This is a genomic window from Komagataeibacter diospyri, assembly GCF_043995075.1.
In the GTDB taxonomy this organism is placed as follows: Bacteria; Pseudomonadota; Alphaproteobacteria; order Acetobacterales; family Acetobacteraceae; genus Komagataeibacter; species Komagataeibacter diospyri.
This window is the reverse complement of sequence record NZ_CP171836.1, coordinates 1,439,502-1,492,819: the sequence shown is the minus strand read 5'-3', so window position 1 is coordinate 1,492,819 and position 53,318 is coordinate 1,439,502. Positions and strand designations below refer to the sequence as shown.

Genomic DNA, 53,318 nt, shown 5'->3' with positions numbered 1-53,318 from the left:
GGTGATCCTGCTGCCATCGGTTGCGGAAACGCGCGATGTGGAACTGACGCTGGCCGAGCGTTACCGCGTAACCCCCCGCGTGGCGCAGATGATCAAGGCCATTGAAGGGGTGGGCAGGGTCGAGCAGTTCTGAACCCCGGCCCGGCGGGCAGGGCGTGCCATGAACCTTGCATGTGCCGGGCCGGGGTGCCATACGCAACCCCTGTCAGTTTTTTTCATTGTCCCTGTCGACGCAATGCCGGATACAGAATGGACCAGACCAATCCCGCTACCACCCTGTCGCACCAGCATGTCAGCTTTCCTGACGGATTGCAGCTGGACTGTGGCTTCCACCTTGCCCCGGTGGATGTGGCGTACCGTACCTATGGCACCCTGTCGCCCGCGCGTGACAATGCGATCCTTGTCTGCCATGCGCTGACAGGCGACCAGTATGTGGCCGACCCCCATCCCCTGACCGGCAAGCCCGGATGGTGGGGACGCATGGTCGGTCCGGGCCTGCCGATTGATACCGACCGTTTCTTCGTCATCTGCATCAATGTGCTGGGCGGGTGCATGGGCACGACCGGCCCGCGCAGCCTGCGGGTGAACGAAGACGGGACGGAGGAGCCATGGGGCACCGATTTCCCTGCCATCACCATCCGTGACATGGTACGCGCGCAGCATCTTCTGGTCGCACATATGGGCATTGACCGCCTGCTGGCGGTGGTTGGCGGATCCATGGGCGGCATGCAGGTGCTGGAATGGTGCGCAACCTATCCGGAGCAGGTGTTCGCGGCCATGCCTATTGCGACATCCCCCTTCCATTCGGCGCAGAACATCGCCTTCAACGAAGTCAGCCGCCAGGCCATATTCGCCGACCCGCAATGGCATGGGGGGCGGTACTGGGAATGTAACGAGATCCCGGCCCGCGGCCTGGCGGTCGCGCGCATGATGGCGCACATCACCTACCTGTCCGAAGCGGCGCTGACACGCAAATTCGGCCGCCGCGTGCGCACGACACCCGGGCGTGGGGCCGCAGGGGGACCGGGCGCGCTGTTTGGTGAGATGTTTGAGGTGGAAAGCTACCTGCGTCACCAGGGATCGACCTTCGTGCGGCGGTTTGACGCCAATTCCTACCTGACGATCACGCGCGCGATGGATTATTTCGACCTCGGGGCCGAGCATGATGGTGACATGTCGCGTCCGTTCCAGGGCACGCGCACGCGCTTCTGCATCATATCGTTTTCGTCTGACTGGCTGTTCCCCACGTCGCAGGCGCGGCTTCTGGCGCGTGCGCTCAACCAGGTCGCGGCAAACGTATCCTTTGTCGAGATCGATAGTGACAAGGGTCATGATGCCTTCCTGCTGGATGAACCTGATTTCGACCGGACCATCCGTGGCTTCCTGTGCGGGGCAGCCGAACATGCGGGGATTGGCTGACCATGCGGCTTGATCAGCGCCTGATCGCGGGCATGATCCGTCCCCGGACCCGCGTGCTGGATGTGGGCAGTGGTGACGGCGCGCTGCTGGACTACCTGTTCCGCAACAGCGGGTGTGATGCGCGCGGGATCGAGATCGACATGCGCGAGGTTACGCGTTCCGTCGCCCATGGCCTGCCGGTCATGCACGGGGACGCGGACCACGACCTTGTCCATTACCCCGACAATGCGTTTGATTACGTGGTGCTGCAGCGCACCCTGCAGGCGGTCGAACGCCCGCGTGAGGTGCTGCGCCAGATGCTGCGTATCGGGCGTTACGCCATCGTGTCATTCCCCAATTTCGGCCACTGGCGGTTGCGCATGCAGCTTCTGATGCGCGGGCGCATGCCCATGACCAGCGTGTGGAGCACGCCGTGGTACGACACGCCCAATATCCACCCGTGCACGATCCTCGACTTTTTGACGCTGTGCCGGGACGAGGGTTATGTTGTCCAGCAGTGGATGGCTGTTGATGAAGATGGCGAGCGCGCACCGTGGCGGCGTTCGATCCGGCTGGCCAACCTGTTTGGGGAACAGGCGCTGTTTCTGTTACGGCGCAAGGATACCCCCCATAAATAAAGTCGCCACGGTGGGGAGATGTGACAGTGGATACTCTTGAGGCCATCCGGACCCGGCGCGCCATCCGTGCGTATGACCCGGATCACGCGATAAGCCCGGCGGAACTGCATGAACTGCTTGCAGCCGCGCGCCGTGCGCCTTCGGCATTCAATATCCAGCACTGCCGTTTCGTGGTGGTGCGCGATCCGGCCCTGCGTCATGAACTGCGCAAGGTGGCGTGGGACCAGCCCGATGTGACCGATGCCTCCGCCCTGATCGTGATCTGTGCCGACCGTGATGCGTGGAAGAAGGACCCGGCCCGTTATTTCGATGGCGCGCCCGATGACGTGAAGCAGCGCATGGCGGAGATGATCCGGGGTTATTACGAAGGCCGCGAATGGGTCCAGCAGGACGAAACCATGCGCAGCGCGGGGCTTGCAGCCCAGACACTCATGCTGGCCGCCACGGCCATGGGCTACCAGTCCTGTCCCATGGACGGGTTTGATTATGACGCGGTCGGCCGCCTGATCAACCTGCCGGCCGACCATGTGGTGGCCATGTTTGTCGTCATCGGCAAGGGCACGGAACATGCGCCGCCGCGCGTGGGCAGGCTGCCTGACAGCGAAGTCATCCTGACCGACCGATTTCCCTCTGCCTGAACCGGCCCGCCCGTAATGGGGGCGCATGAAGGGGGGGGCTTGCATGAAAAAGCTTGCGGTCCCCCCCGTAACAATATACAGCCTCAGGCTTGGGGACGGACCGCGCCTGTTCCTTGTGCTGGTTTGATTGCACGTGTCCTTGACGCGGGGGACACGAACAGAAGCAGACTGGACCGGCCTTTATTCCTTACATGATATCCTTGCGACAACAGACCGAGTGCCCCCGTGCATATAAGGGCCGGTGCCGGGTATGTCTGTCAGTTCGCCATCCGGGCATGCAGGTTCCTGCGTGCCCCACGGCCCTGTTTTTTCGCGCCAGGAGGCGCCATTCATGACAACGTTTGCCGATCTTCATCTTGCAGAGCCGCTATTGCGGGCACTGGACGAGGAAGGCTACGCCACGCCCACCCCCATTCAGGCCGGCGCCATTCCCTATCTGCTGGAAGGGCGCGACCTGCTGGGTCTGGCACAGACCGGAACGGGCAAGACCGCGGCCTTCGCGCTGCCGATCCTTGATCGCCTGTTCCGTGAGAAGGGCCGTGCCCATCCCAAGGGCGCACGCGCGCTGGTGCTGGCGCCGACACGCGAACTGGCATCCCAGATCGGGGAAAGCTTCGCATCCTATGCCCGCCACATGCGCTTCAGCCACGCTGTCGTATTTGGTGGCGTGGGGCAGGGGCGCCAGATCGAGGCCCTGCGCCGTGGCGTGGACGTGCTGGTTGCAGCCCCCGGCCGCCTGCTGGACCTGATGGGGCAGGGACATGTCGACCTGTCCGGACTTGAAGTCCTGGTGCTGGATGAAGCCGACCGCATGCTGGACATGGGTTTCGTGCGCGATATCCGCAAGATTGTCGCAGCCCTGCCCACCGACCGCCAGACGCTGCTGTTTTCGGCCACCATGCCCAAGACCATTTCCGATCTGGCGCATGGCCTGCTGCGTGATCCCGCCACCGTGCAGGTCACCCCGCCGTCCAGCACGGTGGACCGGATCCGCCAGGCGGTGATGTTTGTCGATACCGGCAACAAGCGCGAGGCGCTGAAGCTGCTGGTGGACTCGCCCAAGGTCGAGCGCGCCGTGGTGTTCACGCTGATGAAGCATGAAGCCAACAAGGTCGCAGCTTTCCTGAGCGAGCATGGCATCACGGCCGAAGCCATTCATGGCAACAAGTCGCAGGGCGCGCGTGAACGCGCCATGTCGGGGTTCCGTTCCGGCAACGTGAAGGTGCTGGTAGCGACCGATATCGCGGCCCGTGGCATTGATGTGGACGACGTGACCCACGTGTTCAATTACGATCTGCCCAATGTGCCTGAAAGTTATGTCCATCGCATTGGCCGCACGGCGCGCGCCGGGCGTGAGGGGTGGGCCGTGTCCCTGTGTGATGCGGAACAGCGGGCGTGGCTGCGCGATATTGAAAAGAATATCGGCAAGAAGATCCCGGTCGTATCCGAACATCCCTACCATTCGGAAACGGCCGAGAATTCCACCATGCGTCCGCCCGTGCTGGGTGGCGGTGGTCGTGGCCGTGGGGGCGGCGGAGGCCGTTCCGGTGGCGGGCGTCCCGGTGGCGGTGGTCGTCCGGCTGGTGGCGGTCGTCCGCCCGGTGGTGGCCGTGGCGGTCGCCCTGGTGGCGGAGGCCGTTCCGGTGGCGCGGGTCGCCGCGCAGTCTGATCCCGCAGGCGGCGCATTTTTGCCCCGGTGGGCAGGCGCTGCATATGCGATGATATGAAAAAGGCACCCGGTCCTGTGGATCGGGTGCCTTTTTCCGTCTGTCATGATCAGATGATATATGTAAAATGAAATGTTTTATTTAATGAATAAATGGATATGATATTATTACCCGATATCGGATTTATGAATTTCCCTGACTTATACTGTCAACAGGCATGAGGTTTGTTTTTTTTATCCGATATGTAAAAATAAATCGGTATCCCACATAATACCTTGCGGTCACGATGGCACGTCATTTAATGTTCCCTCCCATTAAAAAATCACGGGAAAGAGATACCTTTTAAGCGGAACTGTTTGTCATAAGGAATAAATCATGCCTGCCGCGGGGCGCAATAATGGTCCGTGAAATGTCCCTGCGCGTCTGTTGCATGCATGTGTATCAGCAGTTTTTATTCAGGTCGGTCTGGTTATAAAATATGCTAAGGGAATTGTGGCTGAAGTGGGGCGGTGATGCGTTCATGGCCACGCCGCGCGGGTTGAAGTGGCTTGTCTGCTTTCTGTTGGCTGGAGGGGCGTTTCTCTGCCTGTCTGTTGGCGACATCACCCTTGCCCCGGCACAGCAGGCCTATATTTCCGTGGGTACGATCAGCCTGTTCTTCTTCCTGAACCGGAGGAAGGGGCGGCATGTCACCTGCATCCTCATGATGCTGTCTCTGTTCGTGTCCTTTCGCTATCTGATCTGGCGGCTGGGCAGCACGGTGCAGTTTACCGGCCCGCTGCAGATTGTCATGTCGATAGCCCTGCTGATGGCGGAGGGGTACGCCCTGTCCACCCTGTGCCTGAGCTATTTCCAGATGTCATGGCCCCTGGGCCGCAAGCCGCACCGCCTGCCGGACAACCCTGATGACTGGCCGATGGTGGATGTCTATGTTCCGTCCTATAACGAGGATCTGGAACTGGTGCGTTCGACCGTGCTGGGGGCGATGGACCTGCACTGGCCCGCGGACAAGCTGAATGTCTATATCCTGGATGACGGGCGGCGGAAGTCCTTTTACGATTTCGCCAGGGAATCCGGCGCGGGCTACATCATCCGTTCCGAGAACAACCACGCCAAGGCCGGTAACCTCAACCATGCCATGAAGATCACCAGGGGGGAGTTCGTGGTCATTTTCGACTGCGACCACGTGCCCACCCGGTCCTTTCTGCTCAAGACCATTGGCTGGATGGTGGCGAACCCCAAGCTGGCGCTGCTACAGACGCCGCACCATTTCTATTCCCCAGACCCGTTCCAGCGTAACCTTGCCGCAGGCTATGACGTCCCGCCCGAAGGCAACATGTTCTACGGACTGGTGCAGGACGGCAATGATTTCTGGGATGCCACGTTCTTCTGCGGTTCCTGTGCGGCCATCCGCCGTTCGGCGCTGCTGAGTGTTGGCGGGTTCGCGACCGAAACGGTTACGGAAGATGCCCATACCGCGCTGAAGATGCAGCGCAAGGGGTGGGGGACGGCGTATCTGTGCCAGCCGCTGGCCGGTGGACTGGCGACCGAACGGCTGATCCTGCATATCGGCCAGCGCGTGCGCTGGGCGCGTGGCATGCTGCAGATCATGCGGCTGGATAATCCCATGCTGGGCGGCGGCCTGCGGTGGGAACAGCGGCTTTGCTACCTGTCGGCCATGTCGCACTTCCTGTTTGCCATCCCCAGGGTAACCTTCCTTGTTTCACCGCTGGGGTTCCTGTTTTTCGGGCAGAACATCATTGCGGCATCCCCATTTGCCATCATGGTCTATGCGCTGCCGCATATCTTCCATTCCATCATGACCCTGTCACGGATCGAGGGGCGATGGCGCTATTCCTTCTGGAGCGAAATCTACGAGACATCGCTCGCGCTGTTTCTCATCCGCATCACCATCGTCACCCTGCTGCAGCCGCACAAGGGCAAGTTCAACGTCACCGATAAGGGGGGGCTGCTGGCGCGGGGATATTTTGATTTCAGCGCGGTGTACCCCAATGTCATCATGGCGCTGATCCTGTTTGCGGGGATGGTGCGTGGCATTCTGGGCATGATTTTCCAGTATCACCAGAAACTGGCGTTCCAGTCTTTCGTGCTCAATACGCTATGGATCACCATCAGCCTGATCGTGGTGCTGGCGTCCATTGCGGTGGGACGAGAGACGCGGCAGATCCGGCACAAGCCGCGGGTACGGGTCAAGCTGCCGGTTGATGTCTGTTTTGACGATGGCGCGGTATTCCATGCCCATACGACCGATATCTCGCTGGGCGGGGCGGGTGTGACCCTCAGCCTGCCCGAACAGCTGGAAACCCCGCTGGATATCACCCTGCGCTATAGCAAGCCCGATGACGGGATCGAGGTGGCAGTGCCTGCCACCATACTCGGGCAGCGCGGTTCGTGGCTGCACCTGCAATGGAAAATCGAGACGCTGGAACAGGAACGCCAGATTGTCAGCCTTGTGTTCGGCCGAAGCGATGCATGGCATAACTGGGCCGATTTCAAGGATGACCGACCGTTGAACAGCATATATCAGGTCATAAAAAGCATAGGCGGCCTTCTGTCCCCGCCCTACCTGTGGGATCTCAGCCCGGCGCAGGAAGCTGAAGGAAGTGATGATAGCGTGCACAAGGAAGAAACGCTGGAAAAAAAGAGCCTTGTGGTGCCCCCTGTCCGTCGGGGCATTGGCTATGGCATGACCATGATGGCGGCAGGGATGGGCATGCTGCTGTCGGTGATGATGCCTGCCGTGGCACAGGACGCTGCTTCGCCCCCGCCCGTGCCGCCAGCTACCGCCGCCCCAGCCGGGGCACCCGTGTCGCCCCCGGTTTACAACACGACCGGCGTGTCGCGCCTGACCCCGCTGGGGGATACCAACAGTGGCGATATTCCCCCCGTGGGCAGTATGGCGGACCCGACGCTTGCGGACCGGGTGGCCGATACCGAAATTACGCGCACCATTCCGTTTCATGATCTCGGCCTTGAAAATGGCCCGTTGACCCTGCGCGGCTTTTCGCCATTGCAGGGAATTGACGTGGTGGTGCCGGCCAATCGCGTCGTGACCCATGCGACGCTGAAGCTGTCGGGGGCGATTTCGCCCTCGCTTCTGCCCGAAGCCACGGCGCTGACCATTACCCTGAATGAACAGTATGTCGGCACGATCCGTATCGATCCCGCCCATCCGACTTTCGGGCCGATGGAATTTGCGGTCGATCCGCTTTATTTCACGGGGGACAACAAGCTCAATTTCCATTTTGCAGGTGAATACAGGCGTGATTGCAACGACCTGTACAATGATGTGCTGTGGGCCCAGATATCGGACCAGTCCAGCATTACCCTGACCACCGCGCGGATCGTGCCTGAACGTGACCTGAGCCGGTTGCCGGTACCCTTTTTCGATCCCAACCTGAAGGTGGCCATGCGGGTGCCTGTGGTCATGCCCGCAGAAGTGCCGGGGGAGGACATCATGCGGGCAGGGGGGCTTGTCGCCTCATGGTTTGGCAGGATGGCTGATTCGCGGCAGCTATCCTTTCCCGTGTCGCGCAGCATGCCGGCATCGGGCAATGCCATTGAAATCGGCCAGAACATTCCCGTTGATGACCACAGACACATGCCCGCCGGTCCGACGCTGCTGGAAATCGCCAATCCCAATGACAGGTGGGGCACCGTCCTGATCGTAACCGGGCGCACGCCGCATGATGTTGAGATCGCGGCCCGCGCGCTGGTGTTTTCGCCCGATACGCTGGGCAACGTGTCATCTACCGTAGTGCAGGACGTCACCCTGCGTCCCCGCAGGCCTTATGATGCCCCGGCCTTCATCCCGACGGATCGCCCGGTGCGCTTTGGTGAACTGGTGACGGCAGGCGACCTGCAGGCTGGTGGCTTCGCGCCCGGTACGCTGCACGTGCCGTTTCACCTGCCACCCGATCTGTATACGTGGCACGGCCTGCCTTTCCTGATGGATCTGTGGGTACGTACACCGGACAGCCCGGTGGTTGATACCAATACTTCCCGTCTGGATGTCAGTCTCAACAACTCCTATCTGCAAAGCTATTCGCTGCTGGGCAACAGCCTGTGGCGCATGTGGTCGGAACGGATGGTCACCCAGCATGCCGGGGCAGTGGGGCATGTCACGGCGCTGCCGTCATGGCTTCTGTTCGGGCAGAATGATCTGCAGTTCAATTTTGATGCCCGTCCGGTGGACCGTGGGGCATGTCACCGTTCGAATGAAGTCAGTAACCTGCGTCTTGGGATTGATTCGGATTCCGTGCTGGATTTCCGGCGTGGGGTGCATTTCACCACCTTGCCCAACCTGTCCTATTTTTCCGAAATCGGGTTTCCGTTTTCGCGTATGGCCGATCTTGGGGAAACCACGGTGGTCCTGCCGCCCACGCCGGATACCGATACGATCGGGGCCTATCTTGACCTGATGGGCTTCATGGGGTCGGTGACATGGTATCCCGCCGCAGGGGTGCATTTTGCCACGACAGCGGATATCGCGAAGAATCCGCCCCCGGGCGATGTGATCCTGCTTGCCCCGGTGCAGCAGATGGGCCCGGCGGCTGCCCTGCTGTCACGTTCGGCATACCAGATTGACGATGGCCATATCCATATCGGTCAGGATATGGGGCTGCAGGGTATATGGTATATGTTTCAGGACCGTGATGGCAGCGGGCTGCGCAATGGCGTGACCGCCAACCTGAATGCCCCGGTGCACAACGCCGCAATGATGATCGGTGCGGAATCCCCCTATGCCAGCCATCGTTCGGTGCTGGCGCTGCTGGGGGATAATGGCGCCCATATCCATGACCTGGTCACCAGCCTGCATGACCGCAAGGCGCTGTCCAGCCTGCAGGGCGACCTCGTGCTGAAGAACGGTGACAAATTCACGACCTATCGCACATCACCCACCTATACGGTGGGCAGGTTGCCGCTGTGGATGTGGGTGGACTGGTTCCTGTCGCGTCATCCAATCCTGATGTACCTGTGCGGTGTTGCAGGTGCGGTCATGTTGGGGACTGGCGCATGGCTGTGGTTGCGGGCCCGTGCCCGTCGCCGGGTGCGTGAACAGGCCATTGCCGATGAAGCGGCACGCATGGCGGGGCATGTGCCTGAAGACTGATTGGACGGGGCGCGGATAATACATATGTCTGTGCCCCATATGCGTGCCCCGTGGCATGCAGGGACTGCGGATTCTGTAAGCAGTGGAACGGACCTGTCACAGGGATGGCGAGCCAGACCGGTACCGGGTCACGCCCTTTACGCAGGATGCGCCTGGCCTCTTCGCGTTCCAGGCATGTATCCGCCAGCGCGACAGATGGTTAATCACCCAGCGTCAGCATTTTTTCCCGTTTCTGGAATTTGTAGCGGAGCCGCCAGATTTTCTTGCCACTGGCCATGACATGCACAAATAATCCTCCGGCGTCTGCAAGCCGGTATGCTGTGGCTTCCGGCGTGGCCGAACGGATTTTTCGTATTGGTCAGTATGTGGATTCTCCTCTTACCCGTTCCCCTGCTTTTTCATGCCCGCTGCGTGCCCATAAGAGGACGGAGCAGCATGAAACAAAATAGGAACAATACGCACAGAGAATGCCGACAGAAGGGCAGAAAACCAGCCTTCTGAAACAGATTGGTATGGGTTGGGATACTGGTTTGGCGGAGAGGGTGGGATTCGAACCCACGGTACGCTCACACGCACGGCGGTTTTCAAGACCGCTGCCTTCAACCGCTCGGCCACCTCTCCATATCGTCTGTTTAGCTAGGTCTGCCGCCGCCGTCTAGATGTTAGCATGCACAAAAACCGCTACATTCATGGGGTCTCTGTGCCGTCTTTTGTGCCGACATGCAGCACGCGGTCCAGTTCATCCGCTGTCAGGGCGGACAGGTAGATCTCGGTCGTCTTGACCGAGGTGTGCCCCAGATGACGGCTCAGCCGGTAGATATCCCCGCCTGTCTTGAGCCATCGGATGGCGAAGGCGTGGCGCAGGTCATGGATGCGGAAGCGGGTGAAGGGAATGCCCTTGGCTTCGCATCGCGCCATCACCCGGCGCATGATCTGTCCGTAGTTCGAAGCTGCGTTGCGATAGGGATGTCCATCCCGGTTTGGGAACAGACAGCCGGTATGGGGTGTCTGCTCAAACAATGCCGTCGCATTTCCGCCCGGCGTGACCCATGCGATCGTGCGCGGCCGACTCGTTTTGGTGCGCAACAGCCGGATCTGCTGGCGTTCATGGTCCACGTTGTCGCCTGTCAGACTGACGGCCTCGTTTTCCCGCATGCCGGTCTGTTCCAGCAGGTCGAGAATCGCCGCCATGCCGGGCGGGCAGGCAGCCTTGACCCGCGCTACCGAATCGGGGCAGGGCAGCGTGATCGGGTCGCGTCGTTCGCGGATGATCGTGCGGTCAAAGGACAGGGCCGGATTGCTGGTGATCCAGCCCCATGCCACGCAGGCCGACAGCAGGCGGGACAGGGCGGTCAGGTCCCGGCGGATGGTGGCGTTGGTGACACACCCCGACCGGCTAGATACAAAATTGGAAATCAGTCGGGTGGTGATGTCACGCACCCGCACGCCCTTGAATGTGGCTTCCAGACTGCGGATGGAGATGGTGTAGCGCCGCATGGTCTGGGGCTTGACCGAGGTTTCCAGCACTTCGGTGATCCAGCGGATGACCGCTTCCTCAAAAAGCTGGTCACTGTCCCCGGTTACGGCCTCGCGCTCGAGTTCCGTTTTCCACTGCCGGAGCCTGCGCCGCGCTTCCCGCGGGTCAGTCGTGCGTAGGCTGCTTCTATGCTCGCGGCTGGCAATCTGGACCCGGCCCCAATATGTTTTGCCCCGAAGGTAGATGTTGGCGTTGGCGCGGCCTGACAAACCTTGGCCTCCTGATTATTGATCCATGCGTGGATCTTGGTGGGGTCAAATGTCCAGATCCGGCCAAACTTGGCCGCACCCGGTATCTGCCCGGCTGCGGCCAGCTTCTGGATCTGGCGGGTGGAAAGGGTGGTGACGCGGGCAACATCGGCCAGACGCACCCGCTGCGTGATCTGGGGGATGGTGTCCATGCCGCTATCGCCCTGCAATTTCCGTAGCGACAAGCGCCGCCAGGTATTGCCGTTCCTCAATGGTGGCGTTCGGGTTCAGCACAGCCCAGGTCCGGGCCAGCATACGGAGCGATTGCGTGATTGTTGGTTCGGTCATGGGGATGCCACGCACCTTGCGATCATAGGCATGCGGTTCCGGATTGAATTCAGGGCGGGGGCCTTCATCGCCCATGCTGAGGTCGGTCACGATGTTTTCTCCTTCTGGAGCACGAAGGGCGGCAGGCCTTCCTGCATGCGCCAGGTGTTAATGTGGGTCAGCGTGTCCCGGCAGGCAGGCGGCAGCCTGTTGGTGCGGGCCCACGCCGTAATGTCCTGCATGGTGGCGTGGATATGGCCCGCTGTTGCCGCCTGCTGGTGATGGAGCATCTGCAGGGTCGCGATACTGAACGCGCCATCACGCGTGCGGAGGGTGAGGGGACGCCGCGTCGGGGTCGCTTCCTGCTGCGCCGCCTGCTTGCGTCGGGCTGCCTTGCGCAGGCGCTCGGCATCGGGGTGCGGGTCGTCCTCCTGCAGCACGAGGATCAGGCGCTGGCGGATGGAAGTGCCATGCACCCCGAACACCCTGCCGATATCCGTCCAGGTCCGGCCTTCCGCCCGCATGGAGCGGATCAGGACATCGTCCTGCGGCGTGTAGCGGCGGTCCGGCTTGCGGGCAGCCATCACGCATGTCCCGGCTTGTGGTGAATGTTGGCGATCGGCCGCAGTTCGTGGCGTCGGAACGCAGCGCCATCGGCGATCTGCTTTATGAACCCGACGATTTCTGCATCGGAATATCCCTGCTGCGTGTAGCTGCGGACCATGCTTATCAGATGGCCCTGCAGGCGCAGGCAGAAAGCGGCCTCGTTATCCGTCGCCCCGAGTTCCGCAATCAGGGCACCCATGCCGCGGGGCGTGATCGAGATTTTGTCGAGATCATCGCTCATGCCGAGGCTCCCATGGCCAGTGTGTCGCGGGCGAGGGCGGCCAGCATGTTCTCAGCAAAATCCCGCCCATCAGAATGTTCGAGCAGATCTGGGGCAAACAAGGACAGGGCACGCGCTCGGGCGGTATTGCCTGCCGGGGTATGGGCTTCCAGCGCCGTGATCCGTTCCATCAGCGCGCGGCTTTCGTCCTCAAATGGGGCGCATGCGAGTGTGGCAGCATCCTCTTCCTGCCAAGTTTTAGCCTCGGTCCAGAGTTTGTTGCTTCGCGCTTCAATCACACAGAAGCGATTGCAGTCATTGATCAGGGCAATGTCCGGGCTCACGCCGGATTGCGGGGCTGCTGCGGCCAGATGGCGGGCAAATGATGCCAGATGTCTGGAGTCGGATACCGGCTCGCCGCCTTCCTTCACGCCAGGATCGGACTCCACGATTGCCTGCGCCATGGCAGCAAAGCCCTGCAGCGAAGTCGGCTTGCAGCGTATGAGGTCATCCATCATGTCCTCCCGCTTGTTCACCAGACGCGCCAGTGCTTCATTCCCGGCTTCATCATTGGGGAAATGATCGGCTGCATCATCAACATGCCGTCCGAAAGTCGTGGCCGCCGTCGCCTTCGCAATGATCGACGCATCCCGGCCGGCAGGCGATGGCAGGTGCCCATCCAGAATGGCCGAAACCAGCATGCGGTGAATGTTTTCCAGGGCAGGGCATTCATCATCGCTGATGGAATCTTCAAGCGTACGGGCGATACGCGCCAGACTGACCACATCTTCAGCCGACTGGACGGTCTGCTTCTGCGTGGCGTCCACGTTCGCCCAGTATTCCTGAAATACCCGCGGTCCATCATAGCCGGGCCATTTGTCCGATGGGAAATCCCTGATTTCGACAAACTGCCGCTCCATCGTATCGGCCAGATCGCGGAGGGCCGATGGCGTGGCTTCGGCTTCCGTGCCGAGGATGCGCTGGATTTCATGCGTCGGTGCCAGGGCATCGATATCGATCCCGGTGCGCATCAGAAAACGCAGGATACCGTAGATAATCTGCTGGAACTGTGCGGCGTGGTTCTCCACATGGATTGGGTTGTGTTTGTAACCTTTCAGCATGAACAGGCGATCTGTTGATGCCCCCAATATGGCCGCAATATCATGCAGATTACCCGGCTGCATGGTAATGATGCGGTCGATCAGGGCATGGTATTCTTCAAGATAGAGGTTATAGCCCAATCCGGCAGGATCTTCCGTCTGCTCCAGCTTATCAAGTGTGTCCCTCAGTGCGGCCAACCGCTGCCCGACCTGTGTCGGCGTGGTAAAAGCAGGCAGGTCAACCGGGGGCTGAACCGGGGCCGCAGCCTGCTCCAGAACCCGGTCAATCTGGTCCTCCACAACAAGGGCAGGCGCAGGCGCCTGGACGCACTTCGGGCGTGAGATGGTTTCGGACATTTTTCGTTTTCCTTGAATACTTGTGTCAGGCTGGTAATGGCAGCCGAACGGGATTGATTACTTTTGCAGGGTCAGGGTGTTCAGCCGGTCCACCCCGACATCAAGCAGGGTGCGGGCGGCGGCAGGTCCATACCGGCCAAGGATGATCTCGGTGGCATTGTTAACCAGCAGGACGGCTGCGGCGAAGTCGGCAGGCAGGCCATCTGCCGGAAGGCGGTTGAGGGACGTGATGTAGCGTTCCACCTTGCCGTGCGCGTCTGTCACCATGCCCGAAATCATGAGGGCACTGTCAGCATCGGTCTGTTTCGCACCCATCAGCGCAGCCCTCCCTGAACGTCCTCAATAATCATGATCCGGCGCTGGACCGGCGATGGTGCAGGCTTGCTGCCGTCAACAGCATCCAGCACTGCATTCTCGGCCGCACTGAGCAGTTCTCGCGGTGGCCGGGGCAATCCCGCCTTCATCCATGCCCACGCACCGGCTGACTTGCCCCACTGGCGCGAAGCCTGTCGGCATGCGCCGATGCGGGCGTTCAGTTCGGTCGGTTCCATGGTGGCCAGAGGGTTACGGTGCAGGCCCGGCTGCCGGGGCGCGCGGAAGTAGCCGGTGACCAGTTCGCGCTGCACCGTCCATGCCAGATCATCCGTGAAGGACTTCACCAGCATCAGGTAACCGCTTTCGGTCAGCAGGGTCAGGCCATTTGGGGCGGTAAACCCAAACTCTCTGGCTTCGTCCGGATTTCGGACGAAGTAATCTTCCCCTTCAACAAAGCGGCGCTTGTTCTCATTGAAGCGCTTGCGGGCTGTGTCTTTCGGGCGACCATGAAGATCGTCAATCATAGCCAGCGTGACGACACGCTGCCCACGGTATTCCAGAATGGATACCGGCCTGCCATTGATCGTGACGTTGCTCATGCCGCATTCCCTTCACCGCGAAGGGCAGGGAATAGCGACAGCAGCCGTTCACGCGCCTTGCCGCCATAGAACACTTCATGTTCCACGGAATTGTCGTTCAGCGTTTCCGCCATGTCCTCCGCGATTTCGTACACCCGGCGGTCGTCCAGATTGAGGGCGAGCAGTTCCAGCACGTTCTCCCACATCAGGCACAGCTTGCTGCACTGGTCATCGGCCAACGCAATCAGCTTCTCGTGCGACAGGTTCTGGATGGCCTCGCCAAAGTCGATTTCAGCGTGGGATAGGGCAGGGGCTGGGGATGTTTGATTTGCCATACAGGGCGAACCAATGTCTGCATCCGTCCGTTTTGCGGACGCATGCTGGGGCACGAGGGACTGCCTTGCTACCGCCCGCTTCGCCTTTTCATCGCTACGTGTCTTTTCAAGAATGGTGACCAACTCACTGGTCATGGTCCGGACCCGGCCTGCTGCGCGATCCTCAAGCCACCGCTTGAGGTCTGGCGGCAGGCGGAAGTGCAGTCGCGCACCCTCGATCCGTCCGTGTCGTCCTGACATTAAGCCTCTCCCGACTCAAAATGAGTGTCTTACCAGCGTCAGGAGGTATATCGGCCACGGGATTTCCGTGGGGTTAGCCGCTCCGTCAGCAGGTGACAGTCAAAATGTCATATATAACGACATAAATTGCAAGAGATAATGTCATTTATAACGACAAATATCACTCATGCTGAATTCACTTCCCTTTTGGAAGGGGGAACATAATATGAACATTATCAAAGGAGAGGCCGATGGCAGTTACCGAACGAATCATCTTTCAGCCGTACATCTGGGGAAAGCCTAAACGGGGTGGCCCGCAGCTTGAACTGGGCACGCCCATCCTATGCTGGTCAGTAGAAGAAGGCAGGCGTAGAATCGATAAGGTTGCTGCTGGCAGCACGTCTATGGCCGGGGCGATCTTGGTTAGCATGGAAGTGGATGAGGATGCAGGGGACTACGGCGAGCCAAAGATCCTTGAGCGCGTGGGGGACGTGCCAGAAGTGGAAGATTAGGCAATAAGATTTTGCCAATGGAAAATTTAGAATTTCATGCTTGCTAGATAAATCAAGCATGCATATCCTTGCTAAAAATGTTAGCAAGGATTCTATCAATGGATGCCGCGTCGAAGCAGTCGAAGGGTGGTGAAGCCAGAGCCAAGTCTCTTTCTAAAAATCGTAGATCTGAAATCGCGAAAAAGGCTGCTGTAGCTCGGTGGGCGGCGCATTTACCTGACGCTACGCATGAGGGTGAATTAAATATCGCGGGTTTCACTCTTCCTGTCGCGGTTACTTCGGATGGAACTCGCCTTATGATATCTAAGGCGTTTATGACAGCATTGGGCAGGCCCTGGAAAGGGAGTTATGCTGGTACCGAATTACCCAATTTTATTGCCGCAAAGAACCTTTTGCCATTTATTTCCAATGAGTTGAGATCTGTACTCGACCCCATTGAATTCATCAATAAGCATGGACAGCGCACGACCGGATATCGTGCTGAATTGCTCCGCATGGTATGTGACGTCTACCTCGAAGCACGTCGCGCGGGAGTTCTGACAGAATCCCAACAGCGTGTTGCAGCGCAATCAGAAGTACTGATTCGTGCGTTTGCAGACCTTGGCATCGTTGCTTTGGTAGATGAAGCAACAGGATATCAAAAAGATCGAGCGAGTGATGCCCTTGCAAAGATATTAGAGAAATTTATTGCAAAAGAGCTTCAACCATGGGTGAAGACGTTCCCAGATGAATTTTATGAGCAACTTTTCCGTTTGCGAGGACTCGCTTTCCCTAAAGATACAGTAAAAAAACCACAGTATTTTGGATATTTGACAAATGATATTGTATACAAAAGGTTGGCTCCTGGAATTTTGGAAGAGCTAAAGAAAACGGATCCAAAAACTTCAAGTGGTAGACGGAAAGGTACTTTACAGCAGAGATTAACTCAAGAAATTGGCCATCCGAAACTTAGAGAACATCTAGCTTCTGTATGTACAATTATGGATTTAAGTGAAGATTATAACGATTTTATGAAGAAATTAGATCGGAGACACCCACGATTCGGGGAAACGATAGAACTAAATTTTCACAATGATAAGGGGCAAGGCCTGTAAATCGTTCTATCTCTATTTTTTAGAATATTATTTTAGGAATGGAATATAAATTAATGACTGGGAATGCAGCAAAAGACTTACGAATTATAGAGGAAAGGTCAGGCTGCATTGGTACGCACAAGCTGGGTCATGAGCGAGATCATCGTCCTGCGTTGATCCTCGTTCATCTCTCGCCAGAGTTCGATCATGGCGAACTCTTCGGGAGTGTAAGGGGGCTGACAACTTTGGTCCGCGCCCGCAAACGGCGCACCGGTTCCTCGTTGAAGGAAGTCTAGGGACACGCCGAAGAAATCTGCTAACGCACAAAATGTTTGATAACCTGGGTCTTTCCCATTCTCGATTTCTGTCAGATGGGTACGACTGATTCCGACAGCCTCGGCCACGTCAGCTTGAACTAGCTTACGTGACTTCCGAAGTGCCTTAAGGCGTGATCCCATGGTTGGCGTGTCAGTCATGGCGACAGTTTGCACGTTTTAAGAAATCTTTGAGTCAGTATGTGCGACAATTTGCATTGACGTAAAATGTCATTATGTGCGACATTTTTTGTATGACACCAGCAGAACTCATGAAGCGGGTAGGCGGAGCCGCAAAGGTCGCCCACGCCGCCGGCCTTCGGTCCCATGCGACAGTGCTGGGCTGGGGGCGTATTCCCGATAAGCATCTTATCACGCTTGAAGCCGCCACCGGCATCCCCCGCGAAGAACTCCGCCCGGACCTGTTCGATGGCGTGACGGTCGTGCGGCCCACTGGGCAGCTTGTGCAGGGAGAGACCAGGCAGTGAGCAATCACGCGATCGAACATGTCATCCAGCACGCTCAGGACATGGGAGTAATCATTCCCAAGTCAGCGCAGTTGAGTTCGTTGCCAGGCCATACCCGCGAACAATTAATTCAAGAGCTTTCTGCGAAATTGTCTGGAGACCGTTTTGAAGATAGCCTGACATTATTTCTGCAGGAACTTGGGCTGACAGGGTGGCTTGCCACTCCTTGCCTTCAGTCGATCCGAGAAGGGATAGGGTCACTTCTACAGAGCCAGGCAAAATACCTTCGCCTTCGCGACGTAAACCAAGAAGTGTTACTTTCAATGTTGCCGCAGGTGCAGGCATCCCGTTCATCCTCTGTGCAAGATGGTGAAAACGGGAAGGAGGTTACGACTCCTTCCCGTGCTGAAACTGTAGCCACGTCTGGTGATGCGGCCCTACAGCCCGGTACGCATGGCACGGGTGAGAGCATCTGATGCCCTGCGCTGCCCTCTCCCTAAACCACCCCGACATGCTGCAGCCCGTGGATCAGCCGGTTCAGCGGCTGGCTCACGACCGGCGCCATGGGAATGGTGGTGACCGGCAGCAGGGTGGGCGACAGGATCGTGGCGCTCAGCGCCGTACACAGCTTTGCGGCCTGCACGTATTCATACGCACCGGCCTGCGCGCGCAGTTGCGCCAGCCCCAGCAGGGCCATGTCGATGCGCGTCAGGGCGTCCAGCCCCGTCGTGGCATCGTTCCGTTTTCCAGTTTCCTCCATACGCTCCTTCGTCCTGTTGCTGCATCCGGCCTCGACACCCGGAATTTAGCAACAGGAATTGTCCAATGGCGTGGAGTATTTCGTCCAGGCGCGTGGAGCATTTTGTCCGAGGGGCACAAATGACAGCCGAAATCGCAGTCAATGAGTTCGCCGATATCGTCACGGAAGCCGTGAAAGCCCGCAGGACCATGTGCGGGCTGAAGGCGGCCATCCACGATACCGCGCGGCTTCTTGGCCTGACGGAACGGCGGGTCCGCGCTTGTATCTATCGCGAAATCAGGAGTGTCACCGCAGGCGAATGGCTGCGTGTGCGCGCCCGGTTCGCGGCCCACCTGGAGGCCGAACAGCGACGACACATCGCTGAGGCCGAATTGCTCAGCGCACGTCTCGATGCGCTCAAGAAAGAGGCTGCATGATCTGGGAATGGTTTTGCCTGAAGATGGCCGCCCGCTGGCGGTCCATCTGCCGCATCCACATCCACAATGCCGAAATTGCCAAGTGGCGGGCCGACCTGTGGCACAGGCGGTCGCGTCGATGAGGGGCTGCGCACATCCCTCCATCACTCCCGACAAAGTTTCCCGGGCGGTCAACACGGGCCGGCCCCAGCACGGAACACACGCATGAACGTTATTCCCATGCCACGGCGCGGCCATAACAGCCGCCATTTCCCCGAAGACCCCGTCATGCGCGACATGCTCATGCAGGGCGGTCACAAGGCCGATCTGGCCCGCATGTTCATGGCGCGGCAGGAACTCTCCCGCACCTTTATCGCAGCGGTGCGATCAGCCCCGGACCTTGAGATGATGCGGGCGGAAGCTGCCATGACCGGCAAGGTCCTCGGCTATTTCTGCGATTTTGCGGAGGATGAGCGATGAGCCGCGTCACCCGCAAAAAACGTTATGACTGGTCCAAGTTCTGGTGGAAGGACTGGCAGAATGACCTTGCCCTGAAGTCCTGTTCATACGCAGCACGCGGTCTGTGGATGGAGATGTTGGCCATCATGCACGCTGCGGATCGCATCGGTTTTTTCGAGATTTCTGGCAGGAAAGTCAGTGCAAAACAGCTTGCAGGACTGACGAACGGAAGCGATCGGGAAGTACGGAAACTGCTTGCGGAACTGGAAGAAAATGGCGTGTTCAGCGTCGATGACGCGGGCTTCATTTTCTCCCGCCGCATGGTGCGGGATAAGGAAAACTCTGACATTTCGGCTGAACATGGACGCAAGGGGGGTAATCCCGCACTGGTCCACAATGATGCCGAAAATGATGGGGAGGGGGTTAACCCCCCCGTTAAGGGTCAGGATAAGCCAAGGGATAAACTCAAGAAGCTAGAAGCTAGAAATACCCCTATAGTCCCCTTGCCAGGGGACGAGTTTTTCGACGACGCCGAACAGCCATCCGCCCCCAGACCCAAAACCCGCCGTGCCAGCAGCCCCGCGCCGGACGAGGCGGCGTTCGAGCGGTTCTGGGCGGCCTATCCGCGGAAAGTGGGCAAGCCCAAGGCGCGTCGTGCGTTCGCCACGGCCATCGGCAAGGCCAGCCTCGAAACGCTGCTCGCCGCCATTGTGGCGACGCCGTGGTCGTCCGATGCGAACTACATTCCCCATCCCGCAACCTGGCTCAACAACGAGCGCTGGGCGGATGAGGGCGTGCTTCCCGAACCGGCAGCGGATGAGATGAAATACGACAGGGCGGCCTACGACGAAGCTGCCCGACGATGGGCGAAAAACGGCTACGAGGGCCTGTCGCCGCGGCTGGAGCATTTTCCGCTGAAGGAAGCCGCTCATGGCTGAGGTCCTGCATTTCGAGCCGAAGGTGCACGAAGTGCCCACAAACGCCATGGCCGAAGCCTGCGTGATCGGGTCGATCCTGCTGAACAACGCGGCCTATGACAGCGTGGCGGACGTGGTGAAGTCGGAGCATTTCTACCACACCGACATGGCCGAGATGTTCCGGCTGGTGCAGGGCGAAATCACATCTGGCCGACAGGTCTCGCCCGTGACCATCGCGCCCCAGATCCGGTCGAGCGAATACCTTGGGACCGAATGGCTGGCCAAACATCTGCCCGGCATCATCTCGGCCGCTGATGTGCGCATGGCCCGTGAGGCTGCGCGCTCGGTTGCCGCGTGTTGGGTCAAGCGGTCGATCCAGACCTATGCCGACGAAATGCGGGCACGGGCCGCCAGTTCCGAAGCGACAGCCGATGACATCCTGACCGAAGCGCTGGAGCATCTGGAAGCCCTGTCCAAGGGCACCGATGCCAGCAGGCCAACTGTCACGGCATTTGCTGCCGGGCAGGCGCTGATGGAGGAAACGAACAGCCATTGGCAGGCGGGGCAGTTTCTGTCCGGGCTGGATACCGGCTTTGCAGAACTGAACAACCGGATCCGTGGCTTTCGGCCAGGTGCGATGTATGTCGTTGCCGCACGGCCCGGCATTGGCAAATCCGGGCTTGCGCTGTCGCTGGCGGTAAGGATGGCCCGACTGAACGGGCGGGGCCTTTTCTGGTCAGGCGAAATGTCGGCCGAGGAACTGATGGGCCGTGTCATCGCCGCCAAGGTTCGCATGCCGCTGGACATGGTGCTGACCGGCATGAACGACCGGGCAGGACACCCGGAGCGGATCAGCCAGCACGACATGGCCCGGATGGTCGAGGCTTCCATGGCGTTGAAGGAAATCCCGCTTTCGATCGATGACCGGGAAGGGATCACGGTGCCCCAACTGTTGGCTCGTGCCCGGCAGTTGAAGCGTTCGAAGCGGGGATTGAAGTTTGTCGTGGTGGATTACATGGGGTTGATGCGTGGTTCCACAGTGGCGCGGCGTTCAGGTAACCGCACGCTGGAAATGACTGAGATCAGTGGCGACCTTGCCCGCATGGCGCGGGAACTTAAGGTACCCGTCATCGCCTTGTCACAGCTCAACCGGCAGTCCGAAAACCGGGAGGACAGGCGGCCCGTATTGTCCGACCTGCGTGATTCCGGTGCAATCGAGCAGGATGCCCGGTGCGTCATGGCCCTCTACCGCGAGGAACACGTCCTGCAGACCCGGATGGGCACGGATGGACAACCGGTGCGGAACACGAACGAGACGGATGTGATGTACGAAAAACGCCGGGTGGCGTTTCTTGATGCGCTCGATCGGTCACGCGGAAAGGCCGAGATCATCGTGCTGAAAAATCGGGGTGGCCGCACGGGTATCGTGGACATGCTGTTTGATGGCCCGACAACGTGGTTCCGCGATGTGGGCGCGGGAGCGCGATCAGAGGCATGGTGAGAAGAAAACTGTACCAATCCCTGTATTCATATAATAAAATTGCCCAGCAGAAGTTTATCCCCGGCGTCCTGTTGCATGAATGAGCGGAAAAATACAGGCGGCTATATATCAGATACTGTTCGGAGCGCAGGCATGGCAGTGATGCAGGACGAGATTTACCGGGTCGGCAAGCTGTCGCTGGATGTCGGACGGCATGTGCTGGCTGGCCCTCGCGGTGAAGTGCTGCTGGCGCCCGTACCGTTCCGCATCATGGAAAAGCTGATGCGGCGGGAAGGGGTCATCCAATCGCAGGACGCGATAACGCAGGCGATATGGTCTGACCCCGATGATGAGCCAGATGATCCGGGGCGTGTGATCCGGGAAAAGATCAGCAAGTTGCGCGGTCTGATCTGCCTGATCGGAACAGAAGGACCGAGCGGGGTCGAGATCAGGAATGAACGCGAAGTTGGATATTACATTCAGTCGAGGAAAAGCCGATGAGACGCAGCGTTACCAATAGCGAGAACGACGCATACGAAAAGATGGTGGCCGGGCTGAGGCATGCCGAGGAAGCAGCGGCGGAACTGGCCATGCACCGTAGCGATCCGATGTTCATGCAGATTGCCACCAACGTTGGGCAGATGCGGGAGAGGATCATCAGGGTTGGGCATATGGCCGCAGTCAAGCGGGTGGGGATGTAAGGCATGGCGCGCGGACACGATACGCGTACCACCGGTCAACGCGCGCGTTTTCTTGAGCATCTGGCGAACTCTGGAAACGTGACGGCATCCTGCGCGGTTGCAGGCATCGATCGGTGCGCCGCGTATCGCATGAAGCGCGAGGACGAGGAATTTTCCGAAGCATGGAAGGCGGCCATGGATCAGGCCGTTGACACGCTTGAGGCAGAAGCATGGCGCCGTGGCCGGGATGGCTACGACGAGTATGTCACCTGCAAGGATGGTCTGGTTCTCGACGAGGAAGACAAGCCGGTCCTGCAGCGCCGTTACAGCGACAGCCTGCTGACCACGCTGCTCAAGGCGCACAGGCCAGAGAAATACCGCGACCGCTCTACCGTGGACATGAACGTCAACACGGACATTGCCGCGCTGATCGATGAAGGGCGCAGGCGGGCGCGTGGCGGCTGATATTGAAGCGCTACTGGCGGAAGAGATTGCCAGCTACAGCCTCGACCCGCTGGGTTTCGTGCTGTTTGCGTTCCCGTGGGGCAAGGAAGGCACGGACCTTGCCAATGCCGCCGGGCCGCGCAAATGGCAACGCGAGATCCTGCAATCGGTCGGTGACCGGCTGCGAGAGGGCTATGCGCCAGAACATGTCCTGATGCCCGTCCTGCAGGCGGTCAGTTCGGGCCACGGCATCGGCAAATCGGCGCTGGTGTCCATGCTGATCGCGTGGGCGCTATGCACGTGCCCCGATACCAAGGTGGTGGTGACGGCCAACACCGAACCGCAGTTGCGCACCAAGACATTCCCTGAAATCAGCAAATGGTTCCGGCTGCTGATCTGCTCGCACTGGTTCAAGGTGCATGGCATGTCGATCCATTCCACGCTACCGGGCCACGACAAGACGTGGCGAACGGATGCGGTCACATGGTCCGAGACGAACCTTGAGGCGTTTGCCGGACTGCACAACGTGGGCCGTCGCATCCTGCTGGTATTCGATGAGGCTTCGGGCATCATTGACCGTGTGTGGGAAGTGGCGGAAGGCGCGCTGACGGATGAGGGGACAGAGATCATCTGGTGCGCGTTCGGGAATCCCACGCAGCCCGTTGGCCGGTTCTTTGAATGTTTCAACAGGCAGCGCCACCGCTGGCATGGCAGGCAGATCGACAGCCGGGCGGTCGAAGGCACGAACAAGCGGCTGTTCGAGGAATGGGCAACAGCCTATGGCGAGGACAGCGACTTCATGCGGGTGCGTGTGCGCGGCCTGTTCCCGCGGGCAGGCTCCATGCAGTTCATCGGCACGGACGCCATCGAGGCAGCCGCCCGGCGTGATGTGGCGGCCATCCTGTCCGATGCGCTGGTCATTGGCGTGGACGTGGCGCGGTATGGCGACGACCAGTCGGTGATCTTTTTCCGCAAGGGGCGCGATGCCAGGCTGATCCCGCCGATCAGGCTGCGCAACGTGGACACGATGCAGCTTGCCGCCCGCGTGGCGGATGAAGCTGCCCGGTATGGTGCGGATGCGGTGTTTGTCGATGCCGGTGGCGTCGGTGCGGGCGTGGTGGACCGATGCAGGCAGTTGCGCGTGCGTGGCCTGATGGAAGTGCAGTTTGGCGGAAAATCTGACCGCGTGAATTACGATATCCAGTCCGAAAGCTATGCCAACAAGCGTGCAGAGATGTGGGGCACCATGCGGGCGTGGCTGAAAACCGGCGGCATACCGGATGATGAGGAACTGCGCACGGACCTTGCTGGCCCGTGGTATTTCTTCAATCCGCGCAACGAGATCATCCTTGAGCGCAAGGAAGACATGAAGAAGCGCGGACTGGCATCGCCTGACGTGGGGGATGCTTTGGCGCTCACCTTTGCCTATCCCGTCGCACCGTCACAGTTTTCAGGCAGTCCCGCCGGTCCCGTAGGGCAGCAGGTGCAGGGCGACTACGACCCGTACGCCTGACACCACACCATACTAACAAACGGCCCGCACAGGGCTGTCATGGGCATTTTCAAATCTCCGAAGGTGGTAACCCCGACGCCTGCGCCGATGGCGGGGCAGACGGTGAACAATACCGTGCAGGGGTTGCAGAACTCGACCACGCAGGCTGCGCGCATGGCTGGCGGCATGGGATCGACCATGCTGACCGGACCATCGGGGCTGAGCCAGACCGCGACCAGCGCACCCAAGACATTGCTGGGTGGCTGACATGGCGCGCGCCGCACCGTCTGACGATACCAGCCCCGAGCAGAAAACCCGCGACGAGATAGACCGCCTGATCGTGCTCATGCGCATGGACCGGTCATCGTGGAGGGAAACATGGCGCGAGATCACGTGGTACATCATGCCCACGCGCGGCCGGTATAATAACCTGCTGCCCAACCAGGGGTCACGCGGCCTGCCCAAGGGCACGCAGATCGTGGACCGCACGGCCACCAAGTGTGTGGGCGATCTGGCGGCGTTCCTGATGGCGGGCATCACCAGCCCGGCGCGGGACTGGTTCCAGCTTTCCACCAACAATGACCAGTTGAACGATGACCCGGACGTAAAGCAGTGGCTGGCCATCGTGCAGAAACGGCTGCAGCGCGTGTTCGCCACCGGCAATTTCTACAACGCCATGGCCCAGCTTTACGAGGAAATCGCGGGGTTTGGCACGGGCGCGGTCATCATCCAGCAGGATTACGAGGACGTGGTGCGGTTCTACCCGCTCACGGCTGGCGAATACTTCATCATGCAGAACGCGCGGATGGAGATCGACACGCTGGTGCGCGAGTATGTGCAGAACGTCCGGCAGGTGGTCAGCAAGTTCGGGTATGAGAACTGCTCGCCCACAGTGCAGGGACTGTATGACAGCCGCCAGCTTACGCGGGAAATCCCCGTGGTGCACGCCATCATGCCCAACCTTGACCGCGTGCCGGGTGCCATTGGCTGGCGGGGCGCTCCATATATCGGCGTGTATTACGAATACGGCAATCCGAGCGTGCCGGTCCTGCGTGTCGAGGGTTATCCCGAAAAGCCGTTCATCTGTCCGCGCTGGCATGCCGTGTCCAACGATGCGTACGGCCACGGTCCGGCAGAAGACGCGCTGGGCGATGTGAAGTCGCTACAGCTTGCCCAGTTACGCTGTGCCGAAGTGGTGGACAAGTTTGCGCGCCCCCCGATGCAGGCCGATGCCGCCATGCAGAACGGTCTGGTCAGCCTGATCCCCAACGGCATCAACTTCATTCCCGGCCTGAACACCATGGGCAATGGCGCGGGCCTGCGCCCGGTGTACCAGACCAGCCCGAACATTGCGCCGCTGGTCGAGCGCATACGGGCGTTTCAGGAAGCCATTCGCACCACGCTGAAGAATGACCTGATCCTGATGGTCAGTCAGATGGATCAGGCACAGCCACCAACAGCCGCCGAGATCAACGTGCGCCAGCAGGAGAAGCTTCTGGCCCTCGGTCCAGTGCTGGAGCGGTTTCATAACGAGGCGCTGAACCCGATCATCAACGTGACGCTGGGCATCATGGAACGCGGCGGTCTGTTGCCGCCACGCCCGCAGCAGATGGGCACCGGGCCGCTCAAGGTCAATTACATTTCAGTTCTGGCGCAGGCCCAGCGCGCGACCGAGACCACGGGCATCGAGCAGTTCGTGCGCTTCTGCGGCGGTCTGGTCAGCGTGGACCAGAGCGTGATGGATAACGTGGATCTGGATCAGGCCGTGGACATTTACGGCAACCTGCTCAGCATCAACCAGGCGATCATGCGTGACCCGCAGGCCGTGGCCCAGATGCGCCAGCAGCGTGAATACGCCCAGCAGCAGCAGGCGGCAGCCGAACAGGCGCAGCAGATGGCGGCGGGTGCCAAGAACCTGTCCGACACGGATGTGGGGGGCGGCCAGAACGCATTGCAGGCGATCATGTCCGGCATCGGGGGTGGCGGCTGATGTATGACCCGCATGATCCCGAACAGGTCAGCGAGCGGCGCACGCGGCGCAAGGCACGCGCTGCAACCGATCAGCTTGACCTTGCATGGGTGGTATCCGACCCGCGCGGTCGGCGCGTACTGCTGCGCATCCTGAACGAGACGCAGTTCATGGCCGGGTCATTCGTGCCGGGCGACCCGCTGGTGACCGCGTTTCGCGAAGGTCAGCGCGATATCGGCATCAAGCTGCACACGGTACTAACAAACGCGGGTGAAGGCATCCTGAGCAATATCCTCATGGAGAGCCTGAACGCGGATGAGTGATGAACCCACAAGTGCTGCTGCGCCTGCTGATACCACTGATGGTGGCGGAGCAACCGACACCCTTCTGGGTGGCGGCACGGACAGTACGCCGACCGGGGCGCAGGAGCCTGCGGGCGGAGCGGCGAACGAAGTTGCATCCCCGAATGGCGAGGGCGCGCCGGAAGGCGGCGAACAGGGAAAGCCGACTGAAAAGCCTGCCGTCCCGGAGAAATACGAATTCACGCCGCCCGAAGGTTTCAGCGTCGATGAAAAGGCGATGGGCGATTACGAGAGCGCGGCGCGTGAAGCCGGACTGACGCAGGAGCAGTTCAGCGCGATTACGCAGCACGGGCTGCAGTTCGTCCAGCAGCAGCTTGAACAGGCCGGTCAGGCCCAGCACGAACAGGCGATGAAGTGGCGGCAGGAAGTCCTGTCCGACCGCACGCTGTCCGATGGCACCGGCCTGAACCCGGACGCCAAAGCGGCAGCCGATCGCGTGATCCAGTCCTATGGCGGCAGGGATCTCGTGCAGGCGCTGGCCGAGACGGGCGCTGGCAACAACCCCACCGTCATCCGCGCCTTCGTGCAGATCGGCAAGGCGATGGGTCTGGCCGAACCGCCCGACAAAGGAAAGCCCGCGCCGGAAAAGCGTGGTGGCAGCACATTCGAAGATATGGCCCAGCGGCTGTATCCATCCAAATAGGAGCATAACCGGTGGCAACCATTTCCAGCACCACCTGCCTGACGCTGGCCGACTGGGCCGCGCGGCGCGAGGACGGCGAGATCGCGGATATCGTGAACCTGCTGTCCCAGACCAACGAAATCCTTGACGACATGCTGTGGAAGATGGGCAACCTCGCCACCGGCAACAAGACGACCGTGCGCACCGGGCTGCCTGCGGCCACGTGGCGTATGCTCAACTACGGCGTGCCGCGCGCCAAGAGCACGACCGCGCAGATCACCGATAGCTGCGGCATGCTGGAAACCTATTCGCTGGTGGACAAGGATCTGGCGAACCTTGAGGGCGACGTAGCCGCCTTCCGCCTGTCCGAGGACATGGCCTTCATCGAGGGCATGAACCAGCAGATGGCGGGCACGCTGTTTTACGGCACCGAGCAGAGCGACCTTCCCGCCTTCACCGGGCTTGCGCCGCGCTACAGCACGGTCGATGCGACCAAGGCGGCCAACGCCGTCAACGTGATCGACGCAGGCGGCCGGGGCACCAGCAACACGTCGATGTGGCTGACCTGCTGGGGGCCGACCACCGCGTTCGGCATTTTCCCCAAGGGGCGCATTGCCGGGCTGCAGCGCAATGACGTGACGACCGATGCGCCGGTTCTGGACGCCAACGGCAACCCGTATCAGGCGTATCAGTCCCACTACAAATGGGATTGCGGCCTGACCGTGCGTGACTGGCGTTTCGTGGTCCGCATCGCCAACATCGATGTGGACAGCCTGACGGGCGACAGTGCCGCCAACCTGATTTCCATGCTGGTCGCCGCCGTGCACAAGATCCCCACCATGCCGCGTGGTGTGACCAACGTGCAGACCGCAACGCAGGCGACCGGCGGACAGCCGCTTTCGTGGGGGCGTCCGGCCATCTACGTCAACCGCACGCTCGGCACGGCGCTGGACCTGCAGGCGCTCAACAAGACCAACGTGCTGCTGCAGATGCTGGAATGGGACGGCAAGCCGGTCACGGCCTTCCGTGGCATCCCCATCCGCACCTGCGACCAGATCCTGAACACCGAAGAAACGGTCCAGTAAGGAAACCGCCCAGATGATCATTGATGGACTGCTGCTGTTCAGCAACGCGCAGGACCTGACCGCGCTCGCGGCCGGTGCTGCTACCCCCTCGACCAACATTATCGACTTCTCGCAGAACCGTGATTTCGGGCCGACAGGTCCGTTCAAGGTGTTTGCCGAATGCGGCACGCTGCCGCTGGCCGATACTGCGACCGCAACGGGCACCGCAACCGAAGCCAGCGGTGCCGTAACCGCCATCGCGGTGGCATCCGGTGGCGCGGGTTATTCCTCGGCACCCGTTGTTACCATTTCCGGTGGTGGTGGTGCGGGGGCTGAGGCAACGGCTACCGTGGAAAACGGCGTTGTCACCGGCTTCACGGTCACGGCTGGTGGCGCGGGTTACACATCCGCGCCCACGGTCACGGTTGCAGCGCCTCCCGATCCCACGATGGATGTGGCCGTGCAGATTTCGCAGGATGGCTCCGACTGGGACACGCTTGAGGAATTTCCCGGCATCGATCTGGGCGCGCTGAGCCAGCGCACGCCCTTCCTCGTCCGTGCCAAGCCCGCGTTCTCCAACACGCTCTACCGCTACATGCGCCTGACCTACACGGCGTCCGTAGCACTTGATGCAGGCACGGTCATGGCTGGCATCAATCTGGATGTTCCCGCGAACGTCCCGTACCCCCGCAACTACGTGGCGTGAGGCGCACCATGGCGAAATACAAGGTTCTCACCAAAAGCTACATCGGCGGTAAGGTCGAGGAACCGGGGGCCATCATCCAGTATGATGGTAACCCCAGCTCCAACCTGGAACCTCTGGACGCTGCCGCCGAAAAGAAGATGGCGGAATACCAGAAGCAGGTCGGCCAGCGCATCAGCGCGTCCGATCCCCGCTTCATCGCCGCGATGATCGACAAACAGGGCCAGTAAGGCACGGCCTGTGACCACGCAGATCGACCTGTGCAACGCGGCACTCCTGCGGGCGGGAACGCGCAGCACGATCACGTCACTGACGGATGGATCGGCTGAGGCAACCGCCTGCGGTGCGTTCTGGCAGATGTGCCTTGATACGCTGTTCTCGGCGTATCAGTGGCGCTTTTGCCGCGTCACGGCCACCGGCACCGGTGCGGCCAGCACGGACCCGCAATGGCAGTACGAGTTCCAGAGGCCATCCGACTGCGTGACGGTGCACAAGGTCCTGCCTGCGACGGGGCCACACCATCCTCCGATGGACCGAGAGGCACGGCATGCGCTGTTCCGCGCCTGTTTGCCGTTTGGCGAGGGCGTGGGGACGGCCGGCACATCTGATACCGGGCCCGTCATCCGCACCAACCACGCCAGCGTGCAGGTGCAATATGTCTCGAATGCCCAGCCCATAGACAACTGGCGGCAGCAGTTCCGTGAGGCGTTCACATGGGCGCTGGCGGCCGAGATCGCCATTGCCGTAACGGGCAGCGGCGAGATTGCGGGCCAGATGCGCAGCATGGCAGCCACGGCATTACAGCAGGCCATGCAGGCTGATCAGGTGCTGGAACAGCAGAATACCGATTACATCCCCGACTGGATCAGGGTGCGCGGCATGCCCGCGCTGCGTGATGAATGGCGGCCGATCCGCTCGGTGAACGAGACATTCCCCGGCGGCTTCGTGGTCGGAGATGCCGCTGCAAACAGCCCGATCCCGGCGCACCTGACCCCGGCAGATACACTGAACGGCGTGCCGAATTCCGGCATACCCGCCAAAGCCATCGCCAACCGGGACAGCCAGTACATTCCAGCCAGCACGCCAGACAGTCGTATCGGCATCCTGACCATCGGGGCAAGTCCTGTCGGCTGGCGCAGGCCATATCACAACAACATCGAACTTGGTGCCCAGCCAGATGAGGGAGAAACCGAAGAATGAAAAAGCCTGTCATGCTGTCGTTCGTGGCGCTGCTTATTGGTGGTGGCGTGTCCCATGCACAGTCTGCCCCAAACTGGGCACAGAATTACATCCCGTCCCCCAGGGAGTGGCATGACTGGTGGGCGTCCAAGATGGATGTCAACGGGAACGCTGGCAATCTGGTCATCAACGGTCAGACGCTTTCTGATTTCGCTGCCGGTTTACTGACCAGTGTAGGGGATAAACTGGACAAGGATAATGGCACGGCAACCGGCCTTTCCGTCGCCAACCCGACATCAACGGGCCGGGCGTCCGTCCTCTATAATGTGAACGGTTCAATCGTATGGGAACTGGGAAGCGACGCGGCCAATGCCGATGCCATGATTCTTGGTCGATATGTCAGTGGCGTCTACAAGGACAATCCCATTTCCGTTGACCTGGCAAGCGGCCTTGTTACCGTGCCAGACGGTTTAACCGCCAGCACCCTGAATGCCGATACCATTGTGGGCAACGTCAGTTCTTCCACTGTGACGGCGACAGGCGCCAGCACGGCTCGCACGCTGGCAGACCGCGCTTTATCGGTGACTGATGTACGGGATTATGGCGCCGTTGGTGACGGTGCTACCGATAATGGGGCGCCGTTCACGAACGCAATTGCTGCCGCCGAAGCCGATAATCTTGAGGTAAATTTCCCATATTCCTCCAAGGGATATGTTGTGAATACCGGCACGTTTACCAACAAGATGCTTGGCCGCTTCAATTTCAACGGGAATGTTCTCTCCGGCGCCGCACTTGGCACGCCGGGCACCGGAGCGGGCGTATTGAATTCCCTTTACACGAACCCGTGGTTGATTGTCGCCAACACCAAGGAAGAGATTGACCCGGCGGCCCTGACACTGCCCTCAAGCGGTTCCGCCCTGATCGGACATGCTGTCGAGTGTCTGCCAAACCGGCCCAACACCGGCGATACGGTCACCACCAAGCGCATGGTGTCGTGTCTTTATGCGGGGGCCGATACAGGCACGGGCGGCGCGTCCGGGACGAATTACAGCATGGAAGTGCGTAACGACGTTCTGAACCTCAGTTCCAACTCCGGTGCGGCATACGAAATCGATCTGAACTTCAACGGCAAGGTTCTGGATGGTGGCATTTCGCGCGGACTGTTCATCACGGGTGGGGGCGCTGCGGGCAACACCACCAGTTCGGTAGCCGTCGATATTCAGCACAATGACTATTCCGGCGGACTTCTTCCGTGGTCAACCGGCATTTCCGTCCGCGACGCCACGGTATCCTATCAGGCATATGCGCGCTCTGACGGATCCGGGTTTCTGTTCCAGGGCTATAATTCAGCCGAAACGGAAGTCGCTTCCATTGACACGAACGGATACGCGATTTTTGCGGGAATCGCCACATCTGCCAGTTACACTCCGACATCATCTTCCACCTGCACGAAGGGAGCTGTCATGAATGATGATAGCTACGCCTATTTCTGTACCAGCGCGGGCACGTGGAAGAGAATAGCCCTCAGTTCCCTTTAGGAGGGTATCATGTCACAGGGAAGCCAGATGCCCCCGGGTGGTCCACGTCCTGCCATCGCATATCGGCCGGCATTTGCCGCGGGCATCATATCGCCCATGCTGCGCTTCCGTTCGGATATGGAGAAATGGCAGACCGGCGCGTGCCAGCTGACAAACTTCTTCGTGCATGTGCAGGGCGGCGCCAGCAATCGGCCGGGAACGCAGTTCATCGGTGCGGTGAAGGACGCGGCCAACCTGCCGCGTCTTGTGCCGTTCGTCTACAACAACACGCAGTCCTACGTGCTGGAAATGGGTAATGAATACATCCGCTTCATTTCCAATGGCGTGTACCTGACCAACAGCGATGGCAGCGTGTATGAGGTTGCCACGCCCTATGCCGTGGCGGACGTGTGGGGCATCCGATGGGTGCAGTCGGCGGACGTGCTGACCATCGCGCACCCGTCCTACCCCCTCTACAACCTGTCACGCAGCGGGGAGACCGACTGGACGCTGGCCGAAGTTTCGTTTGCCGCAGGCATTGATGCGCCCGGCACCGTCAGCACGACTGCTACCAAAGGCAACGCGGGAAATACCGGCACCACGCCGGGCATATCGTCCGCAACCTATGATTACGTGGTGACGGCGGTTTCCATAGCACTGAGCAGTGAGAGCAATGTGTCAGCGGTTGCGTCTGTCAGTAACTACAATATCGGCTACTACACCCAGTACGGAAACTACAATACCGTCAACTGGTCCGAAGTGTCGGGCGCGGATTACTACAACATCTACCGCAAATATGCCGGGTCGTACGGTCTGATCGGGTCCACAACAGACCTGACGTTTCAGGATACCGATTACGAACCGGATACGGCCATCGGTCCACCTACGCATGAAGACCCGTTCAGCGACGGAAACAATCCGTCCTGCGTGTCATATTTCCAGCAGCGCCGGGTATTCGGTGGATCAACGGCGGACCCGCAGACCATCTGGATGACGCGCTCGGGCAACTACACCAACATGGATGTAGCGAACCCGGTCAAGGACGATGACGCCATCACGGCCACCATCGCATCCCAGCAGGTGAACCAGATCAGGCATATCGTGCCCATGGCGGACCTGATCATCTTCACGGCTGGCAGCGTGTGGAAGGTGAGCGGGGGCGATGCGGGCAAGGCCATCACGCCAGCGGATGTAACGGTCACGCCACAGATGTTCGTAGGCGCGGCCGACACGCTGCCGCTGCCCATCGACCAGGACGTGCTGTTTGTCGAAAGCAAGGGCAGCCATGTCCGCGACCTGCAGTATGACTATTACGCTGCCGTCTATAATGGCAACGACCTGTCGGTTCTGGCTGACCACCTGTTCTATGGCTACACGATAGATGACTGGCGGTTCGCCCAGTTTCCGTTCAACATCGTGTGGGCGGTGCGATCGGACGGTACGCTGCTGGGCCTGACCTATCTGAAAGAGCAGCAGATATGGGCATGGCACCAGCACATCACGACCAACGGGGCGTTCACCGCCGTGACGGTCGTGCCGGAAGAAACCGAGAATGGTGTTGTCGAGGACACCGTCTATTTCGTGGTTGAGCGCACGATCAACGGCAAGACGGTTGCCTATCTCGAGCGTCTGCACACGCGCCAGCTTGGCACGGCGAACGCCGATATTACCAAAGCGTGGTTCGTGGATGCCGGGCTGCAATACACGGGTGAGGCTGTCACCGCGGTATCGGGGCTGGCGCATCTGGAAGGGCAGACGGTTTCCGCCTGCATTGATGGCAAGGGGTATACTGGCCTGACCGTCACGAACGGCGCAGTCACCCTGCCGGTGGCGGGCAGCACGGTTACGGTCGGACTGCCGATCGCGGCGCATATGCAATCCCTGCCACTGGACCTTGGGCAGCCCCCGCAGTTCAGCCGCCGCAAGCGCGTCAGCAAGATCTACACCATGCTCTACAACACGGCCGGTATCGAGGTCTCGACCGATGATGGCGCCCGCACGCGCCCGGTCGGAAGCGCCGCCACATCCGGCACGCTGTCGTCAGATGTGCAGTTCGTGATCCCGGCCGCCAACTGGGACCAGTATGGCAAGGTGGACGTGTTCCAGAATTACCCGCTGCCCTGTACGGTGACGGGCCTGGACGTCGATGTGGAGGTTGGCAATTGATCACCATCCGCGCCGCCGTGCCGGATGATGCCGACCTGATTGCGCCCATCCTGCGCCCGGCGGACCGGCTCGAAATCGCCCGCACGTCGCCGCTGCCCGTGACCATGTCCGTCCGCCACAGCATCGCACACTCCGCCGTGGCGGCCATCATGCTGGATGGTGACCGCCCCCTTGGCGTGTTCGGCCTGGTCGAACCAGTGTTGCTTGACCCGTCCATCGGCTGCCCGTGGATGATCGGCACCATCCACCTTGCCCGGCACCGCAAACTGTTCCTGCGCGAGACCCGGCGATGGGTGCAGGAATGGCGGCGCACCCACACCGTACTAACAAACCGGGTGGATGCGGAATATTCGCAGGCCATCCGCTGGCTGCGCTGGCTTGGCTTTACCATCCATGACCCGGAGCCTGTCGGCGTTGGCGGCGCGCTGTTCTGCCGTGCGGAAATGAGGGGATAGCATGGGTGTCGCATCGGCGGCGATGGGGGCCGGTGGCTCCCTTCTTGGTGGCGTCGGCTCCATTCTCGGCGGCATATCCGAAGCCAGTCAGGACAAATACGAAGCGCGCATTGCCCAGCAGAACGCCAATATGGCAGGCCGGGACGCCGATGTGGCGCTGGATCAGGGCGATGTCGCAGCCCAGCGTGCGTATCAGCAGGGCGCGCAGCAGCTTGGCGCACAGCGCGCGCAGATGGCGGCCAACGGCGTCACCCTGAACAGCGGCTCCGCGCTGGATGTGCAGAACGCCACAGCCATGACCACGGGTCAGAACGTGGCGGGCATCCAGTATAACGCCGACGCCCGCGCGGTGGATTACCGCAATCAGGTGGTCAATTTCGATAACGAAGCGGCGGCGGACAAAAAGGCCGCCAGCAGCGCAATCTTTGGCGGTGCGATGGGTGCGGCCGGAAGCCTGATCGGTGGCGCCAGCCAGTTCGCGGACAAGTGGGACGACATGAAAGACAGCGGCGCGCTTGAGGGCGGCGGTGAAGATGCCGGCATGTCCAATGCTTTCGCGGGCACCGGCGTCAATATTTCCGGGTGGTAACTGATGGCTGATCCGATCTTCACGCCTGGCAGCGAATTGCCCAGCGAAATCCCCAATGGCTACCTGGAGGCCAATGCAAAGCCCGGTGCGTTCGGCAGCAATATCGCCGAAGGGTTCTCCCGCATAGGCGATGGGATGAACCAGGCATCCGAAAGCCTTGGCCAGATGGCCCAGCGCCATGCGCAGGAAGACAACCTGACCGCAGTCAGCGCGGCCATGAACACCTTTCAGGCCCATGTCCGCACGGCGCAGTATGGCGATCCGGACGCGCAGGACGGCATGCCAGAGGCGGCAGGCTATTTCGGCATGCAGGGCAAGGCCGCCGTGGATGGCCTTGGTCAGGCCACGCAGGATATCAACACCTACCGGCAGAGCCTGATGCAGGGTATGAATGCCGATCAGGCCCGCGCTTTCCAGCAGGCCAGCACGCAGTTCCAGACCGGCGCGTTCAACGCCATGTATGAACATGCCGGACGCCAGCGGCAGGCGTATCAGGATGACGTGCTGAAGGACAGCCTGACCAACGCGGCCAGTACGGGCGCGGCCAATCTGGACAACCCGGCGGCATTCGGTGGCGCGATCAACACGGGCCGCAACCTGATACAGGCGCGGCTGGCGCTGCAGGGCGTGCCGATGGACAGCCCCATCGCGCAGGCCAAGCTGCAGCAGTGGAACGACCAGTTTTTCATGCAGGCCGCCCAGTCCGCGACCAATAACAACGATGCGATAAAGGCCCAGAGCATCCTTGACGCCAATCAGGGACATATGTCTGCCCCGGCCTACGCACAGGCATCGGAACAGAACCGGCCGCACCTGTACCGCCAGCAGGGCACGATGGGATATCATGCGGTATCGGGTGAACCGGAAACGCAGGCTGTGGCCATTCCGCAGGGAACGGACCCGGACGCGACATTCGCCGCCATGATCCATCTGGAAAGCGGCGGCCAGCAGATGGACGCCAGGGGCAATCCGATCACATCGGGCAAGGGCGCAGTTGGCCGCGCACAGCTCATGCCCGACACGGCCCGACAGGTGGCGCAGTCGGTCGGGCTGCCGTGGGATGAAAACCGCTTCCATCAGGATGGGGCTTATAATCAGGCGCTCGGGCAGGCCTATTTCAGCCAGCTATGCCAGAAATATGGCGGGAACCAGACGCTGGCCTGCGCAGCCTACAATGCGGGCCCGGGCAACGTGGATAAGTGGATCAGGGAGAATGGCGACCCGCGCACGGGCGGCATCAGTGATGCGGACTTCGTGGCGGCCATTCCGTTCAACGAAACCCGTAATTACGTCTCCCGTGCCGGTGCCGCACAGAGCCCGCCCAATGATCCGCCATCCCATACCGCACCGGACTGGAACGCGCGCGAGGTCGCCATCTCGAAACTGCCCATCGCGGACGAGGCCAAGACCTACGCCTATTCGCTGCTCAGCCGTGACAGGTCCATATGGGAAGCCACAACCGCAACCCGGCGCGGGCAACTGGCTGATAGCCTGCGTGATCTCGGTTCGGCCTACGCCCACGGCAACACCACCAACGACATCCCCGAAGCCCAGATCCGGCAGTTGCAGGAGCCTGATCAGGCAGAGCGCACCATTCAGGGCCTGCAGGTCATGCGGCAGGGCGCGGACGAAGCCAACGCCCTGCGCTTCGCCCCGCCCGATCAGGTAGCCGCCGCCATGCAGCGCGACACCGACGCCATGCGCAATGGCGAGGATATTGGCAGTTACCAGCGGCGTGTGCAGGTGGCGAGCATGCGTAACGCCGTCATCACCCAGCGCATGGAGGCAATGAAGAAAGATCCCGCCACCTACGTCGCCAGCGCCCCCGCCATGCAGCAGGCGGCACAGGCCGTGCAGGCAGCACAGCAGTCGGGAGATCCCGCGCAGATGGCACAGGCGCAGCAGGCTTACGCCGCACAGGGCATGGCCATGCAGCGTTACCTTGCGCCCAGCCAGACACCCCGCATCCTGACCAACGATCAGGTTCAGGCGCTATCGCAGCAGATTTCCAGCGCTGACCCGGCCAGGGAAGATATCGGCCAGACCATGGACGGCATTGCCCGGCAGTATGGGCAGCAATGGCCGAAGGCGTTTGGCGAACTTGTCCAGTATGGCAGACTTCCGCCCGACTATCAGGTGCTGGCGAACATGGACACGGCGGACCAGACCATGGCCCGCGCCGATTTCCAGCGCGCATTGCAGGCGGGGACCATGCCCCAGTTGCAGGAAGCAGCCGGGCAGGCAGCCAGTAACATCCTGCCCAAGGGCGGCGATGACCCGGTGGAGGACCAGCTTGCCGCCTTTCGTGCCACCACCGTCAACAGCAGCGGGGGCGATGCGCTGTACCGTACCGTGCATGATGCGACAAAACGGCTGGCGCTCTATTACATCGCCCACGGGCAGGACAGCGGCACGGCCCTGACCAACGCGGTCGATGGCGTGATCAACAGCAAATACGACATTTCGGGCAGCATGCGCGTGCCCAAGGGCATGCTGCCTGCCGCGCGCACGGCTACGGCCAGTGTCCTGTCATCGCTCAGGCCATCCGACCTCGCCCCGATCCCAGGCACGGCGCCGGACCTGACCGATCAGGACCGCAAGGATTTCGGCATCAGCGCCGCACGCGCAGGCGGCCAGTGGGTGCCCAATAATGATGAAAGCGGCCTCGTGCTGGTCATCCCGCCACGCAACGGGGCCACGCCTTACGTCATGCGCCGCAAGGACGGCAGCCCGGTGACCGTCACGTTCGATGGCATGCGCTCCGGCCAGTATGGCAAGGGTGGCGGGTCCGCGCCGTATCCGGGGTCGCTCAACACCGTGCAGTCAGGGGGGCTGGGCTAATGCCGTTCATCAGTGGTGACCCGATCGAAGCCGCATCCGTCCAGCAGCAGGGCACGGACAACATGCAGTCCACGCTGGGACAGACCCTTGGCGCGGCCGTGTCGGAAGGCATCCATGATACGCCGGTTATGGGTATTGCCGACTGGGTGCGCCATCGCGCGCAGGCACTGGACCCCAACATCCTGACAGCCGATCAGGCCAACAGCCGGTATCAGACGCCGGGCCTGAAGTTCAGCGCGCCGGTATCGGATGCGCTGGCCAACGACCTGTACCAGCAGAAACATGCGCAGGCCGTCCGGCAGGCCACCATGTCCAGCGGGCCGGGCGGCATACTGGGCGGCACTGCCCGCATTGGCGGCGGCCTTCTGCCACAGTTCCTTGATCCGCTGAATGTCGCCTCGGCCTTCGTGCCGGGCATGGGGGAGGCCCGCGCGGCATCCATTCTTGGCCGGTTCGGTGTTGATAGCCGTCTGGCAGCCCGCGGGCTGGCCGGGGCCACGCAGGGCATGGCCGGACAGGCTGCGCTGGAACCGCTGAATTACGGCATCTCGCAGGACGAGCATAACGACTGGACCATGGGACAGGCGCTGATCAACGTTGCATTTGGCGGCCTGTTGGGCGGCGGCATGCACATGGCGTTCCCGGCGCGCGAACTGGAAAAGGCCCAGCCGACCAAGGACACGGCCCCCACGCTGGATGACATGGCCAATCCGGTATCCGACCGGATGGAAAGCCTGTCGCCCGAGGCGCGCAACGTCGCGACGAACGAGGCTATCGCCGCCCTGGCGCAGGACCGCCCCAACGTGGTGGGTGAACTGACGGATGCGATTGACCCCGAAGGGGCAGGGCAGGAAATCCCCACGCGGGCGCAGGATCAGGCGCAGGGAATGGATGATCGGCCATGGCCACCGACGCGACCCGAGGACGTTCCGGGCACGCCGCTTGATGCGCCTGTTCAGGTTGGGCACATTCCGGAAGGAATAGACGGCGTGCCGTCGTTGCCCATCATCCTGTCGGAAGGTCAACATTACTTCCCCGGCTCAGGGGCGGAAAAAGCCGGAGACAATTACGGTCGTCTCCATATCGAAGCCCAGCATGGACGTGACATCCGTTCGCAGGGATACCCTGATGCCATATCATTTGTGCGCGATACGATCGGCAATATGAACGAGATCAGGCGCGATATGGGCCACAACAAGGCTGTAGCACTGTTTGCCAGCCAGATTAGGGGGAAAACGAATTCAGACTCCCGACACAACGCGGCCATCTTGCACTTGCAGGAAGATGGAGAAGGGCACTACCGGGTCGCCACTGCGGCCCCGTTCAGATACCGGTCCCTGAAAAAAAATGAACTGCTATGGAGCCAGTCCGCCCTTTCTGGCTCACCCCATCCGGACGGGGACCATCCCTCTTATGCCCAGTCGCAGGTTCCGTCCGGTTCGACCGGGTTGGGGAGCGGCGGGATGCAGAGCAGTGCAGCTAATATACTCACCGATTCCGCCCACCGCAAGACCCTTGAAGATACGCCGGACATCATATCCTCCCGTCGATCGGTGGACCAGGCCGAAGCCGCTGCCCCGCAGGTAACGGGCGGCACAGCAGATGACGAACTGGCGCAGGCCCGCGCCGCCGTGGATGACGCCAACCGCCGCCTTGGCATGGCCACGGATGGCGAAGGGGAGATGACCATGCCCGAAGGCATGACGGACGAGGACCGCAAGGCGCTGGACGACATCCATGAACAGACACAGCGCGCGGAAGGCGATGCCCGCGCGTATGAAGCCGCCGCAGGCTGCATGATCGGGAATATGAAGAATGGCTGACGGATCATATCGCCACTGTTTCGAGACCGCCGCGCGCGCCGCGGGCCGCGCCCTGTCCGAAGATGAACTGCATGAGGTGTTTGCCAGCACCCAGCGCCGCATGGACCGCCTGATGAGCGAAGGCATGTCGCTGCAGGACGCCGCGCGCGAGGCCGGGCGGCAGCTTGGCATGGAACGCCGCATCGCCTCCCTGATCGAGGAACGCAACCAGAAGATCAACCTTGCCCGCCGGTCCGAGATCATGGGCCGCCTGACCGAAGGCGAGGAAGCGCAGGCGCTGGAAGGCATCATCGCCGGGCGCGAGAACACGCAGCGCGGGGCCGCCCTGTCGGTTGCGGCCACGACACACGCTCTGGTTGCGGATGTCATGGGGCCGCTGGTGACGGACCTCGACCGCGCCGGGCTGCTCAAGGCCGTGACCCGCCGCAACCATGACTTTGACCGCGATATCGCGCGTGAGATGTGGCGGCTGGATGACCCGGCATCGGGCGCGGCCACGGGTAACGAACACGCCCGGCAGGCCGCCGAGATCCTGCACCGCCATCAGGAAAAGGTCCGCGCCATGCAGAACGAGGCCGGAGCATGGATCGGCAAACAGGAACACTACGTCACCCGCCAGAGCCACGACATGTGGAAGATCCGCGGCAATGGTGGCGAGGAAGATTACCGGGCATGGCGCGACAGCATCCTGCCGAAGCTGGACCCGCGCACCTTTGACCGGCTGGATGCCGACACCAGCGAGGAACATTACCTGCGCGCCACATGGCAGGCGCTGGCATCAGGCGTGCATGAAAGCGCCAACGGATCGGACTGGCTGTCCGGGTTCAAGGGGCCGGCCAATGCCGCCAAACGCGCCAGTCAGGAACGCAGCCTGATGTTCAGATCTGCCGATGACTGGCTGGCCTATAACGAACAGTTCGGCCAGGGCAACGTTCTGGACAGCGTGATGCAGGGCATGGAGCGCGGCGCACGCAACGCCGCCGTCATGCGTACGCTGGGCACCAACCCGCGCGCCATGTTCGACCATGTGGCCGATCGGGCCATCGCCACAGCCAAAGACCGCAACGACTTCAAGACGGTGGACAGGCTGCGCACGCTGAAGGATGGCGCGCTGGTCGATGTGGTGACGGGCCGGGCGGCTGCGCCGCAGAACAAGACCATTGCCGCCATCGGGGCCTATCTGCGCTCCTATCAGGCCATCACCAAGTTGGGTGGCGTGGTGCTGTCCTCGCTGCCCGATATCGCGGTCACGGCTTCGGTGGCGCGGCATAACGGCATCCCGCTGCTGGAAAGCTACATGAACGCGCTGAAAAGCGTGGTTCCCGGCACGCTCAGCAAGGGCACGCGCAACCGGCGCCAGATCGCGCATATGATGGGCGTGGGAATTGACGGCACGCTGGGCGCGATCATGACCCGCTTTCATGGCGAGGACGGCCCGCTGGGCAAGATGGGTCGCACCGTGCAGTTCTTCCATCGGCTGAACGGCCTGCAATACTGGACCGATGCCATGAAGGAAGGGTTCGGCACCATGCTGACCCACAACCTTGGGCGCAATGCAGGAAAGGATTTCAGCGGCCTGCACCCGAAACTGCGCCAGTCGCTCACGCGCTACGGCATTGATGAAGCCGAATGGAACGTCTTGCGCGGCACGGCGAAGGAAGCGGCAGACGGCAACATGCACATCCTGCCAGCCGAACTGGATCACCTGACCGAGGACGACCTGAACCCCCTGCTGCGCGACAACATCACCCACGATGAAGCTCGCAACGAACTGCAATCAAAGCTGTCCTCCTACATCATCGACCAGGTGCGCGAGGGCATGACCGAGATCGACCCGCGCACGCAGGCCTTCATGCAGGGCAGCTACGCCGCCGCCGACCGGGTGAACCCGGTGCTGGGGCAGGCCATGCGGATGCTCATACAGTTCAAGTCGTTCCCGCTTACGCATATCCGGCGCGTGTGGGGCAGGGAGGTCACGCGCGACGGCGCGGACGTGGCGGGCATCGCGCACCTGATCGTGGCCACAACCGTTCTGGGCTACGCCGCCATGAGCCTGAAAGCGATGGCCGTGGGCAAGGAACCGCGCGACCCGGCCGACTGGCGCACCGTGCTGGCTGCCATGCAGCAGGGCGGCGGGGCAGGGATCTATGGTGATTTCCTGTTCGGGGAACAGAGCCGCATGGGCAACTCATTCCTCGAAACGCTGGCAGGCCCGACCTTCTCGGACGCCAGCAGCCTGTTCAAGATGTTCGCCAACAGCCGCGACATGGCGCTGGGCAGCGCCGATGCGCCCAAGGGCAAGACGTTCGAGATGAACCTGTTGCAGGAAGCCCGACGGGAACTGCCGTTCGGCAACCTGTTCTACACCCGCGCCGCCCTTGATTATCTGGTGTTCTACCGCCTTCAGGAAATGATGAACCCCGGATACCTCAGGCGCTACCAACAGGGCATCCAGCAGAACCAGGGCCAGAAGTTCTGGCTGTCGCCTAGCTGGAGCCCGTATCAGGCAATGGCGGGTCAGTAAGCCTATTGTACAGATACCCTACTGTGCGGTAGAGTAATCACGTGGAGGACATTATGGATAAACTGGTTGTCGAAATGGACCCCGATGTCAAAGCTGTCTGTGACTTCATGGGAAGCAATATTGAGTCCGGGAAACTGGTTATAGTGGCACGCGCTGTTGCTGATCTCGCCCCGGTCATGTGGCGGCATTTTCCGAATGCCGGGTTTTATGATCCGCCCCTATCCGTCAGACGGATCATTGATTATTCTAAGGAGAACCCTTCTCAATCGCCGCAGCCACAAGCTGCCATCTGATAAGGCCATCCCGCAGTGCGTGCTGATGGTGGTTCTGCGGTGGTAAAGCGTGACCTTTTGCCAGACCAATTTCGTGTCCGCACCCTGTGCATCGGTAAATACCGGCATCCGGGGCTTTATGTCCAGGTGCATGTGCGGTGGTGATATCAAAATTTCTATGCGGGCTCTGTATAAAATGGTGCATAAATTTATAAAATGGCATCTTATATCTCCAATGATGGAGATTAATCCTTCATTACCGGCAGGATTCGGGTCAACGCACCTCATCGTTGATCAAAAAGGGAAACCGGGCCAATGGCCCGATGGGCGTTGCTGATCATCGGGTAACTGACCGTTGCTGCAGCCAGTATTGCTAGCGCCAGAAAGACGGTTTTCTTGATCATGCTTACCTCCCTTCAGATGAGAGGGAGTGTTAACTGGCGCACGTATCGAGTGCGTGTCAGGGAAATATCATTTTGTATCAGGGGAATAAGGAAATTTTTAAGGGGAGGGTGACGCACCGACAGGGCCTCCCGGGAACCCTGCATGGCGATCCGGCCCGAAAACTGTCCTACGGCTGGAAGAATTACACCGTATCACGGCGCGTCATGATGAGGATGGCATCATTGGTTGTGCAGGAAAAGGGGGATGTGGCTACTCCGCTGCCCCATCCAACTCCCGCCGACTTAATGTCATCCTTGCCATCGTTTATCTCTGCCTTAGCCAGAGACTGGGGAGTGCGGCTTCCTATCAATCTTGCTACAGGTCTCAAGATAGTCATCAACGGCATCATGAAAGGCTTCCTGCAGTTCCTCGATCGTCTCTGCCTCGAAGGTGACGATATCATTGATACCAGCAAGTCGGCCCGCAAATACGCCGTCGTTCAACTCAAACCTAACGTGGGCATGCAGGTTTTTATAAGGCGCGAGGGTCATGTCCACAGGATCGTCCGGATCAATGGGATAATGCTTGGCCTCATACGCGGCCACAAGATCTGCCATGGCTTCCAGTCGGTTACCATCCGGGCTGCCGCGTTCTGGGTTGAGGACCATCAACCGATCAACCTCAGCAATGGCGGCATCCAGATCGTCATCGTTCCTGATCGGCTTGATATCCATCATTTCCCCGGTTTTCAGTTACGCATTGAGAATCAACCGGGCGATGCAGTCCGACCGTTTCTCCCCTGCAGTGCCGGCCTGCGCGTCCAGGCGCAGCAGAACCCGGCGGGGCAGCGTAACACTGATATGTTCAGGCGTTTCATCAAGTAGAGCCGGATCAACCTGCGCAAAAGCCCATACCCATTCAGGCCCTGACCACTCCGGGTTGTTCATCAGGACATCAAGGGGCGATGGGGCAGGGATACTCTCCCCGTCATCGAGGGCACACTCAATCCACAGGGTTATGGCTTCAGGCGCATTGTTCATGGCCTCTTCAAAGGTGTCGCCCGCCGAAAAACAGCCCGGAAGGTCCGGTACGATCACGCCATACGCTGTTGTCTCAGACCCACGTTCAATTACGATTGGATAACGCATGTGTCCCTTGTGGCAGGTTACAGCGGTCTTTCCAACTGCTCCCGCGCCAGCACCTGGAAATGCGCCTGCTCGGCGGGCGTTGCGTAATCTTCGGATACCGGCGTGTCCGATCCAGACCGACGCTCCGCAAAAGCGATCTGCCCATTCCACTGCTTATGCGGGTGGTGCAGCTTGAAGAGCTTTTCTGCCAGACGTTCTACGTCTCCGAGTGTGTTGGGCATGGCCAGCTCCTGACAGCGATTTTATTTTGATCGATGGTAGAAAACATAAAAGCATCTAAACCAAAAAGGCCCCGCCTCGGGAGGCAGGGCCGTCAATGATCTAGCTTGGAATCGCCATCACATCCGCCACCCGAAAGTGAACTGGAGGCGCATACTGAATATCAGTTTCAGTACCGCGAGCAGATGGAATGTAGGTCACTTCAAGGAAGGGATCAAGTAGGCTAAGTCGAGCGAAACCAAAATGGCCTCGCGGATGATTTTCATCTGTACGATAGGCATTCGTATTTGAACGTATTTTCGGCGGCCAGTTGTGGGGCAGCGGCCAGCATAGGGTAGGTTAAAACGCTCATAACTAACAACACTCATCATATCCGCCTTGGCCCACTTGAATCTGCCCAGGGAATGGATCAGGAGGACTCTGCCCAAATATCTATTTTCACTTGATAGGCTACCCCAGAGCATGCAGGTGTAGTGCTCAATGGTACAACAGAACAAAGTCTGTCACGTTTCGGCAGCCTTGAGTTGATCACGACCACCAACCGCTCTTTAACCATTTCCGGCGGGACAAAGCCGGTATCATAATTGCATCGGAGAATATCTCCGACCCTCGGCGGAAAATTTAACGGCATAGCTCGCTTAAATCAATCATATGGCTTTTCCCTTTACCACTCCCACATTACGGAACCAAATTTATACGATCAAAGGAGCCAGTGTTGATCACATAGGAAACGGAACGGCTTGTGATGTAGAAGGCAATACGCCTCCCTCAAGGGCACTCTTTCCCATGTGGCATCTTATACCCTAGAACCTGCTCGGTGCCGCCGTCCATAATATCTCTGAACGGAATAGTCAGGTCGTCACTCACACCAGCATACAAAAAAATGCGATTAAACGGGGTTATCCCATTTTCATCTTCCCCGTAAAATTTCACCCATCCTCTCCCATGCCGAGCATGGGCGATATACATCTGGTCAGATGAAGAATTGGATCGCGTGTCCTGAACCAAAAACAGGCATGCTCTGTTCGGAGCGTCTTTGGGTTCTATCGCAACAAAGCGATATTCTTTGCCGCGTTGGCCAGTCAGGATCTGTTCTTGCATGATGGCCCCTTTTCGCGTCCGGAATAGTATCGTGCCTCGGGCGGCTATTTATATCCGCCTCACTTCTTTTCATCTGCCGAATCAGAATTTTGATTGGCATGATGAGTCGCATAGGATGCAGTCCGGGACATCGCGCCAAATCGGGCTGTATGAACAGACTGGGGCTCAATGCCCTGTCGCGCAGTGATGCTGTCAGGCGTAGCAGGCTGATGCGGCTTGTGGGCACAAGCCGTGAGGATTACGACTGCGGCAAGTATGGTGATCTTTTTCATTTCATATCCTTGGGAATGTTCGATCGGGCGGCTTTTTGCTGTCAGCCCTTGTCGGGCTTAATCTCTTTCTCAAGCATCATCGAAAGGATTCGGTAAGTTCTGCTCCCGAATCATTTCTATTTTGATCTGTTCTCGTACCCGCGCAATACGTCTTTGCAGTTGGCCGATACGCGTTGCAGCGAGTTCAGCAGCATCCCTAGCGCCTTCGATGCTGTTAAAATCTTCGGCGTAATCTGTCGCTTCTATGAGCATGCCTTGCTCTACCCGGAGAGACGCCTCAAGCGTTTCAAGATCTTGCCGGAGCTTATACAGGCCAGTAAGTACTAATTTTCTCGGCTTTTCTGACTCAGAAGCGTCAGGGCCAAAGTCATCATAAAATCCGCCGTCGAACGTCCATGATAGCCGCTGAATAATTTCAGCGGTCATTGATCGTCCATATTTGTCTGCTGCATCATGGACCCGTTTCTTCAGGTCTTCTGGAATACGCAGACGGAAATGAAGATCTTCTCGTGCCATGCCACACATGATGCCACACATTTCTCTTGACCGATATGCCACACGTTAGCTATCGGTGTGTCTGCCACACGGAATGACACACTTGTGCGGCATAAGAAAAAGAGGAAGATAATGGCCGCAAGGGGAGATCCTATAATCAGGGTCCGATTAGCAAATTGGATAAATGAGTGGATGCGGCATGACGCAAAAAGCAATCGCCGTTCCATGACTGGTCAGATCGAATACTGCCTTGAGCAGTATATTCACCATTTCCAAAAAACAGAAAAGGCACCGGACCCCGCCCTGGAAAGCAAGTCCGATGCCCCTCACGTTGAATAAGGAACCCAACGAATGATTACTCTTAGCACGTCGACCATAACAGTTTCCACAGGAAACGCACTCACCATGTCGAGCCGCGAGATCGCGGAACTGACGGCCAAGCAACATGCTCACGTTATGCGTGACATTCGCGCTATGCTGGAACAGGTCGGAGAGGGTCGATCCAAGTTTGGATCGACCTATCTAGATGCTCAAGGCAAGGAGCGTGAGTGCTACAACCTCCCGCAGGATCTGACCTACAACCTCGTCCTCGGCTACCGCGCCGACCTGCGCCTGAAGGTGGTCCGCCGATGGATGGAACTGGAAGCCCAGCAGGCCCCGGCACTCCCCAAGACCTACGCCGAAGCCCTTCTCGAAGCCGGTCGCCTGGCACAGGAGCGTGACAAGCTAGTCGAGGAAAAGAGGGCACTGGAACCCAAAGTGGCGGCCCTCGATAAACTGGCATCACTCGAAGGCGTCCATAACCTGCGTTCCGCAGCCCAGCAGTGCGGGTGGCCGGAGCGGAAGTTCGTCAACCGGCTGATCGAACTCGGCTGGCTCTATACCCACAGCGTCACGGGTCGCAAGTGCGCCTATGCCGACAAGATCAAGGCCGGGCTGATGGAGTCCAAGAACGTCGAGGTCAGGCGTACCGGCTATGTCGAAGGTGTGGGCCAGCCGATGATTACACAGAAGGGGCTGGCGAAGATCAGGACGATTATCGGTGATGCGCCGGACGATGACACCACGCTGGCGGCCGGACTGGCCCAGAAGGCAACCCCGCGCCCTTTCGCGCACCGCTCGGGAGCGACACCGACATGAAGCAGGATATTGCACAGGCTGAAGACTTCCAGCCGCAAAAGCCCGACTTCTTTGAAGATGCGCAGCCCCTGACTTCTACCGAGGTCGCGGGTGAACTGGGCAAGGCGCTGGCCGTCTGCACCCGCATCTACCACCACCCGGACAAGGCCAATACCGACAACTGCGAGCGCAGCCTGCGGTCTGCCGCGCACGGCATCATGCAGATGTGGAATGACGTGCAGCGGATCAAGCAGGAACAAACCCGACAGTTAGGCCGGTAGGTGGAATGTTCCCTTCCTTGCCTGTGCGGGGAGGGGACGCGACCGGACTGTTACGCCGCGACAAGAGACCGCACATGCAGGTCCGCCTCATGGGTGCGGGCCTGCGCCATGTCCCATGCCACCTGCATGCGCATCAGGGTATCGGCCTTTACGCCAAATGCCTTTTCAAACCGGATCGCCATATCGGCGGACAGGTGGGCGCGACCGTTCAGCAGGGCGCTCAGCGCCTGCCGTGATACCCCGAAGTGTTCGGCCAGCTCCTTGATCTTCAGGCCGTGGGGCTCAACCAGTTCAGTTCTGATCCAGTCCCCAACGTTTACGGCGAGGGACGGGTGCATCTTAAGCGCCATGATAGTCCTCCATATCCATATCTTCCAGTGCGCCCTGGTCATTGACCCGGAAGGTCAGCCGCCAGTTGCGCGTTATGGTCATGGACCATGTGCCGGCCCGATCTCCTGACAGGGCATGCAGGCCGTAATTGGGTGGAACCGAAAGTTCATCCAGCGAAGCCGCAGCATCGATAAAAGCCAGCATCTTGCGCAGGCGGGCAGTATCTCCCACGATTCCCTTCGGGTTTCCTGTCTCGAAAAACCGGTGCAATCCCTTGTGTCTGATGCTTTCGATTTCCATCGAGAGTAAAGTATTGCTTTACGCTTAATGTGTCAAGTTATGCTTTACGTCGGTGCCGAGAGATCACGGTATGTGAGGGATAAAAACGCCTGCCATCCCACACCGTACTAACAAACCACCCATACCCCGAAAACCTGACCATTCAGTTTTCGGGGACGGCATGCGCTTCTCTCACCTTCTGGCAGCCGCCAGCCTTCTTGTCACGGTGCAGGCGCATGCAGCACCCACGTCCCCCATGGACCATGGCCTGTTTGACTTCGGCGCACAGACGCCGGGGTCCCAGGGCATAGGCGTCCCGCTTTCCACCACATATGCAGCACTTCCCGCATCGGGGCAGACTGGCATTCCTTCCTTCTGCTCTGACTGCAGGATCGGCAGCGGAAGCGCTGGCGTGCTGGTGCTGTGGAACGGCAGCGCGTGGACGGGCGTGTCCGGTGAGGCGGTATCTCACTGATGACCGATCCCCGTTATGCCACGGTCGAGGAAGTCGCCGTGGTGCGTGAACGTGTCGCCCGCGTCGAAGGCGTGCAGGACAATCTGCGCGATGACATGAAGCACCAGAACGCGCTTCTGATGCAGGCGGTCAACGATAATGCCGCCGAGACCCGCCGTGAAATGAACGACCGTTTCAGCGCCCTGCAGGAAAAGCAGGACAATCGCGATAACGACCTGTCCTCCCGGCTGGGACGCATCGAGGAACGGGAAGCGGCCCGCGACAAGCGGATGATGTTCTGGGCTGTCCTGATTACCGGGCTGCTGGGCTGGGGCCAGATCGGAGACGCCGCATGGCGCGCCGTCTGCCACATCTGGCACGGGGTGTTCGGCTGATGCTGGACGCCACCGCCATAGACACCGCAGCCCGCACCGCATGGGGCGAGGCGAGGGGGGAAGGGCTGTGCGGCATGCAGGCGGTCCTGAACGTAATCGGCAACCGGGCGGCGCACCCCGGCTGGTGGGGCCGCGACATCACATCCGTCTGCCGCGCGCCGTGGCAGTTCTCCTGCTGGAATGCGGATGATCCCAACGCCGGGAAGATAGCCAGCCTGAACCAGTCCGACCCGCAATACCGGACGGCTCACGAACTGGCCCTGCAACTGGTGGCCGGAACGCTGGTGGATCTGACGGACGGCGCGGACAGCTACTACCGGCACGGCAGCCCGGTCCCGATGTGGGCGCTGCCCCGGTTTTTCATCAAGACAATCGGCCATCACGATTTCTACCGGATTGGCCTGCATGGAGATGGTGCATGAACACCACTGCAAAACTGGGCGGTCTCGGGGCCGTCATCGCGCTGCTGCTGACCGAGGTTCCGGAGCAGTATGCCTTTTATGTCGCCCTGTTCATCATCGCCTGTGGCGTAGTCACCGCGATGGTGCCGCCGCCGCACGCAGGCAGCCGGTGGGCGGTGGCCTGGCAGGCCATCACCACCATCGGCCTGAACATCGGCTGGGCGGAAAACCACTTCAAACCGGGGCAATCGGGCGTGCGCGTGCCGGTGGCGGACAAGCCTGCCGCCAAGCAGGCCGTGGCTTCGGCCGGTATCCCGGTCCTGAACAAAAAGGGCAGGCCGGAGCAGGCGACCAATGGGAACGCCTAACCCCATCAGGCGCAGCCGACCTTTCGATCCCGGCAAATACCCGACGCGCCTTGATGCGCAGCGCATGATCGAAACAAGCGCAGCCGGAGTTGATGGCGCAGGAAACCTGACCATCACCATCGGGGCCGCGCCCGCGTCCGACAGTGCGCCCGGGGTGCCCGGCACCATCATTTTCGCATCCGGCGGCATCTACGTCTGCACGGCAGAGAACACGTGGTCCGCCTACACGCCAGCCGTGATCTGGCCATAAGGAACCGACATGATCAAACGATCCCGCCTGGCGGCCTGCGCCGCCGTCCTCTCGCTGGCCACCCTCGGGGCCTGTGCATCCGACAGGCAGGTGAACCTGCAGAAGGCTGCATACGATACCATGAGCGCCTACCACGTGGCCGCCACTGGTGCCGAAGCCTATCTGGCCAGCGGCAATGTGAACGCCACGGTCAAGGCCGAGATCAAGACGGCATCCGCCGCCGCCATGACCCCGCTGACCGCGCTGGATAACGCCATCACCGCGGGAGACAGCCTGACCACCACCACCGTTTCCACTGCCGAAAGCGCGCTGGCCGGACTGCAATCCGCGCTGGCCGACGCGCAGGCGACCACGACCACGGGGAGCAACTGATATGGATACAGCGGAAATCAGCGCCATCGTAAGCGGCGCCACCACCGTCATCGGCCTGATCGAGAAATACGGGCCCGAAGCATGGACCACCATCGTGCAGGCGGTCGAGCAGACCAAGAGCAGCACCGGCCCGACCGCAGCCGACATCGAAGCGATCTACGCCAAGTGCAAGGCCGATAACGCGGCCATTCAGGCGTCGTGAACTTCTATTCCGGATTGGCCCTCGGCTTCGTGCTGGGGGCGGCCTGCGCGGTGAGCTATCTGCTCATCGCGTTCGCGCGCGACTGCTGGCGGCAGGGACGGATGGAATGATCTGGGCGGCTCTTGGCATCATCGTGGTACAGTCCGCGCTGGCGTGGGTGATCTATTTTGTGGAGCGTTGGGACCACCAGCGTTACGTGCGCGATAATCTTGGGCCTTCCGCACCGTGATCTGGTGGAGGCCGCATAGGATCTTCTTTTGAGGAAAGAGAATCAGAAAGAGAGCATAATGAAGCATTGGTCTGATTGTGCAGTCTACAACGGACCGGCATTTGAACCGGGCCGTTGCAACTGTGGTGGATTTACAATTGCGCGTAGATTACGCGCATGGCTGTATCACCACGTTTATACCCAGGCTGGGGAATGGGGAATGTTTCACCTGTCGGTTGTGCAGTATTTATTTCGTCTACGCTGAACAGCTTCCAGCCCGTTGGTATGCCAGAACGGCTACCACCTGAGACCTGCCAAGCGCGCAACAATTCATTGCCGTTACGACATCTGCCGAAGGTATGCGGTTCAATTATACGATCTGACCCATGATATCGAACATATAGCCGCTGCTGGGAGCGGATTGCCTGCTCATATAGCGAAGCATTGCTGAAGTTGGTCAATTTGTAACCTACAGTTTTAATGTAAGCCGCCTTGACCCTGCATCTTGTACGGGCCATATGGCCCATGCTACACAAGAGAGCATTCCGCAGGCGGCCAATTCGCTTGCGGAGCAGAGAGGGGCAGGACCACGAATCCTAGCCCCTTTCTTTTTGTCTGAAATCTGGATAGCCGTACCTTCAAAATATTGGAAGAGAAAAGCACAATATGTAGTGTGCATTAAAGCTCTTATGCACAAGATAAACACATAATGTGTGTCAGGTGAAAAAACGGCAGGAACCCGTTCAGGCCTTGCCATTCGCCTCCCTTACAAAACAGCACCAGTAATTCACGATCTGATTGATAAGTGAATCTTACCGCTCAACAAGCTCCAACGCATCCTGAACAAGCCGGTTCAGGCTCACGCCACGGGCGGCCGCAATCTCAGCGGCACGGGCATGAACATCTGGAGACAGGCGGACCTGAAACTTGCCGGAGTAGCGTTTGGTAGGGGCGATCCCCTTTTCCTCGCACATTTCCAGAAACACGCGGAGCGAGGTCTCGCCTTCCCTGCGCAGCCCTTCCACACTGTCTGCGTAGAAGTCCGCCCCGCCATTCAGGCCAAGGAACTCGCCCCGGAACATACCAATTTCCGGATCAAACTGGATGACGGCCCGGTGGCCGCCAATCTCCATCACGTTGTTCATGGCATCACTCCGTTCTGCTCCAGCCATTTCCGCACCGATGCCACAGCACCCTTGTCCGTATCCGGCTTGGGGTGGGGGCGGTGAAAGACCCTGATTTCCCCGAACAGGACCACGCCAATGCGTGATCCTTCCCGCGACACTTCGGCGCCCAGTGAGATGAACAGGGCTTCAATGTCGCCCCACGGCACGTTGCCCGAGACAGGCCGCCTGAAGATCAGTTCGAGGGTCCGGCGGTGCTTGGCTTTCATAAATGGATGATACTGAAATATGGTATCATATTCAAAGAAAAACCATACCGGGTGATCTCCGGCGATCACCCGCGATCTGGCAGGTGATCCGCGTCGATGGCTGTGCCGGTTTTTGTGCCGACCTGATGTTCGGGCAGGCAGGAGCAGGGCGTTACATGCGGAACATGAACGCACGTCATCACATTGATAATAAACGATTTTAGAAATTTATCGGAGAGTGGCGGAGATTTTCAAGACCGCCGCCGTCTAGATGTTACCGCGCACAAAAAATGCTGCATTTTGTATGGTTACAGTATCGTCTTTTTTTGCTGGCAGCGGCTCCTGCCCCCCGTTCATGCGCTGTTGAAGCGGGTTATGGTGCCATATAGGTTCGTTTCCTGCATCGCGGCAAGTTTATACGTTCTGGTCAATTCCCGGGTGAGGGGTAAGGTACATAGGATTGTATTTCTGATTTGACGGATTTGGGTCAGCTATAAAGACTGATGTCATACAGAACTCATGGGAATTGATCCGTTGCGCCGCTGTTTCGCACCCGGATCGGATCGCCTGTCGGTAATGCATATGTGGAAAAGAAGAAGAAATTCTAAATAGTCACGTACATAATTATTTGTAATTGTGGCCGTCGGATGGATGGCTGTTCTGGACAGGTTGGTATGCATCCCGGTCCTTAAGGTCTCCGGGCTGCTGATTTCCTGTTATGCGTCACGCCAGAACAGGCGCGAGGGATGGCGGGTCTGCACGATACTCGATATAAACCGTCTTCATGTCATGGGGCAGGTTGAAGCTGGTTGTTGCGCCTGCATACCTCATGCAGGGCAACATAAGGGCAGCCTCAGTCCGTATACAGGGAAGTCAGAACTTCAGATCGAATTTTCCACGAATACCACTATCGGTGGAACGTTCACCATACTGACCGATATAGGACACGCCAATATTGACCCGGTTGGTCATTCTTGCCTTCAGACCAGCGTCCAGCACGGCGGTATTTTCCGACAGGTGAACGCCTGCCACATCAAACGCCGGGCCATCGCCACGTGCGAAATATTCCTGTGTCGCTGGTGTCAGGTGCCCAAAGGTGTGGCGGTAAGCCAGGCTGGCATTCGGCATTAGAAGCAGGGAACCCATTTGTATATTGGACGACATGCGTAAACCAAAAGTCGAATAGGTCGTACCCGTATCCATTCCCCGACCGACCAGCGCGGCTTTACCACCATGTTCATTGAAGCCATCTGTATGCAGGTTGACATAGGCAACATTTCCAAACGGTTCCAATGCCACATGCCCGACGTCGAAGCGGTAGCCAAGGTCACC

Annotated in this window: 68 protein-coding genes, 1 tRNA gene and 2 pseudogenes (2 of these 71 cut by a window edge); 46 read left to right on the top strand and 25 right to left on the bottom strand. The window is 59.9% G+C overall.

Annotated features, from left to right (window positions below):
- The 6 genes from dnaE to bcsA all read left to right on the top strand — a co-directional run.
- Positions 1–133 carry the 3' portion of a DNA polymerase III subunit alpha gene (gene dnaE / locus ACE2AA_RS07095; protein ID WP_395371903.1) on the top strand. Its footprint begins 3,302 nt before the window's first position, so only the last 133 of its 3,435 coding nucleotides appear in the window; the start codon falls outside the window, past its left edge; its stop codon occupies positions 131–133.
- Positions 134–249: 116 nt separating this feature from the next.
- Positions 250–1,419, top strand: a complete 1,170-nt coding sequence (locus ACE2AA_RS07090; RefSeq protein WP_141260505.1) for a homoserine O-acetyltransferase — start codon at positions 250–252, stop codon at positions 1,417–1,419.
- A 2-nt stretch (positions 1,420–1,421) separates the two neighbouring features.
- Positions 1,422–2,036 (top strand): methionine biosynthesis protein MetW, encoded by a 615-nt coding sequence (gene metW, locus ACE2AA_RS07085; RefSeq protein WP_141260504.1) that lies wholly within the window; start codon positions 1,422–1,424, stop codon positions 2,034–2,036.
- Positions 2,037–2,062: 26 nt separating this feature from the next.
- The gene (locus tag ACE2AA_RS07080; protein ID WP_141260503.1) at positions 2,063–2,674 is read left to right on the top strand and encodes a nitroreductase family protein; all 612 of its coding nucleotides are present in this window, start codon (positions 2,063–2,065) and stop codon (positions 2,672–2,674) included.
- Positions 2,675–3,005: 331 nt separating this feature from the next.
- On the top strand, positions 3,006–4,343 hold the full coding sequence (locus ACE2AA_RS07075) for a DEAD/DEAH box helicase (RefSeq protein ID WP_395371900.1): 1,338 nt from the start codon (positions 3,006–3,008) through the stop codon (positions 4,341–4,343).
- Positions 4,344–4,819: 476 nt separating this feature from the next.
- Entirely contained in the window at positions 4,820–9,475 is a 4,656-nt protein-coding gene (bcsA, locus tag ACE2AA_RS07070; RefSeq protein WP_395371898.1) for a UDP-forming cellulose synthase catalytic subunit, read from the top strand.
- Between the two features lie 199 nt (positions 9,476–9,674).
- On the opposite strand, the gene ACE2AA_RS07065 is transcribed toward bcsA, so the two are convergent.
- The 3 genes from ACE2AA_RS07065 to ACE2AA_RS07055 form a co-directional block, all read right to left on the bottom strand.
- Complete coding sequence (locus tag ACE2AA_RS07065; protein ID WP_395372152.1) at positions 9,675–9,821, bottom strand: Arm DNA-binding domain-containing protein; 147 nt, start codon at positions 9,819–9,821, stop codon at positions 9,675–9,677.
- A gap of 185 nt (positions 9,822–10,006) precedes the next feature.
- A tRNA-Ser gene (locus ACE2AA_RS07060) sits at positions 10,007–10,096 on the bottom strand.
- Between the two features lie 66 nt (positions 10,097–10,162).
- Complete coding sequence (locus tag ACE2AA_RS07055) at positions 10,163–11,221, bottom strand: tyrosine-type recombinase/integrase (RefSeq protein WP_395371896.1); 1,059 nt, start codon at positions 11,219–11,221, stop codon at positions 10,163–10,165.
- Positions 11,222–11,250: 29 nt separating this feature from the next.
- On the opposite strand from ACE2AA_RS07055, the gene ACE2AA_RS07050 reads away from it, so the two are divergent.
- Positions 11,251–11,439 (top strand): hypothetical protein, encoded by a 189-nt coding sequence (locus tag ACE2AA_RS07050; protein ID WP_395371895.1) that lies wholly within the window; start codon positions 11,251–11,253, stop codon positions 11,437–11,439.
- Here ACE2AA_RS07050 and ACE2AA_RS07045 read toward each other — a convergent pair.
- From ACE2AA_RS07045 to ACE2AA_RS07015, 7 genes are read right to left on the bottom strand one after another with little or no spacing between them, the layout of a single operon-like run.
- On the bottom strand, positions 11,417–11,638 hold the full coding sequence (locus ACE2AA_RS07045) for a hypothetical protein (protein ID WP_395371893.1): 222 nt from the start codon (positions 11,636–11,638) through the stop codon (positions 11,417–11,419). The genes ACE2AA_RS07050 and ACE2AA_RS07045 overlap by 23 nt on opposite strands.
- On the bottom strand, positions 11,635–12,111 hold the full coding sequence (locus tag ACE2AA_RS07040; protein WP_395371891.1) for a hypothetical protein: 477 nt from the start codon (positions 12,109–12,111) through the stop codon (positions 11,635–11,637). The genes ACE2AA_RS07045 and ACE2AA_RS07040 overlap by 4 nt, the downstream gene beginning before the upstream one ends.
- Complete coding sequence (locus tag ACE2AA_RS07035; protein ID WP_395371889.1) at positions 12,111–12,374, bottom strand: hypothetical protein; 264 nt, start codon at positions 12,372–12,374, stop codon at positions 12,111–12,113. Before ACE2AA_RS07035 ends, ACE2AA_RS07040 begins: the two co-directional genes overlap by 1 nt.
- Positions 12,371–13,810: a hypothetical protein gene (locus ACE2AA_RS07030; RefSeq protein ID WP_395371887.1), complete on the bottom strand. Its 1,440-nt coding sequence runs from the start codon at positions 13,808–13,810 to the stop codon at positions 12,371–12,373. The genes ACE2AA_RS07035 and ACE2AA_RS07030 overlap by 4 nt, the downstream gene beginning before the upstream one ends.
- 57 nt (positions 13,811–13,867) lie before the next feature.
- Positions 13,868–14,125 carry a hypothetical protein gene (locus tag ACE2AA_RS07025; protein ID WP_395371886.1) on the bottom strand — a complete coding sequence of 86 codons (258 nt, stop codon included), beginning with the start codon at positions 14,123–14,125 and terminating at the stop codon, positions 13,868–13,870.
- Entirely contained in the window at positions 14,125–14,724 is a 600-nt protein-coding gene (locus ACE2AA_RS07020) for an ORF6N domain-containing protein (protein WP_395371884.1), read from the bottom strand. Before ACE2AA_RS07020 ends, ACE2AA_RS07025 begins: the two co-directional genes overlap by 1 nt.
- Positions 14,721–15,278 carry a hypothetical protein gene (locus ACE2AA_RS07015; RefSeq protein ID WP_395371883.1) on the bottom strand — a complete coding sequence of 186 codons (558 nt, stop codon included), beginning with the start codon at positions 15,276–15,278 and terminating at the stop codon, positions 14,721–14,723. Before ACE2AA_RS07015 ends, ACE2AA_RS07020 begins: the two co-directional genes overlap by 4 nt.
- A 230-nt stretch (positions 15,279–15,508) precedes the next feature.
- Here ACE2AA_RS07015 and ACE2AA_RS07010 point away from each other — a divergent pair, with 230 nt between their 5' ends.
- Together ACE2AA_RS07010 and ACE2AA_RS07005 are read left to right on the top strand one after the other, a co-directional pair.
- Entirely contained in the window at positions 15,509–15,769 is a 261-nt protein-coding gene (locus ACE2AA_RS07010) for a hypothetical protein (RefSeq protein ID WP_395371881.1), read from the top strand.
- A 98-nt stretch (positions 15,770–15,867) separates the two neighbouring features.
- Positions 15,868–16,863, top strand: a complete 996-nt coding sequence (locus ACE2AA_RS07005; protein ID WP_395371879.1) for a P63C domain-containing protein — start codon at positions 15,868–15,870, stop codon at positions 16,861–16,863.
- 266 nt (positions 16,864–17,129) lie between these two features.
- Here the strand turns inward: ACE2AA_RS07005 and ACE2AA_RS07000 are convergent.
- Positions 17,130–17,300 (bottom strand): annotated as a pseudogene (locus ACE2AA_RS07000) (helix-turn-helix domain-containing protein); the annotation flags it as partial.
- 128 nt (positions 17,301–17,428) lie between these two features.
- Between ACE2AA_RS07000 and ACE2AA_RS06995 the strand changes: the two are divergent.
- Positions 17,429–17,644, top strand: a complete 216-nt coding sequence (locus tag ACE2AA_RS06995) for a hypothetical protein (protein ID WP_395371877.1) — start codon at positions 17,429–17,431, stop codon at positions 17,642–17,644.
- Between the two features lie 51 nt (positions 17,645–17,695).
- Here ACE2AA_RS06995 and ACE2AA_RS06990 read toward each other — a convergent pair whose 3' ends face one another.
- Both ACE2AA_RS06990 and ACE2AA_RS06985 read right to left on the bottom strand, forming a co-directional pair.
- The gene (locus tag ACE2AA_RS06990) at positions 17,696–17,968 is read right to left on the bottom strand and encodes a hypothetical protein (protein ID WP_395371876.1); all 273 of its coding nucleotides are present in this window, start codon (positions 17,966–17,968) and stop codon (positions 17,696–17,698) included.
- A gap of 151 nt (positions 17,969–18,119) precedes the next feature.
- Positions 18,120–18,383: a hypothetical protein gene (locus tag ACE2AA_RS06985; protein WP_395371875.1), complete on the bottom strand. Its 264-nt coding sequence runs from the start codon at positions 18,381–18,383 to the stop codon at positions 18,120–18,122.
- Between the two features lie 119 nt (positions 18,384–18,502).
- Here ACE2AA_RS06985 and ACE2AA_RS06980 point away from each other — a divergent pair, with 119 nt between their 5' ends.
- The 24 genes from ACE2AA_RS06980 (at position 18,503) to ACE2AA_RS06865 (ending at position 42,357) form a co-directional block, all read left to right on the top strand.
- The gene (locus tag ACE2AA_RS06980) at positions 18,503–18,799 is read left to right on the top strand and encodes a hypothetical protein (RefSeq protein ID WP_395371873.1); all 297 of its coding nucleotides are present in this window, start codon (positions 18,503–18,505) and stop codon (positions 18,797–18,799) included.
- A 204-nt stretch (positions 18,800–19,003) separates the two neighbouring features.
- Positions 19,004–19,258 carry a hypothetical protein gene (locus ACE2AA_RS06975; RefSeq protein WP_395371871.1) on the top strand — a complete coding sequence of 85 codons (255 nt, stop codon included), beginning with the start codon at positions 19,004–19,006 and terminating at the stop codon, positions 19,256–19,258.
- Positions 19,255–20,175, top strand: a complete 921-nt coding sequence (locus tag ACE2AA_RS06970; RefSeq protein WP_395371869.1) for a hypothetical protein — start codon at positions 19,255–19,257, stop codon at positions 20,173–20,175. Before ACE2AA_RS06975 ends, ACE2AA_RS06970 begins: the two co-directional genes overlap by 4 nt.
- On the top strand, positions 20,168–21,655 hold the full coding sequence (locus ACE2AA_RS06965) for a replicative DNA helicase (protein ID WP_395371867.1): 1,488 nt from the start codon (positions 20,168–20,170) through the stop codon (positions 21,653–21,655). Before ACE2AA_RS06970 ends, ACE2AA_RS06965 begins: the two co-directional genes overlap by 8 nt.
- A 132-nt stretch (positions 21,656–21,787) precedes the next feature.
- Positions 21,788–22,135, top strand: a complete 348-nt coding sequence (locus tag ACE2AA_RS06960) for a winged helix-turn-helix domain-containing protein (RefSeq protein ID WP_395371865.1) — start codon at positions 21,788–21,790, stop codon at positions 22,133–22,135.
- Positions 22,132–22,335, top strand: coding sequence for a hypothetical protein (locus tag ACE2AA_RS06955; protein WP_395371863.1), 204 nt, complete (start codon positions 22,132–22,134; stop codon positions 22,333–22,335). Before ACE2AA_RS06960 ends, ACE2AA_RS06955 begins: the two co-directional genes overlap by 4 nt.
- Before the next feature lie 3 nt (positions 22,336–22,338).
- On the top strand, positions 22,339–22,779 hold the full coding sequence (locus tag ACE2AA_RS06950) for a hypothetical protein (RefSeq protein WP_395371861.1): 441 nt from the start codon (positions 22,339–22,341) through the stop codon (positions 22,777–22,779).
- Positions 22,769–24,271: a terminase gene (locus ACE2AA_RS06945; protein WP_395371859.1), complete on the top strand. Its 1,503-nt coding sequence runs from the start codon at positions 22,769–22,771 to the stop codon at positions 24,269–24,271. The genes ACE2AA_RS06950 and ACE2AA_RS06945 overlap by 11 nt, the downstream gene beginning before the upstream one ends.
- Positions 24,272–24,310: 39 nt before the next feature.
- Positions 24,311–24,517, top strand: coding sequence for a hypothetical protein (locus ACE2AA_RS06940; RefSeq protein WP_395371857.1), 207 nt, complete (start codon positions 24,311–24,313; stop codon positions 24,515–24,517).
- 1 nt (position 24,518) lies between these two features.
- Complete coding sequence (locus ACE2AA_RS06935; RefSeq protein WP_395371855.1) at positions 24,519–26,240, top strand: portal protein; 1,722 nt, start codon at positions 24,519–24,521, stop codon at positions 26,238–26,240.
- The gene (locus tag ACE2AA_RS06930) at positions 26,240–26,542 is read left to right on the top strand and encodes a hypothetical protein (protein WP_395371854.1); all 303 of its coding nucleotides are present in this window, start codon (positions 26,240–26,242) and stop codon (positions 26,540–26,542) included. The genes ACE2AA_RS06935 and ACE2AA_RS06930 overlap by 1 nt, the downstream gene beginning before the upstream one ends.
- Positions 26,535–27,224, top strand: coding sequence for a hypothetical protein (locus tag ACE2AA_RS06925; RefSeq protein WP_395371853.1), 690 nt, complete (start codon positions 26,535–26,537; stop codon positions 27,222–27,224). Before ACE2AA_RS06930 ends, ACE2AA_RS06925 begins: the two co-directional genes overlap by 8 nt.
- Before the next feature lie 11 nt (positions 27,225–27,235).
- The gene (locus tag ACE2AA_RS06920) at positions 27,236–28,288 is read left to right on the top strand and encodes a major capsid protein (protein WP_395371851.1); all 1,053 of its coding nucleotides are present in this window, start codon (positions 27,236–27,238) and stop codon (positions 28,286–28,288) included.
- Between the two features lie 13 nt (positions 28,289–28,301).
- On the top strand, positions 28,302–28,973 hold the full coding sequence (locus ACE2AA_RS06915; protein ID WP_395370781.1) for a hypothetical protein: 672 nt from the start codon (positions 28,302–28,304) through the stop codon (positions 28,971–28,973).
- Positions 28,974–28,981: 8 nt separating this feature from the next.
- Positions 28,982–29,200, top strand: coding sequence for a hypothetical protein (locus ACE2AA_RS06910; protein ID WP_395370782.1), 219 nt, complete (start codon positions 28,982–28,984; stop codon positions 29,198–29,200).
- Between the two features lie 10 nt (positions 29,201–29,210).
- A complete protein-coding gene (locus ACE2AA_RS06905; RefSeq protein WP_395370784.1) occupies positions 29,211–30,170 on the top strand; it encodes a hypothetical protein in 960 nt (319 codons plus the stop codon).
- Entirely contained in the window at positions 30,167–31,687 is a 1,521-nt protein-coding gene (locus tag ACE2AA_RS06900) for a hypothetical protein (RefSeq protein WP_395370785.1), read from the top strand. The genes ACE2AA_RS06905 and ACE2AA_RS06900 overlap by 4 nt, the downstream gene beginning before the upstream one ends.
- Positions 31,688–31,696: 9 nt before the next feature.
- Positions 31,697–33,832 (top strand): hypothetical protein, encoded by a 2,136-nt coding sequence (locus ACE2AA_RS06895; protein ID WP_395370787.1) that lies wholly within the window; start codon positions 31,697–31,699, stop codon positions 33,830–33,832.
- Positions 33,829–34,287, top strand: coding sequence for a hypothetical protein (locus tag ACE2AA_RS06890; protein WP_395370789.1), 459 nt, complete (start codon positions 33,829–33,831; stop codon positions 34,285–34,287). Before ACE2AA_RS06895 ends, ACE2AA_RS06890 begins: the two co-directional genes overlap by 4 nt.
- Position 34,288: 1 nt before the next feature.
- The gene (locus ACE2AA_RS06885) at positions 34,289–34,876 is read left to right on the top strand and encodes a hypothetical protein (protein ID WP_395370790.1); all 588 of its coding nucleotides are present in this window, start codon (positions 34,289–34,291) and stop codon (positions 34,874–34,876) included.
- A gap of 3 nt (positions 34,877–34,879) precedes the next feature.
- Positions 34,880–37,717, top strand: a complete 2,838-nt coding sequence (locus ACE2AA_RS06880; protein ID WP_395371850.1) for a transglycosylase SLT domain-containing protein — start codon at positions 34,880–34,882, stop codon at positions 37,715–37,717.
- Positions 37,717–39,540, top strand: coding sequence for a hypothetical protein (locus ACE2AA_RS06875; RefSeq protein ID WP_395371848.1), 1,824 nt, complete (start codon positions 37,717–37,719; stop codon positions 39,538–39,540). Before ACE2AA_RS06880 ends, ACE2AA_RS06875 begins: the two co-directional genes overlap by 1 nt.
- Positions 39,533–42,064 carry a hypothetical protein gene (locus ACE2AA_RS06870; RefSeq protein ID WP_395371846.1) on the top strand — a complete coding sequence of 844 codons (2,532 nt, stop codon included), beginning with the start codon at positions 39,533–39,535 and terminating at the stop codon, positions 42,062–42,064. Before ACE2AA_RS06875 ends, ACE2AA_RS06870 begins: the two co-directional genes overlap by 8 nt.
- Before the next feature lie 53 nt (positions 42,065–42,117).
- Positions 42,118–42,357, top strand: coding sequence for a hypothetical protein (locus tag ACE2AA_RS06865; RefSeq protein ID WP_395371845.1), 240 nt, complete (start codon positions 42,118–42,120; stop codon positions 42,355–42,357).
- 698 nt (positions 42,358–43,055) lie between these two features.
- Here the strand turns inward: ACE2AA_RS06865 and ACE2AA_RS06860 are convergent.
- From ACE2AA_RS06860 to ACE2AA_RS06830, 7 genes are all read right to left on the bottom strand, one after another.
- The gene (locus ACE2AA_RS06860) at positions 43,056–43,457 is read right to left on the bottom strand and encodes a hypothetical protein (RefSeq protein ID WP_395371843.1); all 402 of its coding nucleotides are present in this window, start codon (positions 43,455–43,457) and stop codon (positions 43,056–43,058) included.
- Positions 43,458–43,472: 15 nt separating this feature from the next.
- The gene (locus ACE2AA_RS06855; protein WP_395371842.1) at positions 43,473–43,868 is read right to left on the bottom strand and encodes a type II toxin-antitoxin system HicB family antitoxin; all 396 of its coding nucleotides are present in this window, start codon (positions 43,866–43,868) and stop codon (positions 43,473–43,475) included.
- Positions 43,869–43,885: 17 nt separating this feature from the next.
- Entirely contained in the window at positions 43,886–44,089 is a 204-nt protein-coding gene (locus ACE2AA_RS06850; protein ID WP_395371841.1) for a hypothetical protein, read from the bottom strand.
- 407 nt (positions 44,090–44,496) lie between these two features.
- Positions 44,497–44,718 carry a type II toxin-antitoxin system PemK/MazF family toxin gene (locus ACE2AA_RS06845; protein WP_395371840.1) on the bottom strand — a complete coding sequence of 74 codons (222 nt, stop codon included), beginning with the start codon at positions 44,716–44,718 and terminating at the stop codon, positions 44,497–44,499.
- A gap of 137 nt (positions 44,719–44,855) precedes the next feature.
- A complete protein-coding gene (locus tag ACE2AA_RS06840; RefSeq protein WP_395371838.1) occupies positions 44,856–45,188 on the bottom strand; it encodes a hypothetical protein in 333 nt (110 codons plus the stop codon).
- A 59-nt stretch (positions 45,189–45,247) separates the two neighbouring features.
- On the bottom strand, positions 45,248–45,460 hold the full coding sequence (locus ACE2AA_RS06835) for a hypothetical protein (RefSeq protein ID WP_395371837.1): 213 nt from the start codon (positions 45,458–45,460) through the stop codon (positions 45,248–45,250).
- 69 nt (positions 45,461–45,529) lie between these two features.
- The gene (locus ACE2AA_RS06830) at positions 45,530–45,976 is read right to left on the bottom strand and encodes an Arc family DNA-binding protein (RefSeq protein ID WP_395371835.1); all 447 of its coding nucleotides are present in this window, start codon (positions 45,974–45,976) and stop codon (positions 45,530–45,532) included.
- 330 nt (positions 45,977–46,306) lie between these two features.
- On the opposite strand from ACE2AA_RS06830, the pseudogene ACE2AA_RS06825 reads away from it, so the two are divergent.
- The 3 genes and pseudogenes from ACE2AA_RS06825 to ACE2AA_RS06815 all read left to right on the top strand — a co-directional run.
- Positions 46,307–46,588 (top strand): annotated as a pseudogene (locus ACE2AA_RS06825) (Rha family transcriptional regulator); the annotation flags it as partial.
- A complete protein-coding gene (locus ACE2AA_RS06820) occupies positions 46,589–47,095 on the top strand; it encodes a phage antirepressor KilAC domain-containing protein (protein WP_395372149.1) in 507 nt (168 codons plus the stop codon).
- Complete coding sequence (locus ACE2AA_RS06815; protein ID WP_395371833.1) at positions 47,092–47,355, top strand: hypothetical protein; 264 nt, start codon at positions 47,092–47,094, stop codon at positions 47,353–47,355. The genes ACE2AA_RS06820 and ACE2AA_RS06815 overlap by 4 nt, the downstream gene beginning before the upstream one ends.
- Positions 47,356–47,405: 50 nt before the next feature.
- Here ACE2AA_RS06815 and ACE2AA_RS06810 read toward each other — a convergent pair whose 3' ends face one another.
- Entirely contained in the window at positions 47,406–47,705 is a 300-nt protein-coding gene (locus ACE2AA_RS06810; RefSeq protein ID WP_174234107.1) for a HigA family addiction module antitoxin, read from the bottom strand.
- A complete protein-coding gene (locus ACE2AA_RS06805) occupies positions 47,695–47,985 on the bottom strand; it encodes a type II toxin-antitoxin system RelE/ParE family toxin (RefSeq protein ID WP_118963051.1) in 291 nt (96 codons plus the stop codon). The genes ACE2AA_RS06810 and ACE2AA_RS06805 overlap by 11 nt, the downstream gene beginning before the upstream one ends.
- Positions 47,986–48,145: 160 nt before the next feature.
- Here ACE2AA_RS06805 and ACE2AA_RS06800 point away from each other — a divergent pair, with 160 nt between their 5' ends.
- The 8 genes from ACE2AA_RS06800 to ACE2AA_RS06765 all read left to right on the top strand — a co-directional run bounded on the left by ACE2AA_RS06800 (position 48,146) and on the right by ACE2AA_RS06765 (position 50,635).
- Complete coding sequence (locus ACE2AA_RS06800) at positions 48,146–48,439, top strand: hypothetical protein (protein WP_141260491.1); 294 nt, start codon at positions 48,146–48,148, stop codon at positions 48,437–48,439.
- Positions 48,439–48,813, top strand: coding sequence for a hypothetical protein (locus ACE2AA_RS06795; RefSeq protein WP_039733460.1), 375 nt, complete (start codon positions 48,439–48,441; stop codon positions 48,811–48,813). The genes ACE2AA_RS06800 and ACE2AA_RS06795 overlap by 1 nt, the downstream gene beginning before the upstream one ends.
- Positions 48,771–49,235: a cell wall hydrolase gene (locus tag ACE2AA_RS06790; protein ID WP_395371830.1), complete on the top strand. Its 465-nt coding sequence runs from the start codon at positions 48,771–48,773 to the stop codon at positions 49,233–49,235. The genes ACE2AA_RS06795 and ACE2AA_RS06790 overlap by 43 nt, the downstream gene beginning before the upstream one ends.
- Positions 49,232–49,582: a hypothetical protein gene (locus ACE2AA_RS06785; protein ID WP_395371828.1), complete on the top strand. Its 351-nt coding sequence runs from the start codon at positions 49,232–49,234 to the stop codon at positions 49,580–49,582. The genes ACE2AA_RS06790 and ACE2AA_RS06785 overlap by 4 nt, the downstream gene beginning before the upstream one ends.
- On the top strand, positions 49,569–49,832 hold the full coding sequence (locus ACE2AA_RS06780) for a hypothetical protein (RefSeq protein WP_141260488.1): 264 nt from the start codon (positions 49,569–49,571) through the stop codon (positions 49,830–49,832). The genes ACE2AA_RS06785 and ACE2AA_RS06780 overlap by 14 nt, the downstream gene beginning before the upstream one ends.
- Positions 49,833–49,841: 9 nt before the next feature.
- Entirely contained in the window at positions 49,842–50,204 is a 363-nt protein-coding gene (locus ACE2AA_RS06775; RefSeq protein ID WP_141260487.1) for a hypothetical protein, read from the top strand.
- A gap of 1 nt (position 50,205) precedes the next feature.
- Positions 50,206–50,406, top strand: a complete 201-nt coding sequence (locus tag ACE2AA_RS06770) for a hypothetical protein (protein WP_039733456.1) — start codon at positions 50,206–50,208, stop codon at positions 50,404–50,406.
- Between the two features lie 106 nt (positions 50,407–50,512).
- Positions 50,513–50,635, top strand: a complete 123-nt coding sequence (locus ACE2AA_RS06765) for a hypothetical protein (RefSeq protein WP_264371841.1) — start codon at positions 50,513–50,515, stop codon at positions 50,633–50,635.
- 791 nt (positions 50,636–51,426) lie between these two features.
- Here ACE2AA_RS06765 and ACE2AA_RS06760 read toward each other — a convergent pair.
- Both ACE2AA_RS06760 and ACE2AA_RS06755 read right to left on the bottom strand, forming a co-directional pair.
- Complete coding sequence (locus ACE2AA_RS06760; RefSeq protein WP_141260486.1) at positions 51,427–51,759, bottom strand: type II toxin-antitoxin system HicB family antitoxin; 333 nt, start codon at positions 51,757–51,759, stop codon at positions 51,427–51,429.
- Positions 51,756–52,007: a type II toxin-antitoxin system HicA family toxin gene (locus ACE2AA_RS06755; protein ID WP_395371825.1), complete on the bottom strand. Its 252-nt coding sequence runs from the start codon at positions 52,005–52,007 to the stop codon at positions 51,756–51,758. Before ACE2AA_RS06755 ends, ACE2AA_RS06760 begins: the two co-directional genes overlap by 4 nt.
- 2 nt (positions 52,008–52,009) lie before the next feature.
- Between ACE2AA_RS06755 and ACE2AA_RS06750 the strand changes: the two genes are divergently transcribed.
- Positions 52,010–52,210 (top strand): hypothetical protein, encoded by a 201-nt coding sequence (locus ACE2AA_RS06750; protein WP_395371824.1) that lies wholly within the window; start codon positions 52,010–52,012, stop codon positions 52,208–52,210.
- Between the two features lie 649 nt (positions 52,211–52,859).
- On the opposite strand, the gene ACE2AA_RS06745 is transcribed toward ACE2AA_RS06750, so the two are convergent.
- Positions 52,860–53,318, bottom strand: the 3' end of a protein-coding gene (locus ACE2AA_RS06745) for an autotransporter domain-containing protein (protein ID WP_395371822.1). The gene runs 2,319 nt beyond the window's last position; the window shows 459 of its 2,778 coding nt (coding positions 2,320–2,778); its start codon lies beyond the right edge, outside the window; it ends in the stop codon at positions 52,860–52,862.

What these genes read in the sequence shown, in the direction of transcription:
- ACE2AA_RS06930 (WP_395371854.1), top strand. Translation starts at nt 26,240, where the DNA reads ATGTATGACCCGCATGATCCCGAACAGGTCAGCGAGCGGCGCACGCGG.
- ACE2AA_RS07015 (WP_395371883.1), bottom strand. Translation starts at nt 15,278, where the DNA reads ATGTCAGGACGACACGGACGGATCGAGGGTGCGCGACTGCACTTCCGC.
- ACE2AA_RS07010 (WP_395371881.1), top strand. Translation starts at nt 15,509, where the DNA reads ATGGCAGTTACCGAACGAATCATCTTTCAGCCGTACATCTGGGGAAAG.
- ACE2AA_RS06925 (WP_395371853.1), top strand. Translation starts at nt 26,535, where the DNA reads ATGAGTGATGAACCCACAAGTGCTGCTGCGCCTGCTGATACCACTGAT.
- ACE2AA_RS06870 (WP_395371846.1), top strand. Translation starts at nt 39,533, where the DNA reads ATGGCTGACGGATCATATCGCCACTGTTTCGAGACCGCCGCGCGCGCC.
- ACE2AA_RS06750 (WP_395371824.1), top strand. Translation starts at nt 52,010, where the DNA reads ATGGATGATACTGAAATATGGTATCATATTCAAAGAAAAACCATACCG.
- ACE2AA_RS06955 (WP_395371863.1), top strand. Translation starts at nt 22,132, where the DNA reads ATGAGACGCAGCGTTACCAATAGCGAGAACGACGCATACGAAAAGATG.
- ACE2AA_RS06975 (WP_395371871.1), top strand. Translation starts at nt 19,004, where the DNA reads ATGAACGTTATTCCCATGCCACGGCGCGGCCATAACAGCCGCCATTTC.
- ACE2AA_RS06865 (WP_395371845.1), top strand. Translation starts at nt 42,118, where the DNA reads ATGGATAAACTGGTTGTCGAAATGGACCCCGATGTCAAAGCTGTCTGT.
- ACE2AA_RS06810 (WP_174234107.1), bottom strand. Translation starts at nt 47,705, where the DNA reads ATGGCGCTTAAGATGCACCCGTCCCTCGCCGTAAACGTTGGGGACTGG.
- ACE2AA_RS06985 (WP_395371875.1), bottom strand. Translation starts at nt 18,383, where the DNA reads ATGGAGGAAACTGGAAAACGGAACGATGCCACGACGGGGCTGGACGCC.
- ACE2AA_RS06940 (WP_395371857.1), top strand. Translation starts at nt 24,311, where the DNA reads ATGGGCATTTTCAAATCTCCGAAGGTGGTAACCCCGACGCCTGCGCCG.
- ACE2AA_RS06995 (WP_395371877.1), top strand. Translation starts at nt 17,429, where the DNA reads ATGAAGCGGGTAGGCGGAGCCGCAAAGGTCGCCCACGCCGCCGGCCTT.
- ACE2AA_RS06790 (WP_395371830.1), top strand. Translation starts at nt 48,771, where the DNA reads ATGGCGCGCCGTCTGCCACATCTGGCACGGGGTGTTCGGCTGATGCTG.
- ACE2AA_RS06835 (WP_395371837.1), bottom strand. Translation starts at nt 45,460, where the DNA reads ATGAAAAAGATCACCATACTTGCCGCAGTCGTAATCCTCACGGCTTGT.
- ACE2AA_RS07030 (WP_395371887.1), bottom strand. Translation starts at nt 13,810, where the DNA reads ATGTCCGAAACCATCTCACGCCCGAAGTGCGTCCAGGCGCCTGCGCCT.
- ACE2AA_RS06815 (WP_395371833.1), top strand. Translation starts at nt 47,092, where the DNA reads ATGAAGCAGGATATTGCACAGGCTGAAGACTTCCAGCCGCAAAAGCCC.
- ACE2AA_RS06775 (WP_141260487.1), top strand. Translation starts at nt 49,842, where the DNA reads ATGATCAAACGATCCCGCCTGGCGGCCTGCGCCGCCGTCCTCTCGCTG.
- ACE2AA_RS06830 (WP_395371835.1), bottom strand. Translation starts at nt 45,976, where the DNA reads ATGGCACGAGAAGATCTTCATTTCCGTCTGCGTATTCCAGAAGACCTG.
- ACE2AA_RS06965 (WP_395371867.1), top strand. Translation starts at nt 20,168, where the DNA reads ATGGCTGAGGTCCTGCATTTCGAGCCGAAGGTGCACGAAGTGCCCACA.
- bcsA (WP_395371898.1), top strand. Translation starts at nt 4,820, where the DNA reads ATGCTAAGGGAATTGTGGCTGAAGTGGGGCGGTGATGCGTTCATGGCC.
- ACE2AA_RS06780 (WP_141260488.1), top strand. Translation starts at nt 49,569, where the DNA reads ATGGGAACGCCTAACCCCATCAGGCGCAGCCGACCTTTCGATCCCGGC.
- ACE2AA_RS06800 (WP_141260491.1), top strand. Translation starts at nt 48,146, where the DNA reads ATGCGCTTCTCTCACCTTCTGGCAGCCGCCAGCCTTCTTGTCACGGTG.
- ACE2AA_RS06915 (WP_395370781.1), top strand. Translation starts at nt 28,302, where the DNA reads ATGATCATTGATGGACTGCTGCTGTTCAGCAACGCGCAGGACCTGACC.
- ACE2AA_RS06770 (WP_039733456.1), top strand. Translation starts at nt 50,206, where the DNA reads ATGGATACAGCGGAAATCAGCGCCATCGTAAGCGGCGCCACCACCGTC.
- ACE2AA_RS06935 (WP_395371855.1), top strand. Translation starts at nt 24,519, where the DNA reads ATGGCGCGCGCCGCACCGTCTGACGATACCAGCCCCGAGCAGAAAACC.
- ACE2AA_RS07005 (WP_395371879.1), top strand. Translation starts at nt 15,868, where the DNA reads ATGGATGCCGCGTCGAAGCAGTCGAAGGGTGGTGAAGCCAGAGCCAAG.
- ACE2AA_RS06805 (WP_118963051.1), bottom strand. Translation starts at nt 47,985, where the DNA reads ATGGAAATCGAAAGCATCAGACACAAGGGATTGCACCGGTTTTTCGAG.
- ACE2AA_RS06900 (WP_395370785.1), top strand. Translation starts at nt 30,167, where the DNA reads ATGAAAAAGCCTGTCATGCTGTCGTTCGTGGCGCTGCTTATTGGTGGT.
- ACE2AA_RS06845 (WP_395371840.1), bottom strand. Translation starts at nt 44,718, where the DNA reads ATGCCGTTAAATTTTCCGCCGAGGGTCGGAGATATTCTCCGATGCAAT.
- ACE2AA_RS06765 (WP_264371841.1), top strand. Translation starts at nt 50,513, where the DNA reads ATGATCTGGGCGGCTCTTGGCATCATCGTGGTACAGTCCGCGCTGGCG.
- ACE2AA_RS07040 (WP_395371891.1), bottom strand. Translation starts at nt 12,111, where the DNA reads ATGGCTGCCCGCAAGCCGGACCGCCGCTACACGCCGCAGGACGATGTC.
- ACE2AA_RS06875 (WP_395371848.1), top strand. Translation starts at nt 37,717, where the DNA reads ATGCCGTTCATCAGTGGTGACCCGATCGAAGCCGCATCCGTCCAGCAG.
- ACE2AA_RS06855 (WP_395371842.1), bottom strand. Translation starts at nt 43,868, where the DNA reads ATGCGTTATCCAATCGTAATTGAACGTGGGTCTGAGACAACAGCGTAT.
- ACE2AA_RS06910 (WP_395370782.1), top strand. Translation starts at nt 28,982, where the DNA reads ATGGCGAAATACAAGGTTCTCACCAAAAGCTACATCGGCGGTAAGGTC.
- ACE2AA_RS06820 (WP_395372149.1), top strand. Translation starts at nt 46,589, where the DNA reads ATGGAACTGGAAGCCCAGCAGGCCCCGGCACTCCCCAAGACCTACGCC.
- ACE2AA_RS06895 (WP_395370787.1), top strand. Translation starts at nt 31,697, where the DNA reads ATGTCACAGGGAAGCCAGATGCCCCCGGGTGGTCCACGTCCTGCCATC.
- ACE2AA_RS06970 (WP_395371869.1), top strand. Translation starts at nt 19,255, where the DNA reads ATGAGCCGCGTCACCCGCAAAAAACGTTATGACTGGTCCAAGTTCTGG.
- ACE2AA_RS06880 (WP_395371850.1), top strand. Translation starts at nt 34,880, where the DNA reads ATGGCTGATCCGATCTTCACGCCTGGCAGCGAATTGCCCAGCGAAATC.
- ACE2AA_RS06755 (WP_395371825.1), bottom strand. Translation starts at nt 52,007, where the DNA reads ATGAAAGCCAAGCACCGCCGGACCCTCGAACTGATCTTCAGGCGGCCT.
- ACE2AA_RS06980 (WP_395371873.1), top strand. Translation starts at nt 18,503, where the DNA reads ATGACAGCCGAAATCGCAGTCAATGAGTTCGCCGATATCGTCACGGAA.
- ACE2AA_RS06960 (WP_395371865.1), top strand. Translation starts at nt 21,788, where the DNA reads ATGGCAGTGATGCAGGACGAGATTTACCGGGTCGGCAAGCTGTCGCTG.
- ACE2AA_RS07020 (WP_395371884.1), bottom strand. Translation starts at nt 14,724, where the DNA reads ATGAGCAACGTCACGATCAATGGCAGGCCGGTATCCATTCTGGAATAC.
- ACE2AA_RS06860 (WP_395371843.1), bottom strand. Translation starts at nt 43,457, where the DNA reads ATGATGGATATCAAGCCGATCAGGAACGATGACGATCTGGATGCCGCC.
- ACE2AA_RS06885 (WP_395370790.1), top strand. Translation starts at nt 34,289, where the DNA reads ATGGGTGTCGCATCGGCGGCGATGGGGGCCGGTGGCTCCCTTCTTGGT.
- ACE2AA_RS06850 (WP_395371841.1), bottom strand. Translation starts at nt 44,089, where the DNA reads ATGCCCAACACACTCGGAGACGTAGAACGTCTGGCAGAAAAGCTCTTC.
- ACE2AA_RS06840 (WP_395371838.1), bottom strand. Translation starts at nt 45,188, where the DNA reads ATGCAAGAACAGATCCTGACTGGCCAACGCGGCAAAGAATATCGCTTT.
- ACE2AA_RS06795 (WP_039733460.1), top strand. Translation starts at nt 48,439, where the DNA reads ATGACCGATCCCCGTTATGCCACGGTCGAGGAAGTCGCCGTGGTGCGT.
- ACE2AA_RS06760 (WP_141260486.1), bottom strand. Translation starts at nt 51,759, where the DNA reads ATGAACAACGTGATGGAGATTGGCGGCCACCGGGCCGTCATCCAGTTT.
- ACE2AA_RS07035 (WP_395371889.1), bottom strand. Translation starts at nt 12,374, where the DNA reads ATGAGCGATGATCTCGACAAAATCTCGATCACGCCCCGCGGCATGGGT.
- ACE2AA_RS07090 (WP_141260505.1), top strand. Translation starts at nt 250, where the DNA reads ATGGACCAGACCAATCCCGCTACCACCCTGTCGCACCAGCATGTCAGC.
- ACE2AA_RS06990 (WP_395371876.1), bottom strand. Translation starts at nt 17,968, where the DNA reads ATGCCTGCACCTGCGGCAACATTGAAAGTAACACTTCTTGGTTTACGT.
- ACE2AA_RS07025 (WP_395371886.1), bottom strand. Translation starts at nt 14,125, where the DNA reads ATGGGTGCGAAACAGACCGATGCTGACAGTGCCCTCATGATTTCGGGC.
- metW (WP_141260504.1), top strand. Translation starts at nt 1,422, where the DNA reads ATGCGGCTTGATCAGCGCCTGATCGCGGGCATGATCCGTCCCCGGACC.
- ACE2AA_RS07075 (WP_395371900.1), top strand. Translation starts at nt 3,006, where the DNA reads ATGACAACGTTTGCCGATCTTCATCTTGCAGAGCCGCTATTGCGGGCA.
- ACE2AA_RS06785 (WP_395371828.1), top strand. Translation starts at nt 49,232, where the DNA reads ATGAACACCACTGCAAAACTGGGCGGTCTCGGGGCCGTCATCGCGCTG.
- ACE2AA_RS06950 (WP_395371861.1), top strand. Translation starts at nt 22,339, where the DNA reads ATGGCGCGCGGACACGATACGCGTACCACCGGTCAACGCGCGCGTTTT.